General features: G+C 40.7%; 57 protein-coding genes, 1 tRNA gene and 1 pseudogene (2 of these 59 only partly in view). 8 read left to right on the plus strand and 51 right to left on the minus strand.

Features of this window, described 5'->3' with window-relative positions; all coding sequences use genetic code 11:
• The 15 genes and pseudogenes from ACESPO_RS03845 to ACESPO_RS03915 form a co-directional block, all read right to left on the minus strand.
• Positions 1 to 1,651, minus strand: partial view of an ABC transporter permease gene (locus tag ACESPO_RS03845; protein ID WP_499788489.1) — the 5' portion only. 794 nt of this gene lie to the left of the window's left edge; the window shows 1,651 of its 2,445 coding nt (coding positions 1-1,651); it begins with the start codon at positions 1,649 to 1,651; its stop codon lies off the left edge, out of view.
• Positions 1,648 to 2,322, minus strand: coding sequence for an ABC transporter ATP-binding protein (locus tag ACESPO_RS03850; RefSeq protein WP_117576302.1), 675 nt, complete (start codon positions 2,320 to 2,322; stop codon positions 1,648 to 1,650). The genes ACESPO_RS03845 and ACESPO_RS03850 overlap by 4 nt, the downstream gene beginning before the upstream one ends.
• Positions 2,323 to 2,498: 176 nt before the next feature.
• Positions 2,499 to 3,764, minus strand: coding sequence for a sensor histidine kinase (locus tag ACESPO_RS03855; protein ID WP_270665858.1), 1,266 nt, complete (start codon positions 3,762 to 3,764; stop codon positions 2,499 to 2,501).
• Positions 3,740 to 4,429, minus strand: coding sequence for a response regulator transcription factor (locus ACESPO_RS03860; RefSeq protein WP_270463625.1), 690 nt, complete (start codon positions 4,427 to 4,429; stop codon positions 3,740 to 3,742). Before ACESPO_RS03860 ends, ACESPO_RS03855 begins: the two co-directional genes overlap by 25 nt.
• A gap of 20 nt (positions 4,430 to 4,449) precedes the next feature.
• Positions 4,450 to 4,782 (minus strand): annotated as a pseudogene (locus ACESPO_RS03865) (23S rRNA (uracil(1939)-C(5))-methyltransferase RlmD); the annotation flags it as partial.
• A gap of 48 nt (positions 4,783 to 4,830) precedes the next feature.
• Positions 4,831 to 5,853, minus strand: a complete 1,023-nt coding sequence (locus tag ACESPO_RS03870) for a virulence RhuM family protein (protein WP_269763157.1) — start codon at positions 5,851 to 5,853, stop codon at positions 4,831 to 4,833.
• A 42-nt stretch (positions 5,854 to 5,895) separates the two neighbouring features.
• Positions 5,896 to 9,639, minus strand: a complete 3,744-nt coding sequence (locus ACESPO_RS03875) for an nSTAND3 domain-containing NTPase (protein ID WP_499788491.1) — start codon at positions 9,637 to 9,639, stop codon at positions 5,896 to 5,898.
• Between the two features lie 37 nt (positions 9,640 to 9,676).
• On the minus strand, positions 9,677 to 11,317 hold the full coding sequence (rlmD, locus tag ACESPO_RS03880; RefSeq protein WP_270602000.1) for a 23S rRNA (uracil(1939)-C(5))-methyltransferase RlmD: 1,641 nt from the start codon (positions 11,315 to 11,317) through the stop codon (positions 9,677 to 9,679).
• A 149-nt stretch (positions 11,318 to 11,466) separates the two neighbouring features.
• Positions 11,467 to 11,706 carry a hypothetical protein gene (locus ACESPO_RS03885; RefSeq protein ID WP_016439235.1) on the minus strand — a complete coding sequence of 80 codons (240 nt, stop codon included), beginning with the start codon at positions 11,704 to 11,706 and terminating at the stop codon, positions 11,467 to 11,469.
• 118 nt (positions 11,707 to 11,824) lie between these two features.
• A complete protein-coding gene (pcrA, locus tag ACESPO_RS03890; RefSeq protein WP_120105134.1) occupies positions 11,825 to 14,050 on the minus strand; it encodes a DNA helicase PcrA in 2,226 nt (741 codons plus the stop codon).
• 76 nt (positions 14,051 to 14,126) lie between these two features.
• On the minus strand, positions 14,127 to 14,507 hold the full coding sequence (locus ACESPO_RS03895; protein WP_117576318.1) for an SdpI family protein: 381 nt from the start codon (positions 14,505 to 14,507) through the stop codon (positions 14,127 to 14,129).
• A 6-nt stretch (positions 14,508 to 14,513) separates the two neighbouring features.
• Positions 14,514 to 15,260, minus strand: coding sequence for a DUF3784 domain-containing protein (locus ACESPO_RS03900; protein ID WP_016439238.1), 747 nt, complete (start codon positions 15,258 to 15,260; stop codon positions 14,514 to 14,516).
• Between the two features lie 18 nt (positions 15,261 to 15,278).
• Positions 15,279 to 15,713, minus strand: coding sequence for a DUF3887 domain-containing protein (locus ACESPO_RS03905; RefSeq protein ID WP_336304772.1), 435 nt, complete (start codon positions 15,711 to 15,713; stop codon positions 15,279 to 15,281).
• Positions 15,710 to 17,023 (minus strand): sensor histidine kinase, encoded by a 1,314-nt coding sequence (locus ACESPO_RS03910; RefSeq protein ID WP_336304771.1) that lies wholly within the window; start codon positions 17,021 to 17,023, stop codon positions 15,710 to 15,712. Before ACESPO_RS03910 ends, ACESPO_RS03905 begins: the two co-directional genes overlap by 4 nt.
• A 38-nt stretch (positions 17,024 to 17,061) precedes the next feature.
• Positions 17,062 to 17,811 carry a LytR/AlgR family response regulator transcription factor gene (locus ACESPO_RS03915; RefSeq protein WP_270196259.1) on the minus strand — a complete coding sequence of 250 codons (750 nt, stop codon included), beginning with the start codon at positions 17,809 to 17,811 and terminating at the stop codon, positions 17,062 to 17,064.
• A 141-nt stretch (positions 17,812 to 17,952) separates the two neighbouring features.
• Between ACESPO_RS03915 and ACESPO_RS03920 the strand changes: the two genes are divergently transcribed.
• Complete coding sequence (locus ACESPO_RS03920; RefSeq protein WP_008976236.1) at positions 17,953 to 18,564, plus strand: DUF1836 domain-containing protein; 612 nt, start codon at positions 17,953 to 17,955, stop codon at positions 18,562 to 18,564.
• A gap of 90 nt (positions 18,565 to 18,654) precedes the next feature.
• Here ACESPO_RS03920 and rplT read toward each other — a convergent pair whose 3' ends face one another.
• The 8 genes from rplT to ACESPO_RS03960 form a co-directional block, all read right to left on the minus strand.
• Positions 18,655 to 19,011, minus strand: a complete 357-nt coding sequence (gene rplT, locus ACESPO_RS03925) for a 50S ribosomal protein L20 (protein WP_008976237.1) — start codon at positions 19,009 to 19,011, stop codon at positions 18,655 to 18,657.
• 32 nt (positions 19,012 to 19,043) lie between these two features.
• Positions 19,044 to 19,241: a 50S ribosomal protein L35 gene (gene rpmI, locus ACESPO_RS03930; RefSeq protein ID WP_008976238.1), complete on the minus strand. Its 198-nt coding sequence runs from the start codon at positions 19,239 to 19,241 to the stop codon at positions 19,044 to 19,046.
• Between the two features lie 35 nt (positions 19,242 to 19,276).
• Complete coding sequence (gene infC, locus ACESPO_RS03935; protein ID WP_008976239.1) at positions 19,277 to 19,771, minus strand: translation initiation factor IF-3; 495 nt, start codon at positions 19,769 to 19,771, stop codon at positions 19,277 to 19,279.
• Between the two features lie 391 nt (positions 19,772 to 20,162).
• Complete coding sequence (locus ACESPO_RS03940) at positions 20,163 to 21,032, minus strand: DegV family protein (protein ID WP_008976240.1); 870 nt, start codon at positions 21,030 to 21,032, stop codon at positions 20,163 to 20,165.
• Positions 21,033 to 21,043: 11 nt separating this feature from the next.
• Positions 21,044 to 22,429, minus strand: coding sequence for an MATE family efflux transporter (locus tag ACESPO_RS03945; protein ID WP_499788495.1), 1,386 nt, complete (start codon positions 22,427 to 22,429; stop codon positions 21,044 to 21,046).
• A 259-nt stretch (positions 22,430 to 22,688) separates the two neighbouring features.
• On the minus strand, positions 22,689 to 24,053 hold the full coding sequence (locus ACESPO_RS03950; RefSeq protein WP_016439243.1) for a spore germination protein: 1,365 nt from the start codon (positions 24,051 to 24,053) through the stop codon (positions 22,689 to 22,691).
• 178 nt (positions 24,054 to 24,231) lie between these two features.
• Positions 24,232 to 25,461, minus strand: a complete 1,230-nt coding sequence (locus ACESPO_RS03955; RefSeq protein ID WP_499788497.1) for a C40 family peptidase — start codon at positions 25,459 to 25,461, stop codon at positions 24,232 to 24,234.
• A gap of 157 nt (positions 25,462 to 25,618) precedes the next feature.
• The gene (locus tag ACESPO_RS03960) at positions 25,619 to 26,833 is read right to left on the minus strand and encodes a C40 family peptidase (RefSeq protein WP_117576323.1); all 1,215 of its coding nucleotides are present in this window, start codon (positions 26,831 to 26,833) and stop codon (positions 25,619 to 25,621) included.
• A 234-nt stretch (positions 26,834 to 27,067) separates the two neighbouring features.
• On the opposite strand from ACESPO_RS03960, the gene ACESPO_RS03965 reads away from it, so the two are divergent.
• The gene (locus ACESPO_RS03965; protein ID WP_117576324.1) at positions 27,068 to 27,436 is read left to right on the plus strand and encodes a VOC family protein; all 369 of its coding nucleotides are present in this window, start codon (positions 27,068 to 27,070) and stop codon (positions 27,434 to 27,436) included.
• An 87-nt stretch (positions 27,437 to 27,523) separates the two neighbouring features.
• On the opposite strand, the gene ACESPO_RS03970 is transcribed toward ACESPO_RS03965, so the two are convergent.
• From ACESPO_RS03970 to argS, 3 genes are all read right to left on the minus strand, one after another.
• Positions 27,524 to 28,384, minus strand: coding sequence for a CPBP family intramembrane glutamic endopeptidase (locus ACESPO_RS03970; RefSeq protein WP_016440179.1), 861 nt, complete (start codon positions 28,382 to 28,384; stop codon positions 27,524 to 27,526).
• A gap of 73 nt (positions 28,385 to 28,457) precedes the next feature.
• On the minus strand, positions 28,458 to 29,606 hold the full coding sequence (locus tag ACESPO_RS03975; protein WP_336304768.1) for an alanyl-tRNA editing protein: 1,149 nt from the start codon (positions 29,604 to 29,606) through the stop codon (positions 28,458 to 28,460).
• An 18-nt stretch (positions 29,607 to 29,624) separates the two neighbouring features.
• Entirely contained in the window at positions 29,625 to 31,391 is a 1,767-nt protein-coding gene (argS, locus tag ACESPO_RS03980) for an arginine--tRNA ligase (protein ID WP_336304767.1), read from the minus strand.
• A 206-nt stretch (positions 31,392 to 31,597) separates the two neighbouring features.
• Between argS and ACESPO_RS03985 the strand changes: the two genes are divergently transcribed.
• The 5 genes from ACESPO_RS03985 to ACESPO_RS04005 all read left to right on the plus strand — a co-directional run bounded on the left by ACESPO_RS03985 (position 31,598) and on the right by ACESPO_RS04005 (position 35,153).
• Entirely contained in the window at positions 31,598 to 32,254 is a 657-nt protein-coding gene (locus tag ACESPO_RS03985) for a flavin reductase (RefSeq protein ID WP_016440177.1), read from the plus strand.
• A 39-nt stretch (positions 32,255 to 32,293) separates the two neighbouring features.
• The gene (locus ACESPO_RS03990; protein WP_008976251.1) at positions 32,294 to 33,196 is read left to right on the plus strand and encodes a deoxyribonuclease IV; all 903 of its coding nucleotides are present in this window, start codon (positions 32,294 to 32,296) and stop codon (positions 33,194 to 33,196) included.
• Positions 33,197 to 33,282: 86 nt separating this feature from the next.
• Positions 33,283 to 33,651, plus strand: coding sequence for a GntR family transcriptional regulator (locus ACESPO_RS03995; protein ID WP_016439251.1), 369 nt, complete (start codon positions 33,283 to 33,285; stop codon positions 33,649 to 33,651).
• Complete coding sequence (locus tag ACESPO_RS04000; RefSeq protein ID WP_499788500.1) at positions 33,652 to 34,350, plus strand: ABC transporter ATP-binding protein; 699 nt, start codon at positions 33,652 to 33,654, stop codon at positions 34,348 to 34,350.
• Positions 34,344 to 35,153: a hypothetical protein gene (locus ACESPO_RS04005; protein WP_009262771.1), complete on the plus strand. Its 810-nt coding sequence runs from the start codon at positions 34,344 to 34,346 to the stop codon at positions 35,151 to 35,153. Before ACESPO_RS04000 ends, ACESPO_RS04005 begins: the two co-directional genes overlap by 7 nt.
• Before the next feature lie 112 nt (positions 35,154 to 35,265).
• On the opposite strand, the gene ACESPO_RS04010 is transcribed toward ACESPO_RS04005, so the two are convergent.
• The 17 genes from ACESPO_RS04010 to ACESPO_RS04090 all read right to left on the minus strand — a co-directional run bounded on the left by ACESPO_RS04010 (position 35,266) and on the right by ACESPO_RS04090 (position 51,124).
• Positions 35,266 to 36,000, minus strand: coding sequence for a hypothetical protein (locus ACESPO_RS04010; protein WP_499788501.1), 735 nt, complete (start codon positions 35,998 to 36,000; stop codon positions 35,266 to 35,268).
• 20 nt (positions 36,001 to 36,020) lie between these two features.
• Positions 36,021 to 36,092 (minus strand) — tRNA-Arg (locus ACESPO_RS04015).
• Positions 36,093 to 36,160: 68 nt separating this feature from the next.
• Positions 36,161 to 37,051: a DUF5688 family protein gene (locus tag ACESPO_RS04020; RefSeq protein ID WP_009262773.1), complete on the minus strand. Its 891-nt coding sequence runs from the start codon at positions 37,049 to 37,051 to the stop codon at positions 36,161 to 36,163.
• A gap of 215 nt (positions 37,052 to 37,266) precedes the next feature.
• A complete protein-coding gene (locus ACESPO_RS04025; protein WP_009262774.1) occupies positions 37,267 to 37,377 on the minus strand; it encodes a DUF3789 domain-containing protein in 111 nt (36 codons plus the stop codon).
• A gap of 197 nt (positions 37,378 to 37,574) precedes the next feature.
• Positions 37,575 to 38,132 (minus strand): elongation factor P, encoded by a 558-nt coding sequence (gene efp / locus ACESPO_RS04030; RefSeq protein WP_008976257.1) that lies wholly within the window; start codon positions 38,130 to 38,132, stop codon positions 37,575 to 37,577.
• A 95-nt stretch (positions 38,133 to 38,227) separates the two neighbouring features.
• On the minus strand, positions 38,228 to 38,740 hold the full coding sequence (locus ACESPO_RS04035; protein ID WP_016439255.1) for a YqeG family HAD IIIA-type phosphatase: 513 nt from the start codon (positions 38,738 to 38,740) through the stop codon (positions 38,228 to 38,230).
• Between the two features lie 34 nt (positions 38,741 to 38,774).
• A complete protein-coding gene (locus ACESPO_RS04040) occupies positions 38,775 to 39,443 on the minus strand; it encodes a peptidoglycan recognition protein family protein (RefSeq protein ID WP_116441834.1) in 669 nt (222 codons plus the stop codon).
• 122 nt (positions 39,444 to 39,565) lie between these two features.
• Entirely contained in the window at positions 39,566 to 41,020 is a 1,455-nt protein-coding gene (gene guaB, locus ACESPO_RS04045; protein WP_008976260.1) for an IMP dehydrogenase, read from the minus strand.
• Positions 41,021 to 41,191: 171 nt separating this feature from the next.
• Entirely contained in the window at positions 41,192 to 41,680 is a 489-nt protein-coding gene (locus ACESPO_RS04050) for a DUF6106 family protein (RefSeq protein WP_009262776.1), read from the minus strand.
• A 115-nt stretch (positions 41,681 to 41,795) separates the two neighbouring features.
• Entirely contained in the window at positions 41,796 to 43,418 is a 1,623-nt protein-coding gene (gene groL / locus ACESPO_RS04055) for a chaperonin GroEL (RefSeq protein WP_008976262.1), read from the minus strand.
• Positions 43,419 to 43,503: 85 nt separating this feature from the next.
• On the minus strand, positions 43,504 to 43,788 hold the full coding sequence (locus ACESPO_RS04060; protein ID WP_008976263.1) for a co-chaperone GroES: 285 nt from the start codon (positions 43,786 to 43,788) through the stop codon (positions 43,504 to 43,506).
• Between the two features lie 175 nt (positions 43,789 to 43,963).
• Complete coding sequence (locus tag ACESPO_RS04065; protein WP_242990140.1) at positions 43,964 to 44,269, minus strand: hypothetical protein; 306 nt, start codon at positions 44,267 to 44,269, stop codon at positions 43,964 to 43,966.
• A gap of 67 nt (positions 44,270 to 44,336) precedes the next feature.
• Entirely contained in the window at positions 44,337 to 45,125 is a 789-nt protein-coding gene (gene codY, locus ACESPO_RS04070; protein WP_008976265.1) for a GTP-sensing pleiotropic transcriptional regulator CodY, read from the minus strand.
• A 141-nt stretch (positions 45,126 to 45,266) separates the two neighbouring features.
• A complete protein-coding gene (gene topA, locus ACESPO_RS04075) occupies positions 45,267 to 47,339 on the minus strand; it encodes a type I DNA topoisomerase (RefSeq protein WP_008976266.1) in 2,073 nt (690 codons plus the stop codon).
• Between the two features lie 46 nt (positions 47,340 to 47,385).
• Positions 47,386 to 48,516 (minus strand): DNA-processing protein DprA, encoded by a 1,131-nt coding sequence (gene dprA / locus ACESPO_RS04080; protein ID WP_016440170.1) that lies wholly within the window; start codon positions 48,514 to 48,516, stop codon positions 47,386 to 47,388.
• 15 nt (positions 48,517 to 48,531) lie between these two features.
• Positions 48,532 to 50,085, minus strand: a complete 1,554-nt coding sequence (locus ACESPO_RS04085; RefSeq protein ID WP_016439258.1) for a YifB family Mg chelatase-like AAA ATPase — start codon at positions 50,083 to 50,085, stop codon at positions 48,532 to 48,534.
• Between the two features lie 382 nt (positions 50,086 to 50,467).
• On the minus strand, positions 50,468 to 51,124 hold the full coding sequence (locus ACESPO_RS04090; protein WP_499788503.1) for a YesL family protein: 657 nt from the start codon (positions 51,122 to 51,124) through the stop codon (positions 50,468 to 50,470).
• Between the two features lie 192 nt (positions 51,125 to 51,316).
• Here ACESPO_RS04090 and sigK point away from each other — a divergent pair, with 192 nt between their 5' ends.
• The gene (gene sigK / locus ACESPO_RS04095) at positions 51,317 to 51,943 is read left to right on the plus strand and encodes an RNA polymerase sporulation sigma factor SigK (RefSeq protein WP_081636845.1); all 627 of its coding nucleotides are present in this window, start codon (positions 51,317 to 51,319) and stop codon (positions 51,941 to 51,943) included.
• Between the two features lie 74 nt (positions 51,944 to 52,017).
• Here the strand turns inward: sigK and ACESPO_RS04100 are convergent, their stop codons facing one another.
• From ACESPO_RS04100 to mtaB, 8 genes are all read right to left on the minus strand, one after another.
• On the minus strand, positions 52,018 to 53,253 hold the full coding sequence (locus ACESPO_RS04100; protein WP_008976272.1) for a peptidase U32 family protein: 1,236 nt from the start codon (positions 53,251 to 53,253) through the stop codon (positions 52,018 to 52,020).
• Positions 53,254 to 53,286: 33 nt separating this feature from the next.
• Complete coding sequence (locus ACESPO_RS04105) at positions 53,287 to 53,937, minus strand: O-methyltransferase (RefSeq protein WP_009262783.1); 651 nt, start codon at positions 53,935 to 53,937, stop codon at positions 53,287 to 53,289.
• 79 nt (positions 53,938 to 54,016) lie between these two features.
• Entirely contained in the window at positions 54,017 to 55,684 is a 1,668-nt protein-coding gene (locus ACESPO_RS04110) for a ribonuclease J (protein ID WP_008976274.1), read from the minus strand.
• A 23-nt stretch (positions 55,685 to 55,707) separates the two neighbouring features.
• Entirely contained in the window at positions 55,708 to 56,181 is a 474-nt protein-coding gene (locus ACESPO_RS04115) for a Fur family transcriptional regulator (protein ID WP_008976275.1), read from the minus strand.
• A gap of 42 nt (positions 56,182 to 56,223) precedes the next feature.
• Positions 56,224 to 56,484 (minus strand): DUF1292 domain-containing protein, encoded by a 261-nt coding sequence (locus ACESPO_RS04120; protein ID WP_008976276.1) that lies wholly within the window; start codon positions 56,482 to 56,484, stop codon positions 56,224 to 56,226.
• An 8-nt stretch (positions 56,485 to 56,492) separates the two neighbouring features.
• Positions 56,493 to 56,948 carry a Holliday junction resolvase RuvX gene (gene ruvX / locus ACESPO_RS04125; protein WP_117576332.1) on the minus strand — a complete coding sequence of 152 codons (456 nt, stop codon included), beginning with the start codon at positions 56,946 to 56,948 and terminating at the stop codon, positions 56,493 to 56,495.
• Between the two features lie 6 nt (positions 56,949 to 56,954).
• Positions 56,955 to 57,218 (minus strand): IreB family regulatory phosphoprotein, encoded by a 264-nt coding sequence (locus ACESPO_RS04130; RefSeq protein ID WP_009262785.1) that lies wholly within the window; start codon positions 57,216 to 57,218, stop codon positions 56,955 to 56,957.
• Between the two features lie 111 nt (positions 57,219 to 57,329).
• On the minus strand, positions 57,330 to 57,671 hold the final stretch of the coding sequence (mtaB, locus tag ACESPO_RS04135; protein WP_499788504.1) for a tRNA (N(6)-L-threonylcarbamoyladenosine(37)-C(2))-methylthiotransferase MtaB. The gene runs 975 nt beyond the window's last position; the window shows 342 of its 1,317 coding nt (coding positions 976-1,317); its start codon lies beyond the right edge, outside the window; its stop codon occupies positions 57,330 to 57,332.

The following is a 57,671-nucleotide window of genomic DNA, read 5'->3' on the forward strand; positions in this document are numbered from 1 at the left end:
CTTGGCGCATAAAATCAAAATCATTTTTACTCACAATATCAGCCGGAAATCTTGTTCCGTTCAGATTTACAGAGACAATCTCTCTCGTCATGACATCTGTCACTCCTGGAATGCTTTTGATTTCTTCAATCATTGAATCATTCAATGGATTATCCGTCAGAATCGTATCCAGATTATTCTCCGGATATCTTTCATCGTACTCAGCAGAATAGTCAAGCTGCAGTTCAAATTGTCCATGATTAACGGAAAGACGTGCTTCATGCTCCGTATCAATATTTCCTACATAATTAGAGATAATCACAAACAATGCGCAGGAAAGCCCCAGTGTGAGGATGGTACCAATGGTTCTTTTTGGATTACCCGTTATATTTGCCATTGCCATAGAAAACACGGTGACATTTTTTCTGCCATTTCGTTTTCCTTTTTTGTGTGTTTCTGCATTTTCTAAATACCGTGTTGCTTCGATAGGTGAAATCCGTGAAACAATTTTCATTGGTTTACGCAGCGCCAAAGCAACGGTAAAAAATGACACGAAAATACATAGAAGCATAACAGGCAGGGAAAACAGTGGCATCTGCTGATTTTGGACTCCCATAGAGCCAGTTCCGGTTGATACAAGGTTTCCCTGTTCTACCAGCCAGTTAAAACCGCATTTTGCAATCAGAAAACCAAGAAGCAATCCAACTGGTATTGAAGAAATTGCCAAAAACATACCCTCTCTGAAGATCAGTTGTTTCATCTGCTTTTTTGTCGCTCCCAGAGCCTTGATTTTTCCATACTCCTGTATCTTGTTGGCAATACCGACCTGAAAAATATTATAAATGACCACAACAGAGAAAAGTACAATTGCAAGAATCAAAACCCCGCATACCGCAATCGTTTCATAACTCGGCTGCAAGACCCATTGCAAATAGAGATCATTGACTATAACGTTTTTTTCTTCGATCCCACAAGCTGCTGCAATCTGCTTTATAACCGAATCAATATTATTCATAGATACATTTGCAGAATCATTTAAAGTAAAATAAATATTATACTGTCTGTCATTCTCTGCGACGTGCTCATCATAAAACTCCTGTGACCCGAAAGCAACATAAGATGCCTCGATGGTATACTCATCACGATCATATAGGATTCCGCTGACAACAAATTCTTCCGGCTTATATTCTGACTGCATCCCTGCGCGGTAATCCAGTGTAACCGTATCTCCGATCTTTACATCACCATACCCCATTGCACGAAAAAATGCTCTTCCTGCGGCAATTTCCTGCATTTTTTCCGGATACTTTCCTTCCTTCAACTCATATTCTTTATTATAAGGAAGCATTTTTCTTGCAGTCTCATCCATGCAGACAAACCCGCCTTTTTCATTGCCTTTTATGATAGCTTCGGTGCACATAGTGCCTGTAGCATCTATTTCCGCACGGCGGTTTACTTCTTTTAACTGCGATCCGTCTGCGGAAACAAACAGACCACAATTGCTTCCATATGATCCTGCCGCCTGACTTTTCTGTAAATGAATTACCCCATTTCCCACAGTACTGATGATAACAAGCAGCATCGTGGTCAGACAGATTGCCATCATGATCAGTATACTTCTTGTCCTGTTCCTTTTGTCATTGCTATATGCAATCCTGCTTATTATCTTCATCTGAAATCCACCACCTGTCCGTCCTCAATCACCAGAATACGGTCAGCGACCTGTGCAATTTCGTCATCATGGGTAATCATTACAATTGTCTGTCCATATTTTTTTGCTGTCATCTTAAGCAGAGCGATTACCTCATCACTGGTCTTAGAATCAAGATTTCCTGTCGGCTCATCTGCAAATATAATTTCCGGACGATTCACCAGTGCTCTTGCAATTGCTACTCTCTGCTGCTGTCCTCCGGATAACTGATTTGGCAGATTATAAATCCGGTTTTCAATCCCCAAAGTTGCAATAATATCATTTACATACGCTTCATCCACTTTTCTTCCATCCAGCCCCAGTGGCAGTACAATATTTTCCCAGACATTAACAGATGAAACCAGATTAAATGCCTGAAAAACAAATCCGATTTTTCTTCTGCGGAAAACAGCAAGGGCATCTTCCTTCATCCTGTATAAATCTTTCCCTGCTAAAGTAACACTGCCTTTTGTCGGGGTATCAAGCCCTCCAAGCATATGAAGTAATGTACTTTTACCGGAACCTGACTTTCCAACAATTGCGACAAATTCTCCCTTCTCAATCTGAATGTCCACCTGATTGACCGCTTTGACCTGATTCTCACCTGCGCCATAAAACTTACAAAGCTGCTTGGTTTCTAATATCACACTCATGTGTTGCCTCCTTTTCAATTCTGTAAAGCGTACCTTTTCAGCACGCTTTCTTTGCCTGTTTATATATTTGGTCATTTTTCAACCTACATCCAAATTGTATCAGGACAATCTTTCATTTCACTTTCAAAAACGAGCAGAAGTCTTACAGAATTGTAAGATTTCTGCTCATTTAAAATTTAACTAACATATGGTAATTGAATCACAAACGTGCTTCCTTTTTTCTTTTTTCCGGAGGTTACCGTAATCATACCTGCGTGCTTTTCGACAATTTCTCTCGATAGAAAAAGTCCGATTCCTGTACCACTCTTTTCCATGACCTCCCTGGAACTTCCTCTGTAAAATCGTTGAAAAATTTTGTGATACTCATTCTGCGGAATACCAATTCCCTGGTCCTCAATTTCCATTCTTACAAGATCGTTTCTTTTTTGTAACCGGATAAATATTTTTGAACCACACGGACTGTACTTGACCGCATTATCCAGAACGTTGATCACAGCTTCACCAAGCCATCTTTTATCCTGCATAATCGTGCATGTTTCCAGTTCTTTTTCATAGTCAAAAACGAATTCAATTTCTTTCTCATCCGCTTTAGGATAAGTGCGGTTCACAGCAGATATGACAGTATCCATAAACGGAAGTTTTTTCTTATTAATCTGAATCAGTCCAGTTTCCATCTTGGATATTTCAAGAAGCGACTGCAATAATGTCTCCAGTCCATCCAGAGCACTCCGACAACGGATACGAAACTCCTCCTGTTCTGTGGCACTTAAGTCATTCTGCATCAGCACACTAAAACATGTATCCAAAGCTGCAACCGGTGTCTTTAACTGGTGAGAAATATCAGAAACCATTTCTTTCGTGTTCTCCTTTTCTGCCCTTGCTTCTTCCTTTATCAACTGAATATGATGTCCGATTACTTCAAGCTGGTCATTCAATTTTTCCAGTTCTGCATGATTTTCCGTTTTCAGTAAATCATCAAATTTATTTTCACGGAATCTGATCAGAATTTCTTCCAACTGGTCTAAAATTTTCTGATGACACGCATCTTCTTTTTTCTTCCAATAAAGTAAAAAAGTCAAAAGAAGCACGCATATCACAGTGCTTACAGCACCGGTCACCATAACCTGATGCCGGAATTGCGAATAAAATGCATTCCCTTTATTCCCCCAGTATCCATATTGCTCCAATAATCGCCTTCCCTGTTCGTTAGTTTCAATATCCTTATCCTTAAGCAATTCCGAAACAGCATCCAGCCCGGAAAATTCTTCCTTTGCAGCAATCTCTGTCATAAAATTCATTTTATATTTATAATCTTCATAAAACACATACGTGGTAAAGCAATTTAATATTGCAAACAATAATATGACAGGTAATACCAAGGAGAGCACTACTGTAATCTTCTTGCGATATCTCTTTGTCACTGCCTTACCTCCTGATTCCATATATACCCAAGACCTCTGATATTCTTTATATAGACCGGTGCAGCCGGATTGTCTTCGATTTTCTCACGGAGTCTTCTGATATTGACAGCGATTGTATTTTCATCCACAAAATCCCCTTCCAGATCAAACACATTTTCCAATATTTGTGTTTTTGAAAGAATCTGTTTCGGATTCTGAAGAAAAAAAGTCAGCATTTTCAACTCCGTTTTTGTCAGACTGATTTCACGACTCTTTATCAGGACTTTCATTTCTCCTGCGATAAATACGATATCTCCCGAAATCATCTTTCCGGCTTCCGTTTTCTCCTGTCTGCGGCGGAAATGTGCTTCTATTTTCAAAAGAAGTACCGAAAGACTAAACGGCTTTGTAATATAATCATCTGCCCCTGCTTCATATCCCATGACCTGATCCATCTCCTGATCTAGTGCTGTAAGACAAATAATGTATGTATTATAATTGCATCTCATCCACCTTACAAATTCCAGTCCATTCCCATCCGGAAGATTCACATCACAAATGGTAACATCCACATTATTATCACTTGCAATTCTTTTCGCTTTTTTCACTGATTCTGCTGAAAAAACCTCATATCCGGATTTTTTCAGTGAAAATGTAATTCCACGATTTAAATTTTCATCATCTTCAACCACGAGTATACCTAGCATAGCATCTGCACCTCTCTTTATTAACTATTCATCTTAAAATGCTTCAATGCCTCCACAATTGCACTCTCTTTATCTTCTGGACACTGCGGTTGCCTGCTATCTTCATTTTAAGGTAAATTATAATTCTTTCCAACCTCAATTCCGCATTTTCTCTTTACCTGTGAGATATACAGATTGGAAACCTTCATGCCGGCATTATGTTCAGCCACATACTTCTTTATCTCATCATATGTAGCCTTAGTCTCTGCAGATGTTATATCCATATCATCAAGTTCAATCGTGACATTAATGTAATCATCCGGCTTTTATTTCAGTTGGGACAAAAGAACAACCGTCTCAACATGCTTATCATTGTCCAAACTCGTATTTTTACCAACTTCTAAAAATCTCTTTTATGAAAATTAATTCTTACTGTTTTCCTTTACTGTACTGTGAATATTTTTAATGCTTTCCAAGTATTCTTCTTCAACCGGCGATAAGTTCTGCACCTGATATTTCCGATATTCTTCTGTTGCTTTTTCAATTGCCTGCGCATGACTAATAGTTCCGGCTCCTTGCAACACTTTTTCACCTGTTGTTTTTAAAACATTGTCAAGGTGCTCCACATAATCTGCCATATACATAGGATTGTGACGCATAGCTTGAATCTCCGCGAAATCAAAATATCCCGATACAATATTATTTAGAATCTTTAACTCTTCATCATTGAGATAATTTTTTGCAATACTGACATCTTTCAATACAGGAAAATCACCAGAAAAACTTTTTAATCCCATAAAAGGCTGACTGGCATCCGCACGCTCATATATAACTTCTGCCGCTGTATGTCCGTGTGCTGCATAGTGTAATTTATTTTGCACCATTTTAAAAAACGCAATGGATTCACTACTCTTGGGATTATAGTCAACACTTGTTGCATAAAGATCAAGCACCTGTCGGTACATAACCTTTTCAGATGAGCGGATATCCCGAATACGGTCTAATAACTCTTTCCAGTAATTACCGCCTCCCAGATTTTTCAGTCGTTCATCATCCATTGTAAAGCCTTTTATCATGTACTCTTTTAATCGTTCAGTAGCCCATCGACGGAAATTTGTGGCAATTTTAGATTTTACTCTATATCCAAGAGAAATAATCATATCAAGATTATAATGTGCTGTATTATAATTTTTCCCATCAGCAGCAGTTGTTCGGAATTTCCGAACAACTGCTTTTTCCTCTAGCTCACCCTCTTCAAAAATGTGTTTAATATGCTCACTGATATTAGATTTACTAGTTTGATAAAGTTCACATAATTGTGCCTGCGTAAGCCAAACGGTCTCATCTTCAAATTTAACGTCAATTTTTGTATCCCCATCTTCTGTTTGGTAAATGATAATTTCGCTCCCTATAATATTTATATTATCTTTATTGTTCTCCACCATTCAGGCCCCCTCCTGTTTTCTATTTTTTCATGTATTTTCAAATCACCCTCTTAAGATTTCATCAATTTGTTCAGATTCAATTCGCTCTTTTAAATAACCAATTTGTGTTTCGATATACTTTTTATGCTTTATCCATTTTAAACCTATAAAATTTGAAAGCAATGATTCAAGAAACTCAATCCAAACAGAATACATAGGTACCGCACTACCCGACCAACTCCAAGAAGTAGGTGTTAATGGTATTCTTTGAAAATCTTCAAACAATGAATTATTCTCAAGGAACAACAAAATATATTCCTTTTTTCTCTCAATTTCCAATTTCGATATAACTGAAAATAGACAATACATTTTTGTTTCATCATTAGAGAACAGTTGAATGCATTGTCTAATCCACTCGTCTTGTCTTCCCAATAGATTTCGCTCATTTTGGGTCGGTAATAATAAAGACTCCAAAAAATATGGTACTGACATCTTAGAAAACTGGCAATTCTCCAATAGCTGTTCAAAAATCTTATTATATATTTCTATAAAATCGTCCAAATCGAAAAAGCAACGATGCCTTTCTTGATGGTCACTAAAAGAACCCTCATTTTTATTTATTAAATAACGAATATATTTGTCCAGTATAGAAGGTCTAACCAAATATATTTCTTTCAAAAACTGTCCGTTATAATCAGAGTGATTATCATGCGATAGCATGGCACAATAAATTTCTTCAAGCAATTCCAAATTACAATTATATTTTTGGATTACTTCCTGTGGTGTATTATGATAATTATTAAATAGCAAATCAAAATAAATATGCACTATAAAAGGTGAATACTCCATCTTAGCTAAAATAATTTTACTTCCCTTTATTAATGCTTGCTTATCCATTACATTATATTTCTCAAGAAAATCCACATCACGCATTGAGGATGAAGTAATATCTCTGTCAGAAGTATCTTTCAAAAAGTTATAAAGCCCTTGCAGATGTTTTGGGGTAATTAACTCCGACGGCAATTCATGATAATAAGCATATAGCCAGGCATTTTTCTGACTATATTCCTTACTGGCAATAATTTGATATACTTCCTGATCGCACAACAAAGAAATAAGTATGTCAATTAAACGATATGGGTGTAAATTGCTTGGTGTATCTTTTTCTATGTAATACTTAATTGCATCAACACAGCAATCTTTTTGAAGACAAAGGGCATCAAAAGCAATTCCTAAACCCTCTCCAACCTCCCAAGATGTACGATCATCAAATTTAGAAATATCATTACAAACATCAATTAACTTCTTAAACATTTCTAAATTACAATTAGAAACGTATTGATTAATCGTTTTCCGTTTTAGTTGTTCACATTCTTCATAACCAACTTCTTCTGTATAATCTGGTCCTTTGAGAATCAAATATAATTGAAAGTATTCTCCTACAAAATATTTAGCAAATGCTGATTCACAAGAAAAATTTATATTACTAAAAACTTGCACTATTCTGTTCACTAAAAGACAATTTTCCAATTCATCTGGCGGAAAATGTGACTCCAAAATTGATTCGATATATTTTAAGTCAAACTGTAGAACCGGAATACTTATATCCTCAATAATGCCACCATAAGAACTAAGGATTTTTCTAACTCTTGCTCTATACTTTTCAATTTCACACAAAGAGGATAAAGATTCCCAAATTAGCTTTCGATATTTTTCAACCCCTTCAGATATGGCTAATGGAATTTGATATATGGTAAATGTGTTCTTTCGTCCTCCCTCTACTGGTGTAAAATGTAATTTCAAAAATTCTTCTGCTATTTGTAAAAAAAGAGTAGTAACAGATTCTTGTTTCCAGTCATCTGAATATTCTTTTATCTTCTCAAAAAAAGTTACTTGTGTGTAAAAACCATAGTTCGCAGAATCTTTATTAATACCAAAATATAGATTAACTGCATGATAAAATTCCATATATAAATCTGGTCGCTTAAAATAATACTGAAAAAACAAATCACAGGCTGTCGGCAAATCACGCATATCTGCAAAACCACCAAGAATTTTAATAATATCATCTGTTACATTCTGGTAGTTTTTTCCTTCATCAGTATCAATATCACTCCATTCACAAATCACTCCTTCTTCAGATTCAATTTCATTTTGCAAAATCAGAAGTGTTTCTGTGGGATTAATACGAAAAAACGCTTTGACAAATTCGAAGAAAGCCGGTGATTTTTCTATTGACAATTCATCCCATAATAATTTTATTTCTTTCTCAACAAAATTGAAAAGAGTTTCATTTCTAAATATATTAAGTAATGTATTAACGGAGGAAATGGTTCGCTCTCTATAACTCTGAAAACAAGCTTTAATCATTTCCGACAAACCAATTAGTTTTTTATCAAAGAAAACATACTTTAACAAATAATTAGATAAACATTGCTCAGAAAAACGAACGGCTTTATCATTGCAAATATCTACAATTTCCAACTCATGAAGTATACGTACGTTTTCAATAAAATCATCTCGATTTAATCCTTTTTCATGTAAAATCGGCAAAAATGCATCAATGTGTTCCAAATGGATTGCTTCTAAAAAAGCAACTATACCAGCAGTCATACACATGTTTTTGTTGAGAAGTAATTGATTATCCTCTAAAGAAGATCCATAATAATCTTCATATAATTGTGACACATCATTAATAGAATCCAAACGATTCGAATTGCACGCTACTTTCCCTGCAAGTATAGCAATACGAGCATTTCCCTCTGCAATTCTTATGATTCTTTCTTGATATTCTTGATTTAGAATACCCAATGAAGTTTCGAGCAATTTCTTGCTCTCATCATCTGAAAATACGTTTATGTTTACGATTTCATACGAAGTAATTTCTCGAACATCCTTTATTACCTTCTGTAGTGCATAGTCCCTCACCGTAATTAGTATTTTTACGTTGTATCCCTCTGGCTTCATACTAACATAACGAATAATATGCTGTAATCCCGACAATTGATTTGCATCATCAATAAAAAGAAAATAGTTTCCGGGTCTGTCTATAAAAAGTTTCAAATCCTCGTATATTGGTAACGCATTACTGTGAATGCAGTAAACCTTCTCATTATTAGCATCTGGGTGATTTTTCACATAATGCAAAGCTAAACGAGTTTTTCCCGTACCTGCTGAGCCGTTTAGTATAACAACATCCACTTTCAGATAAGCGTCGCCAATATCTTTAAATTCCTTTTCTCTAAATAAAAATTGGGTATCAATTGGAGCCGCCATTCTATTTGAATTATAACTATTAACAAAATCGTCATACGATTGAATTTGCCCCGTACTTATTGATATTCCCAAAAAATCACGGGAAAGATTATGATGGAAAAGATATATGTCTTCTGCAAGCTTATCAATCCCGATAACTGTAAGCTTAATTCCAATATCTTCACATAAAGCTTTTATCTCACTATCTTGAAGAGGTGTAAGATTCGATGAAGTATGGCAATAAATAATCTCAGAAATTTTATCATGCGGAACACCTGTCTTTGACGTATCAAGACATTTTTCAAGATCATCCTTAATTTTTGCAAATAAGTTTTTCTTTTGAGTTGTATATTCTACAAAAACATACTTTCCATTTGATGCAATAAAATAAGTATCTGGTGTACCCAAAGTGGTCTTTCGTGTACCCGCCTCTCCACCAAGAGATACTATATTCGGATAGCCTATTTTATATAAATAGGAATCACAAAGATTTTGAAATGATCCTGCATCCAGTTGAAGTATTTTTTGTTTGATACTTTCAATATTAGCCATAATCAACACCTCTACTATTTGAAATCCTTTTGTTCCACTAAATCATCTTAAAATATCTTAACGCATCTTCGATTGCCCGTTCCTTTTCTGGTGGTACTTGTGGAACTTTTGATTCTTTTTCACCTAAATTATAATTGATTCGTTCTATCAGTCTATGTTTTCTTTTAACTTGTGCTATATATAATTGAGATACTTTAAGTCCTGTCTTATCTAATACATATTGCTTTATTTCAACGTATGTTGCTTTGCTCTCTGCAGCGGTCAAATCAAGCTCCTCCATCTTCACCTCCACCTCTATATATTTATCCGATTTAAGTTTGGAAAGCAAACACACAACTTCCACATGGACCGTCTGACAAAATTGATCCACCGCCGTGCATTTCACCACCCGGTATCCTCTCGCCTGTATCATTTCTAAATCTCTTGCCAAGCTCGTAGCCTTGCAGGAAATATACACGATATTTTCTACTCCATAATCAAGGATCTTCGGCAACGCTTTCGGATGAATCCCATCCCTAGGCGGATCTAACACGATCACATCCGGCTTCTCTTCTATTTCATCTAATACTTTAAAAACATCTCCCGCAATAAATCTGCAATTATGCAGTCCATTCCGCTCTGCATTTTCTTTCGCTGCTTCCACAGCTTCCTCGATGATCTCGACTCCGATCACTTGCTTTGCCACCGGCGCCAATACTTGCGCGATTGTCCCGGTTCCGCTGAACAAATCATACACGGTCATATCGTGGATATCTCCGATATACTCCCGCACAGTGCTGTAAAGCACCTCAGCTCCTCTTGAATTTGGCTGAAAGAAGGAAAATGGTGTGATTTTAAATTCCAACCCCATGATTTTCTCATAGAAATAGTCTTGTCCATAGAGAATCTTTGTCTCATCACTCTGCACCACATCGGATAAGGAATCATTCAAAATATGCAGAATTCCGACAATTTTGCCTTCTACCGGAAGCGCCAGAAGTTTTTCCACAAGCGGAGCCAAGTCATGCTCTTCCTGTGTTGTTGTGACAAGATTTACAAGAATTTCTCCAGTCGTATCTCCTCTCCTTAAAAGAAGATGGCGCAAATATCCGATATGCTGCATTTTTTTGTAGTAGCTGACACCTCTCTCCTTGAAATAGTCCAGCACACAACTTAAAATCTGTGTCATGTCTTCGTGAACTAATTTACAGTCAGAAGCGGTCAGTACATCGTAGGTGCTTCCTTTCTTGTGAAGTCCGAGAGAAAGCGGCCCGTCCTTATATTCATCCCCAAAGGAGAACTCCATTTTATTGCGGTAAGCAAATTCCTTCGGGCTTTCTTTTACTCCCTCAAAGGTATAGGAATACCCATCCACAGCTGCATCCATGATCGATTGGATCTGTTCCGCTTTCATCTTCACCTGTGCCTGATAATCCATGGTCTGATACATGCAGCCACCACAGGCCGGAAAAATACTGCACACCGGCTCTCTTGTCTCTAATGCAGACTTTTCCATTACTTCCAACAGACGTCCTTCCGCTTTTCCTTTTCTCAGCTTATTGACACAAAACCGGATCTTCTGCCCCGGAATCCCATTTTTTACAATGACAGGCTTCTCTTCCCCATCCACTTGCACAATTCCTTTATTTGGGAATTCTACTTTTTGAATCATCCCCTCATAAACTTGTCCTTTTTTCATCTATCTGTATTCCTTTCTCTTACAGTTCTACTGAGCAATCAATTGCTCCACTCTATATTCCCATTTGCACATTGTTTTCCTTACAAGTTCTCCAAAAACTTCCTCTGCAAGAAAAAGGCGGGACTTTTTGTCCCGCCTTATTGCACTTTCTAAATCTCGTCTTCTTCACTAAAGAAATCGTCATCAAATTCATCATCGAAATCTTCTTCAAAATCTTCCAGATAATCTGGTGTGAAGAAACAATATACTGCGTAAGCGATTCCTGCGATTGCTGCAACTGCACCTACAATTGCAAGTACCCAAAGAACTGTATTCTTTGTTTTGTCATCTTTCTTCTTTAAAATGTCATTTAATTTTGATGCTGCAATAATATCTTCTACTCTGTTCATACTTGCCACGTCCTTTCCGATTTCCTTACTTTTCAAATGGATTTCGCTTCCATTATTATAGCACTAACAAGGGAAGATTGCTATAACATTTCATATATTTTTCCCAATTTTATTTTTTCTATACTTTTTGTAATTTTGCAAAAGATGCAAACATCTTTTTTGTCCCTGCGCTGTCAAAATCGACACTCACCTCGTAATCTCTTCCACCTTCCGTGATCGCAGTCACCGTACCTTCTCCGAATTTCATATGACGGACACGGTCACCGACACCATAGGAAAGTCCTTCCCCGCTTTTGACTCCAAACTGCTGTACCGGTTTTGAGATCATAAACGGTTTTGCTTGAAAAGACTGTTTTGCCTGAACATAGGCATTCTGCTTCGGCAGTTCCAGCTCTTCTTTCTCCACAATTTTCCCGGTAGACAAAAGCTGCGGCGGAACTTCTTTTAAAAATCTTGACATTTTATTATATTGTGTCTCCCCGCGAATCATACGTCTTCTGGCACAAGTCATCGCAAGTTCTTTTTTTGCCCGGGTGATTCCGACATAACAGAGTCTTCTCTCCTCCTCGATTTCTGTCGGATCATCTGCTGTAATGGTCATGTAGCTTGGGAAAATCCCATCTTCCATCCCTGCCAGATAAACATAAGGGAATTCCAATCCTTTTGCACTGTGCAATGTCATCAGCACAACATAATCGCTTTCTTCATCCAAGCTGTCAATATCTGCCACCAGCGCCACTTCCTCTAAAAATCCGGAAAGTGTCGGAAGCTCCTCCTCACAGGATTCTTCATATGCAGCGATTTTATTCAGAAATTCATCGATATTCTGGAGACGTGCTTCTGCCTCCTCTTCTCCTTCTGCCTTCAGTTCCTCCACATACCCGGTTTCCGTAAGGATTTCTTCCATCAGTTCTGTAATCGAAAGATGTTCTGCTTCTTTCCGGAAATATTCGATCATCGCCGCAAAAGATTCTAGTTTGGAAATACTTCTTCCCAATCCCGGAACAAGATCGGCAGAACACAGTGCTTCGTAGAAACTGATTCCTCTCTGCTGCGCCGCCTCCGTAATGCGATTGACTGTTGTAAGACCAATTCCTCTCTTCGGAACATTGATGATCCTCCTCACTGCAAGATCGTCTTTTCCATTATCAATCGTTTTTAAATATGCAAGCAGATCTTTGATTTCCTTTCTCGCATAGAAATTAACTCCGCCGACAATCTTGTATGGAATATTGGCTGTGATCATTTTCTCCTCAAACAGACGGGATTGTGCATTTGTACGGTACAAAACTGCATGATCACAGTAAGCTGCTTTTCCATTATCTACGCGTTCTCTGATATCTCCTACAATATATTCAGCTTCATCGTAGGCGGTGTCAAATTGGCGAAACTGGATTTTTTCCCCTTCTCCATTTTCCGTCCAAAGTGATTTTGCCTTTCTTCCTACATTGTTTTTGATCACCGCATTTGCCGCATCGAGGATTGTGCTCGTCGAACGGTAATTCTGCTCAAGTTTAATCACTTTTGTATGTTCAAATTCTTTTTCAAAGCTTAAAATATTCTGAATGTTTGCCCCGCGGAATTTATAGATCGACTGATCATCATCTCCGACTACACACAGATTTTTATATTTTGCCGCAAGAAGGCTGATCAACTTAAACTGCACGGTATTGGTATCCTGATACTCATCTACCATAATATAGCGGAAGCGATCCTGATAATATTCCAATATCTCCGGCTGTGTCTGGAACAGCTGTACGGTCTTTACTAAAAGATCATCAAAATCCAGTGCATTGTTTGCCTTCAGCTGCCTCTCATACTCTTTGTAAGCCTCAGCAATCTTCTTCTTGCTGAAATCTCCATATGCATTCAATTCATATTCTTCCGGTGTGATCATCTCATCCTTTGCCGAGGAAATCGCACTTAAGATCGTACGCTCCCGATATGTTTTTGTATCAATCTGAAGCAGTTTGCATACATCTTTCATCAAAGTCTTCTGATCATCGCTGTCATAGATTGTAAAGTTATTGTCATATCCAAGCCGGTCAATATGCCTGCGCAGAATCCGCACGCAAGTAGAATGAAACGTGCTTACCCAGATACTTTCTGAGCCAAATCCTACGATATCATCTACACGCTCCCGCATCTCGCCTGCCGCCTTGTTTGTAAACGTGATCGCAAGAATATTCCACGGATTGATTCCTTTCTCCTCAATCAGGTATGCAATACGGTGCGTCAGCACCCTTGTTTTCCCAGATCCGGCTCCTGCCAGTATAAGAAGCGGTCCCTCCGTGTGAAAGACCGCCTCCCGCTGCTCTGCATTTAATGTATCATATATACTCATAGTTTTATGACTCCTTATCCCTTACTGCTTATCCTATTATACCAAACTCTCCGCGAAACGCAATGCCAGAAATCTTTTATCGCTCCTCCCCGTTCCGATCAAATTTCTTCTTCAGCGCTCTCTCTACCGGAATGATCGTCACAAGCAGAACTACACACTGTCCCATACAAAGTACGATCGATGTCGTATTAAATATTTCTTCTCCTGCGAGATAAGAAAGTATAGTCGCAAAGGCTGTGACCAGAGCCACACCCCAGCCAATCCGCCAGCAGATTTTTCCCCAGTAGGCATTGGCGAATTTCCAGGTCTTTTCATTTTTCATTGACATCGATGTACGATAGCCGCAAAGTGCGTTCACATCCTTGGGAAAATGAATTCCTTTGAACAAATAGCCTAAGACAAGCATTGTCACAGGTACAAGCATGTTACAGATAAATAAAAACCAAAATTCTGCCATATGTGATCACCTCTCTGAAAATATTTTTAATTTTTCATATAGTTCTTTTGTCCTCTCCGGTGTCTTGTCATTGACAACGATCGTTTTGTCTTCTGTATCGATCACAACATATTCTCTGCATGCGTTGTAACTGTACAGACGATAATTTCCAAATCGCTTATTTCGGAACTGCCCTGCCTGAATCCTCACAGAACCATTTCCATTCGTCCGCCTTCCAAGATCCAGTTCTTTTTCGTAATCCACAGAGAGAATTTCCTTCTGCTCCAGCGTATATCCAGGAACAAGAAATCCTGACAGACGAATTTTATCCTCTTCAAATTCTATGTTGACAGAACCTGCAAACATTGGTACCCCTGTCAAAGCTGCTAAGATTGTCAGGATGATCAAAGAATACCGTCTTCCATTTCTTCTTTCTTTTGCAATTTTTTCTTTTTCTGTCTCAGACATTTCTTCTGTTTCTACATAACAGTTATTTGTCATCAGCAGAATATAGCCGATTCCAACAAACACAAGGATCATAAATATCGCCAGAAAAACCGGAGTCATATCTTCCTTTGCAAAATTAAGAAACAGAAGGCTTGCTGTGATAATCGTCCATCCCTTCGCCATTGTTCTATTCAGCTTTTTCTCATCATATTTCTTCTTTTCCTCTGCGCTCGCTGTGTTATAGCCTGCGATGAGCCATCCTCCTTTTCCCGTCCAGAAAAGAACTCCCATCACCGCAAAAACAGCAAAAATAATCCATCCCAACATAACCATTCTTTCCTTCCCTTATTTAATGTAAAAACCTTCCACCTTCATCGTTTGAGTGAACGTGATCGTATACTGTGCTTTCCCATTTTCATAAGATACTATACTGACCGCAGTTGCGTACTTTTCCTTCGTCTCTGGATTTTCGGTTCCACGCACAACTGTCTTCTCAATTTTTTCCGGCTCGCCCAATTCTTCCATCACAGGCTGCACTGCATTTCTTAAATCCTCCTCTGTAAGTACCGTCACAAGCTTTGCACTCTCATATTCCTCTATGATCTTCTCATAGTCCCCTTCATGGACAAGTTCGATAATCTCTTCTGCCGTCTTTTTGACCGTCTCTTCCTCAAAACGGTCTGACAATGGTTTTTGACCGGAACAGCCTGCAAAAATCATTGCTGCTGCACATCCGGCACATACAAATACGTGCATCCATTTTTCTGTATATTTTTTCATATCCATTTCCTCTTTTCATTGAACTCTGCTTTTTCAGTCATTCCCGGGAATTTTGGCATCGTCACGATGCAGACATATTTCCCATCCATCCTTTCTCGCTGAAAACTGCCGTCATACTTTTTCAACACTCTTGTCACATTCTCCAATCCGATTCCCATATGACCTTCCTTCCTTTTCTGGCAGAAGGACATCGTATTTTCAATACGGATCACATTAAATTCATGAATGCTGTCCGCCCGTATCACCACTTGCTTCTGCTCCGATTCCTTCGCTGCCTCAACTGCATTGTCCAAAAGATTCGCAAAAACAGTTGTAAGATCACTGTCTTTCATTCCCTCCAAGGCAATCGCACCGATTCTCGCATCAAATGTTACACTTGCTCTATTTGCCGCCTTTTCTTTATCGTTTAAGATAATATTTAGCAGACGGTTATCGGTATAGTATTTGTGACCAAACATATTTAACATCTGATGTACATCTCCTATATATTCTCTTGCTCGCTCTTCTTCTCCTGAGCTTTGGAGCTGCTCGATTGCAAGAAGATGATTTCTCATATCGTGAATGATCTTCCTGGATTCTTGATACTTCTGCTCTATCTCCTCATAATACCGGCACTGCATCTCCTCTTTCTGATTTGCCAGATTCAGTTCATTTTGAAGAGAATTGGTCTTCAAAATTTTTGCAAGCAAATATGTCATACATCCATTCATCACAAGCAACAATACAATATTAAAGACTACAAGCTCCATCCCGTAAAGCTGAACATAGATTCCCGAGAACACGCAGATGGAATAGAAATACACTATACTGAATACCGGAACGATCAAAAAAACTATATACTGAAACTTTGTCAGACTGCTCTCTCTTCTTTTTCGGGAAATCCACACGAAACATTTTGTCACAAAAATCTCTGCCACAATCTTCAAAAGGATCATCACATTTGCCTCCCGGTAAGTAATAAACAAACCTAGGCGTGCATAGGTGCTTCCCAGACCATATATAACAATCCCCTGACACAGGATCAACACTGTCACATATACGCAGCTGTAAAACATCTGTATCTGGTCTGTGGTGAATAGAAAATAGCAGGCCAGTATACATCCAGCCACTGTTAGCAGTGCTCCCGCCCCTGCATTCCCCCACCGATAGATCACATAACAAAATGTCATGCTATGCAGAAAAAATACCACCAGATAACACCATTTCGGTCTATGAATGTTTCTCGGAAGGCAACTTAAAAAATAATAGATCATCGTCTGGATTACGATTAATTCTACGAAATTCAACCATACATTTACGACCAAAACCATCCCCGCCTCTCTTCCTGTATTTCTTACGACAGATCATCTTAAATACACCCTGCAAGGAATTTATTCAGCAACGACCGAAATTCTGTTGATTTTTTCTGAGAAAGCGGGATCAGACTGCCATCCATCATCCGGATATCATACCCTTTCACCGCTTTGACATAAAAAAGATTTACTACAAAACTTTTATGAGGCACTGCAAAATCGTATCCTTTCATCCGCTCAGCAATCTCTCGGATTCCTCCGCGAATGATCAGATTTTCCTTTTTTGTCTTTACATACACTCGGCGTTCCCGGTATTCAAAATAGTAAATATCATTGATCCTTACAAGTTCTGACCCATCCTTTGTCTCAAATCGAATACTGATCTCATCTTCTTTTTTCCTCTTCTGATAATAGGAAATCGCCTCCTGCAGCTGCGCTTTTACCTGCTCCTGGCTCACCGGTTTCAAGAGATAGGCAAATGCATGAACCGCAAAAGCGTAATGCACATATTCCGCATAACTTGTCACATAGATAATTTTTACATTCTTGTCCTTTTCTCTGAGAATCTTCGCCGTCTCAATGCCATTCATCCCATCCATATCGATATCAAGAAAAAGAATGTCATAGTTCTGATCGGACTCCACTAATTTCTCACCGCTCTCATAGCAGTCTATCTCTTTTGAGATACCGGCTGATAAAATCATCTCTTTTAACCGTATGACGCTCTCTTTGTCATCATCACATACTGCAATCTTTGGCATCTCTTCTTCCCTTTCCTTTCTATCGCCATTATACGCTTTCCCCAAACTGTATTTCAAGCTTCCTGCCTGAAATACAGTTTTTCGTACCTATCATCCGGATTTGATCCAATAGTTTTCTTAAAACCACCTATATTTATGTTGCTTCCTCGTTTTCAATACTATATACTAAGACTATGAGGTGATGACATGACAATTAACACAGAAGATATCCTAAACAGTATTTTAGAAAGTATTTCAAGAATTGACTATGTAAAGGCAGATGAGATTCCAAATATCGACCTATATATGGATCAAGTCACAACTTTTATGAATGACCACATGAAATCCTCCAAGCGATATGAAGACGATAAGATTCTCACAAAAACAATGATCAACAACTATGCAAAGAATGAACTTCTCCCACCTCCTCTGAAGAAAAAGTATTCTAAAGAGCATGTGATGGTTCTCATTTTTATCTATTATTTTAAAAATATTTTATCAATCAAAGATATTGAGACATTGCTCAAACCGATCACAGAGAACTACTTCCACACAGATAAGGAACTGTCGTTCACAGATCTCTACGAGGAGGTGTGTAGCCTTGAGAAATCCCGCATCGATCATCTGAAAGAAGATATTACAGAAATTTACCGCACTTCTTCTGAAACCTTTTCTGATGCGGATGAGGAGAATCGTGAATTTCTCCGTCTGTTTTCTTTTATCTGTACATTAAGTTTTGATGTATATGTCAAGAAACAGTTGATTGAGAAACTCGTTGACGCACTCCCTCCTTCCGATAACAGGAAACATAAAAAGTGATTTTTTTCTTTGCATTATAAAAAGGCAGCATATTCCACGTTTGTGGTACGCTGCCTCTCTTTAAAATCTGATTGATTTTCTATCTCAAAATTAAGCTAATTTAGATTTTGCAACTTCTGCTAATGTAGCAAATCCCTGTGCATCATTGATTGCCATATCAGCTAAGATCTTTCTGTTCATCTCAACTCCAGCTAATTTTAAACCGTACATAAATTTGCTGTAAGATAATCCATTGATTCTTGCAGCTGCGTTGATACGAGCGATCCATAACTGTCTCATCTGACGTTTGCGCTCTTTTCTTCCTGCGTAAGAAGATGTGAGTGCTCTCATCACTGACTGTTTTGCAACTCTGTATTGTTTAGATCTGGCTCCTCTGTAACCTTTCGCCAGCTTTAATGTTCTATTGTGTTTTTTTCTAGCGTTCATTCCGCCTTTAATTCTTGCCATGTCTTTCTAATCCTCCTTCAATTCTTCAAATCTTATAAGTATGGTAAGATTTTCTTCATATTCTTAACATTAGTAGCATCTGTGATAGTTGCCTGTCTAAGATTTCTTTTTCTCTTTGTAGATTTCTTAGTTAAGATATGGCTCTTGTAAGCTTTATTTCTTTTTAATTTTCCTGTACCTGTTTTTTTGAAACGTTTTGCTGCTGCTCTACTTGTTTTTATTTTTGGCATGATGTTTTTCCTCCTTAAATGTAGATTATTTATTTTTAACGTTTTTCAGTTAAAACCATGCTGATACTTCTGCCTTCGAGTTTCGTTGGCTTCTCTACGACTGCAATATCCTTTAACATATCTGCAAAATCGTCTAAAATATGCTTACTTGTCTGCATATGTGCCATCTCTCTTCCGCGAAAACGTAATGTCACTTTGACTTTATTTCCTTTTTGAATAAATTTCTTTGCGTTATTTACTTTCGTATTCAAATCATTTGTATCAATATTAGGTGATAAACGCACTTCTTTGACATCCACCGTTTTTTGTTTCTTCTTTGCTTCTTTTTCTTTTCTTGTCAACTCATATTTGTATTTACCATAGTCGATAATCTTACAAACCGGTGGCTTTGCTGTTGGAGCTATCTTCACCAAGTCAAGCTCTGCTTCTGCTGCTAATTTCATAGCTTCTCTTGTTGACATGATTCCTAATTGTTCTCCATCTTCCCCGATCAGACGAATCTCCTTGTCTCTGATCTGCTCATTAATCATTAAATCGCTAATAGTCGTGCACCTCCATAAACTAATCTCTCATACTCTTTTAACGCAAAAAAAAGTGAATAGCTTCGACTATCCACACAATACAATCCTATAACTTTCTACATTTACGAAAGTGACAGTTCTTATATTAACCGAAGTCACCCGATTGTGCTACGGTGAGAGTGGATACTCTACTTTCTTTTTCGTTTTACACAAGATGTATCATACTACATTCTCCACAGACTGTCAACTACTTTTTTGAAACTTATTAGATTGTTTCCAAAACTCCTTCTATTTGTTCTAGGATATACCACTCTGTCCTGGGATATACCGCTCACATACAAAAACAGGATACCGTATGAGCAAAATATTTGCCCCTCAGCATCCCGTCTTTCTATTTTCTCTATCGTTTGTTTCCCATAAAACAGAGCGCTACAACTCCTGTCCCGGTATGAGAGCCGATAACTGTTCCGACGTAATTGATCAAAATATTGTGGATCCCAAACCGCTCTTCTACCAATTTCCCCACATATCTGGCATCTTCTATACAGTCTCCATGGCTGATCATGATCACATCGTTCTCTTCCTCATATCCCTTGATCTGCTCTGCCATCGCATCCACCAGAATATTCAATGATTTTTTACGCCCTCTGACCTTTCCGATCGGAACAAGCTTCCCATTTTCATCCATGTGGATGAACGGCTTGATATTGATCATAGACCCGACCACCGCTGACGTTCTGGAAAGTCTCCCTCCTCGATACAAATGATTCAGATCATCCACCGCAACATTATGGCAGATATGTAACTTGTTTTTCTCCACCCATGCTGCTACTTCCTGCAAAGTTTTGCCTTTTTCCTTCATGCATCTCGCTTTGTGATATAATAACCCTTCTCCGACCGATGCACAGAGGGAATCAATCACGCAAATTTCTGCCCCTTCATACATTTCCTTCAGTTCTTCTGCCGCGATCCTTGCGCTATTATAACTTCCACTCAACCCGGAAGAAAAAGCAATGTGGAGAATGTCTTTTCCTTCTTTCAATATTCCCTCGAACAACTCTCTCACCTGTTCTGGATTTGCCTGAGAAGTCGTCGGCATTGCCCCATTTCGCATTTTTTCATAAAAAACTGCCGGTTCCAGACCATTTAGATCCTCATAAGTCTCCCCTTCTATCTCATAGGAAAGCGAAACTGCCTGTACCTGATGTTCTCTTAAATATTCTTTTGGAAGATCGACTGTGCTGTCCGTTGTTATCACATATTCTCTCATAGATGGGCCTCCTATTGTTTTCTTTTCCCCATCATATCATTATTTCCGCAATTACGCAAAAACTTTCTTGTGATCGTCAAAAATAAGACACTCGTCACAAATACTGCAATAATATCCGCAATTGGTTCTGCATAGTAAATTCCGGACACTCCGAAATATTTCGGGAGAATGATTGCCAATGGCACGAGCAAAATCACCTTTCTCAAAAGTGCCGCAAACAGTGATAACTTTGCCTGCCCCAGTGCGATAAACGCGCACTGACATGCCATCTGGATCCCAAAAATCGTAATTCCAAAGAAATATACCGGCATGACACTTGCTGTCAGATCCACAAGTTCTTTTTTATCTGTAAACATTCTCGCAAAGAATTCCGGCCCAACAATCGCTGAAATCCCAAGGGTCATCGATGCCGCCAGACAGATAATAAGCATTCGCTTAAATGCGCCCATCACCCGGCCTCTCTTTCCTGCACCAAAATTATAGCTGATGATCGGCTGCACTCCCTGTGAAACACCCTGAATCGGAACAATGATCAGCTGCATCACACTCATCAGAATGGACATCGTTCCAACATACAGGTCTCCGCCATATTTCTGAAGCCCATTGTTCAATACAACCGTCACAAGACTTTCTGTGCTCTGCATAATAAACGGGGAAATGCCGATTGCCGCAATTGCCCCTACAATCTTTTTGCTTAGTTTCAAATATTTTTTTCGGATACGGATAATGCTTTTCTTTGACACGAGGAATCTCACTACCCAAACTGCACTGACTGCCTGAGAAAGAATTGTAGCAAGCGCTGCACCTTTCACTCCCATATCAAATAAGAAAATAAAAATCGGATCCAACACAATATTAATAATTGCTCCGATCAAAACGGATAGCATTGCAACTTTTGCATTTCCCTGACCGCTGATAAATGTATTCAGCCCGATTGCAAGCTGTACAAACACTGTACCCACTAAATAAATCGTAATGTACTCCTGCGCATATGAGATGATGTTATCACTTGCTCCAAATGCATATAAAATTGGTGTTTTAAAAATCATAAAGAATGCAGTCAGCACAACTGAAAACAAGAGCAGAAGACTCGTACTGTTTCCAAGTATCTTTTCCGCTCCCTCATAATCTTTCTTTCCCAAATGAATAGAAGCAATCGGTGCCCCTCCCATTCCGGCGAATGCACTGAACGCCGAAATAATAGTAATGATCGGGAATGTGACCCCCACACCGGTAAGTGCCATATCTCCATGTCCCGCTATATGTCCGATATAAATTCTGTCTACGATGTTATAGAGAACGTTGATCAGCTGTGCTGCAACTGCCGGAAGCGCCATACTTACAATGAGTTTTCCAAGCTTCTCGGTCCCCAGTTTTTCATCTTTACTTTGTTCCATTTCAACTTCTTCCTTTCTCTTTTTTCTCTGACATCCCTGCTACCAAAATTTTTGGACAAATAAATACTGATATTTCTGGGGCTTCAGAAATATCAGTTCTATCTGTCACTGTATTTTATTATAACAATCTTTTTCATGCGATTCAATTCTTTCGCTATATTTTATTTACTTTTCACATTTCACTTCTGGATTTCTTTGCCTTTCCTCGTCTGTATGGCAGCGTATTCCTTCTGCTGTCTTTCACCTGACTTGTCAATTTTTAGTTTTTACTGATTCTCAAATAACTTCTCCCCGACAGCGTCTTATTACAAACGATCGAAACAATTACGATCACACATCCTATAAGAAATCCGATCCAGTTAAACATTGCCGTCAGAACAAGAAGTAACAGTCTCATAAATTTTAACGCATATCCAAGTTCAAAATTAGGTTGTGTATAGTTTGCAACCGCGACAAACGCCATATACAGCATCACTTCAGAATTAAACCATCCGGAGCGCACTGAAAATTCTCCCATAACGATTCCTGCGATCACACTGAGCGGTGTACTCAGCATGCTTGGTGTATTCATTGCCGCCAAGCGAAGTCCGTCAATAGCAAGTTCCAAAATGAGCAGCTGAAAAATCAGCGGAATATTCACTGTATCTTTGATAGCCACAAACGCAAACACTTCCGGAAGCCACTCAAGATTCTGCATAAACAATAAAAACAATGGTGTAACAAACACTGTGGCAATTGTGATCAACGCACGTGACATTTTCAAATACACATTCGTAATAGTAGGAAAATAGTAATCATTTGCCTCCTCGATCATATCTAAGATTGACGTCGGTAGTATCATCGCTGATGGGGAGTTGTCTACAAGAATCACAACTTTTCCCTCCAGCAGACAAGACGCTGCTGTGTCCGGCCTCTCTGTGAATTTAAATTTTGGAAACGGATTAAACCACTTCCGCTTAAACAGCTCTTCCGCAAGCGTCTGCTGCGTCATCCGCAGAGCATCTACATGAATTTTTTCCAATCTGCTGTTCAGATTTTTCAGCAGTTCTTGATCGACCCTGTCATCCATATAACAAATCGCCACATCGGTCCTCGAACTCTCTCCTATCTCTGTCATTTTCATGATCAGATGCGGATCGCGGATTCTTCTTCTCATAAGCGCCGTGTTAAAAACAATCGTCTCCACAAATCCATCTCTTGGGCCACGCAGAGATTTGTCATTGTATGGCTCATCTACTCCCCTGGCGGGATAAGTGCGGCAGTCAATCACAATACATGCTTCATAGCCATCTACAAAAAGGCAAGTAGTCCCCGATAACAAATTTTTGATGATCCCATCAAATTCAGAAAGTGTATCGACCTCTACGTAAGGTACGAGCAACCTGGAAAACTCTGTAGCACTGTCTGGCATTTTTTCTTCTGTCACTGAAAAAAAAGATGTCATGATCTTTAGCATTGTATCATCCTTTGTAAACCCGTCGATAAAGAAAAAGCTGCTTTTCTTTCCGCCGATCACAATATCTCTCTGTACAAGGTCAAAACTCTCTTTTACAGGCAGAACTTCATTCATATAAGCGACATTCTCCTCCAATGTCCCCATTATTTTTTTCTTATTCTCTTCCATGCAATCTTCCTCCTGCTTTTACCTGATTAGGATTGCCGGATTTTCTTCAAAATATTCTATTCGATTTTCTTTTCACAAACCGCGATTGCTCATACAAAATGTATTTTTACTCCATAAGCTGCAGTAATTTTTCTACAAAAAAAGGATGAACGCTCTCTTTCGTCCATCCTTATCTCCATTACCAGCAACGTACAAATGTATGCGCCGCCCAGTCTACCGTTGAAATTTTTACTACATCTCCTTCTTCCGGTGCATGGATCATCTGACCATTTCCAATATAGATTCCCACATGCCATCCATAATATACAATATCTCCCGGAAGTGCCTCCGAAGCAGATACTTCAACTCCTGCCGCTCCCTGATCCCAGGAAACACGTGGAATAGAAATCCCTGCTGCCGCATGAGCCGCCTGTACCATACCGGAACAATCAAATCCTGCTGTTGTCGTTCCTCCCCATACATATGGGATTCCAAGGAAACTATATGCCGCACTTACAATCTGCTGTGCCGCACTCTGATTTTCTTCTGGTGTCTCCGGCTCTGCTGGTGTCTGCGGTTCACTTGGTGTTTCCGGTTCTGCCGGTGTCTGTGGCTCACTCGGCGTCTCCGGCTCTGCCGGTATCTGCGGTTCACTTGGTGTCTCCGGTTCTGCCGGTGCCTGTGGCTCACTTGGCGTTTCCGGCTGTGCCGGTGTCTGCGGTTCACTCGGTGTCTCTGGCTCTACCGGTACTTGTTCTTGAACACTTTCATCTGGCTGTGCAGGTGTTGTTTCTTCTTTTTCTGGATTATCCGTCTTCTCTGCTTTTCCTTCCGCCTGACGTTTTTCCGCTACCGCCTGAGCAGCTGCAAGTACTTGCTGTTCTTCTGCCTGCTTTGTCTGGATAGTCGTTGTCAATGTCTCCTTCTTCACATTCAGTTCTGTATTCATTTTCTCCAGAGATGCCTTATCCTTTTCCAATGTAGTCTTCAGATTCTCAATCTCTTTTTTCGTATCAACATATTCTTGAAGTTTATCTCGGTCATAAATATAAACTGCCTGCACATATTCTGCCTTATTCAATGCGTCCCCGGCCGACTCCGCATTGATAAATTTCTCAAGTTCTGTATCTCCGGCTTCATACATGTATTTAATACGTAACTTCATATCTTCATACTGCTTTGCTGATTTTTCTTCCGCCTGCTGCAATTCTTTGGAAGCTTTCTGAATCTCTTCTCCTTTTGCGATCAGTTTTGTCTCTAGGTCTGCCATCTTTGTCATCACCTGTTCCAATTCACTTTGGAGATCTGACACGGAACTTTCTTTCGTCTGTTTTTCATTTTCCTTTGCCGGAGCGGCAAATACAGGTGTTACCGCCATCGAACCGACTAAAGTCACTGCCACAACTGTCTTCCCAATTCTCTTTCTCATACGTTTTCCTTTCTCTTTTGAATGATTTCCTGTTAATACACAAAAGAGGGTTGATAACTTCAACCCTCTCCTCTTCAACTATCAAGTAGCACATCGTGTTTCTCCAAATATGCAGAACACTTTTGAAAGCTCTCTGATCCTTTTTTATTCTCTCTGATTACCAGCAGCGTCTAAACCATGGAGAGCCGTATACTGAAGATACTTTTACAACATCTCCCGGCTCTGGTGCATGAATCATCTGTCCACCGCCGATATAAATTCCTACATGATAACCATAACATACAATATCACCCGGAAGTGCCTCTGCCATACTTCCTACTGCCTGTCCACATGCCCCCTGCGCTTCACTGACACGTGGAAGACCGATTCCAACTGCCGCATGTGCTGCCTGCACCATACCGGAACAGTCAAATCCAGCTGTTGTCGTTCCTCCCCATACATATGGGATGCCAAGATATCCATAAGCAACATTGACGATCGCCTGTCCTACGCTTGTATCTCCTACCGGAGGAGTCACAGGCTGTTGTGGTTGCTGCGGCTGTTCTGGCTGCTGTGGGATCTCTGGTACACTTGGTGTCTGCTCTACACCACCTGTTGTATCCCCAGAACCACCCTGCGGTGGTGTCACACTTGTATTTCCATTGTTATTCTGTCCGGAACCTCCAACATTTCCTGACTGACCACCTGTGTTGCCATTATTCTGGCCACCTGTAATTTCATTTACGGAAGCCTGAAGCTCTGCCTCTCTCTGAGCAGCCGCCTCTGCTGCTGCCTGAACTGCCGCCTGTAATTGCACATCAAAATCTGCTACATTTGCTCTATGTGTCTCAATTGTTGCATTCAGATTCTGCTTTTCTCCTTCATAATCATCCTGCAACTGCTCCATATTTGCCATCTCTGTCTCCAGAGTCGCTTTCAAATCTGCAATCTGCTGTTTAGTATCCACATATTCCTGAAGCATTTTTCTGTCATAAGAATGGACACTCTGTACAAAATCTGCCTGATTCAGAAGTTCTGAAATACTGTCTGCTGTCAAAAGTTTCTCAACAAATGTCGTATTTCCTTCTTCATACATGTATTTGATACGAAGTTTCATATCTTCATACTGCTTTTCTTCTTTCTTCTGTGCATCTTCCAAATCTGCTGTTGCCTGAGTCACTTCTGTACCTTTTTCAATCAGATCTGCTTCCAGATCGCTCATCTTTGTAAGAAGTTCTGTCAATTCTGCCTGCAGAGAACTTACTTTATTCTGCTCTTCTGCTTTCTTCTGCTGTAATTCATTGACTGTCGGTGCAGCAAATACCGGTGTCACTGTTAAGGCTGCTGCCATTAATGAAACAATCACTAATTTTCCAAACTTTTTCTTATACATAAAATACCTATCCTGACTTTCTAAATTTATTGCTTTAGATCAAATATCTACTCTCATATGGGCTATTATAGCTTCTTTTCACCTAAAATGCAATAACTTTTAACATTTTTGTAATATTTTTCCGTCCCATCTTCCTCCTTTCTCTCACAGATTCTTCACTTTGAAATTCGGAAAACTTCTTTACATTTTTTCTCCGACAAGTTATACTCAAAGAAAAATTTCAGGAGGCTGACTATGAGTTTTAAATTTGTACACAATAATTTTAATGTAAGAGATCTGGAAAAATCTCTTGCCTTTTATAAGGAAGCGCTCGGACTTGACGTTGTCCGCGAACATCATGCAGAAGACGGAAGTTTTACCCTGGTGTATCTTGGCGACAGCAAAACCTCTCACCAGTTAGAACTTACATGGCTTCGTGACTGGGACCGACCATACAATCTTGGTGACAACGAATTTCACCTTGCTTTTGAGACAGACTGTTACGAAGAATCTCTCGCAAAACATAAAGAAATGGGATGTGTCTGTTTCGAAAACGAAGCAATGGGAATCTACTTTATTGAAGATCCTGATGGATACTGGTTGGAAATTGTTCCTGCAAAATAGTTCCGATTCTCTTCTCTCTATGAAAAATGTCCTGCTGGAAATCTACCGATTCCCGCAGGACATTTTTTAATTCTGTTTTTTCAATCTTTATTGCTGTTCTGATGATGTTTTGTCTGCTTCTCCCTGCCCGATTCTCTGAATCATAACATACATTGTCGCAGAGATTGCTGCACATGCAACTGTTGCAATTCCCATTCGCATCGGCTGTTCAAACATCCAACTAAATCCACCGATTTCTGACAAGATCACAGAGGTCAGATTTAATACCATATGTGCAAGTATCGGCGCTTTGATTGATCCGTATTTTTCATAAGCATATGAAAGCAGGGCACCCAACACACCTCCGTAAACTGCCTGAACAAGATTGCCATGATAAATTCCAAAAATCAGTGCACTGATCAAAATAGCTCGTTTCATGTTCATTACTTCCCGCAAACGTTTAAAAATCAAACCGCGAAAAGCAAGTTCTTCTGCAATCGGCGTCAGAATCCCCAGACAGATAATCTGTGCCACAATGTTCACCTTATAAAAATTTGCCCCAGTTTCTTCGTAAGAGCTAATCATCGCAAGATTGCTCAACGTAAGAATATTGTTCAGCGCCACACAAGCCGCCACACCAAGTATAACAATCCAGACATATTTTACCGGTGAGGCTTTCGCTGGTTCAGCCATCCCCATCTGTCTTCTGATCCGGTTATCTTTGTGGAACATCCACCAAAATATCGGTATCGCTACAAGCGCTGTCACTCCAGTGATGATAGTCGTATACTTTAAAATCTCATTGGTCATCTCGGTTACCATCTGTGCATACTCGACCTGACCATTCAGATACTGTGGCATCTTCAGTCCGGCAACAATGGCGCTTGCAAACATCGTAATGACGAGCGATATTCCATAATAGATCAAAAGCGGAACAGCCACTCGCCCTAAAATACTTCTCTGCTTCATCCAGTCTCCTCTCTTCTTTCTGCTTTTCTGTCTCTCGTCCATCTGTTTTAGCAGATATTTTTCTTCTCTATTGCTATCTACAATTCAGGAACGCCTCAATTTCTTCTCTTTTCCCTTGTACAGTTCCCTGCACCATCTCCGGCTTTCCTCCCCCGCGTCCATGAAACGCTTCGTTGAGAAGCTTTCCATTTTTCCTGACATCCAGGCTACGGCTTCCGAGCACATATCGGTAACCCTCTCTCTCATTTCCAGAAAAGACAGCTGCCATCTTTGCTCCTTTTTTCAAGAGAAGATTTACCATTTCACGCGTCATAACCGGATCTGTCTCTTCAAACAGGCAGACAATTTCACCGGAAACATCAAGCGTCTCTACTTTCTGTTCCAAAAACTTCTGTTCCAGTTCTGCAATTTTTGCCTTCTTCATCGCAAGTTCTTCCTGAAGTCTTTCCACTTCCACCGCTGTCTCATATTCTTTTGCCGAAAGCATCACTGCGATTTCCCGGTTATTTTTTTCTTTCTGATAGTAATCTTCCAGCGCACGAAATCCACAGAGCATCGAGATGCGCACACCGCCCTTGTAATTTTGCATGCCGACAAGTTTGATCAAACCGATTTCTCCCGTCTGCTTCACATGTGGTGCACAGCAGGCACAGACATCATATCCATCAATCACAACAATCCGTACCTGCCCTTCAATCTCAATCTTACTCCGGTAACTGATCTTTGAAAGTTCCTCATCCGTCGGATACAATACTTGCACTGGGAGATTTTTTGCAACTGCCTCATTGGCAAGCTGCTCTATTTCATGCAGTTTTTCTTTCGGAACAACTCCGTTAAAATCAAGTGTCACACTGTCTGTCCCGAGATGAAACCCTACATTATGATATCCATATATCTTATGAATCAGCCCCGAAACAATATGCTCCCCAGTATGCTGCTGCATTTTCGAAAAACGTTCTGTCCAGTCAATACATCCTTCTACTTCCGTTCCTTCCACAAGAGGCCCATCCGTGTAGTGAATGATCTTCCCATCTATCTCCTGCACATCACTCACTGAAACACCTCCGAGACTTCCGGTATCTGAGCTTTGCCCACCGCCTTCCGGGAAAAAAGCAGTCCGATCAAGAATAATCTCATACCCGTTCCCCGACGGTCTTACTTCCTGCACGATGGCCGTAAATGTACTTCTATGACTATCCTGATAAAATAATTTTTCTGTCATCTGTACCGCTTATCCTTCCTACATTCTCTCCGGCGCTTCAAATCCAAGCAGATCAATGCATGTCTCAAGTACTTTCTTTGTCACTGTCAGCAGTGCAATAAAGCTTACCTGACGCTCCTTGTCTTCTTCTGCAAGAATCTTTGTCTCATGATAAAAGCGATTGAATGTATTTGCCAGATCATAAATGTATGCACAGATTTTATGCGGAGCCAGTTCTTCCAGCGTATTTTCAATCACACTGTTGAATTTTGCAGCCTCTAACATCAATGCTTTTTCGCTGTCTGAACATGCTGAGAGGAGTTTTACATCTGTCTTACTTCCTTCCATCTCTGCATATCTTGCAAGGATTGATTTGATTCTCACGATCGTATAAAGGATATATGGTCCTGTATTCCCCTCAAAGGAAGTAAATCTGTCTACATCAAACACATAATCTTTTGATGCCTGGTTGGAGAGATCTCCGTACTTAATTGCAGAAAGTCCAACGATCTGTGCTGTCTTTCTCGCCTCTTCTTCTGATACGGTGCGGTTATCAGTAATTTTTTTGTACATCTCCTCATTGATCTCACGAATCAGATTTTCCAGACGCATCACACCGCCATCTCTTGTCTTGAACGGCTTCCCGTCCTTTCCATTCATCGTGCCAAATCCGACAAACTGAAGATCTGTTTTCTCATTCACGATCTTTGTCTTTCTCGCACAGCGAAATACCTGTACAAAATGAAGCTCCTGACGTTTGTCAACAACATAGATCACTTCATCCGGCTGGTATAATTTTTCACGTTCGATCAAAGTGGCAAGATCTGTCGTATCATAGAGCGCTGCACCGTCTGATTTTAGGATCATACATGGCGGAATTTCCTTTGTATCTGTCTCTTCTTTTACATCTACAACAAGAGCCCCATTGTCGATATGTGCATATCCTTCTTTCTTCATGTATTCTACCATATCCGGGATATACTCCTGTGCATCCGCCTCTCCCTTCCAGAGATCGAAGTCCACATTCAGGTTGCCATAGTTCTTCTTCAAGTCAGCAACAGACACATTCATGATATGTTTCCACACTGCACGATAGCCACGGTGTCCGTTCTGTAACAGAAAAGTCGCTTGAAGCGCTTCTTCTTTATAGTCTTCATGTTCTTTTGCATAAGCACTTGCAGTCGGATAGATTTCTTCCAACTCCCCGATTGTAAACGGAGCTTCTTCCGGATATTCCCCCGCAAAGTTTTCATCAAAATACGGAAGTTCTGGTTTTCTCTTCTTTAACTCTGTGATCACAAGTCCCATCTGATATCCCCAGTCACCAAGGTGAACGTCACCGATCACATGATGCCCTGCAAATTTTCCGATCCGCTTGATGCTCTCTCCAATAATCGCTGAGCGCAGATGACCAACATGAAGTGGTTTCGCCACATTCGCTCCACCGTAATCAACAATAATTGTCTTTGGCTCTTTTGCAGTTTCAAATCCAAGATGTGCATCTTCGCTCATTTGATTTAAGTAACCTGCAAGGAACTCTCTGTCAAGCTTCAGATTGATAAATCCAGGAGCAACTGCCTCTGCTTCCTGAATACATGTACTCTCCTGAAGTTTCTCCACAACATCGTTTGCGATCATGATCGGTGCTTTTCTATACGTCTTAGCGCCTGCCATTGCTCCATTACACTGATATTCACATAGATCCGGTCTGTTTGATAACGTAACCTTTCCCAGTCCGCGATCATACCCTGCCGCTTCAAATGCATTTTCCAATTCTTCCTGTATAAATTCAAAAATTTTCTTCATAATACCTCCATCTTCATCTTTTGATGATTCTGTGCATCGATTGCTAATACATTATTTTAGCACAAGAAAGATAGAGCAACAACTACCTATTTTAAAAACATTTGTATCTATCTGCTTTTCTTCCGTATACTAGTTGTAACTGGCATTCATTTGTGATATAATTTCAGTAACAATTACTATTATCAAAGATAAAGGAGGATTTTTTTATGAACACAAATGTTTTTCGCAATTTGTCTTACGGAGTCTACGTCGTTACTACCCTGGATGGAAGCCGTCCAACCGGATGTGTCGCCAACAGTGTTATGCAGATCACATCCTCTCCGGCTACCATCGCAGTAAGTATGAATCATGATAATTATACAAACGACTGTATGAAACGTGCCGGTGTTTTTGCTGTTTCTATCTTATCCGAAAAGTCTGACCCCTCACTGATTGGTCAGTTTGGCTTTCAGTCAGGTCGCGACACAGATAAGTTTGCCGGAGTTTCTTATGAGGAGCAGGAACATTTGCCTGTACTCACTGACTGCTGCGGATATATCGTCTGTAAGATCATTGATCAGATGGAGACAAACACACACACCGTCTTCCTTGGGGAAGTGATCGATGGCGATAGCAAAGGGACAGATCCTGCTATGACTTATGCTTACTACCACAAAGTCATCAAAGGAAAGAGTCCTAAAAATGCTCCGACCTATCTTCCGGAAGAGGAAACTGAAAAAACAGAAACTCTGACAAAAAAGGAAACATGGGTATGTTCGGTATGTGGATATGTCTATGACGGAGAAACTCCTTTTGAGGAACTTCCAGACTCCTTTACCTGCCCACTTTGCAAAATGCCAAAAGAAAAATTCATCAAAAAATAGTCCCCCCTGCGGGGGACTTTACAGAAATGAGGTCTATCTATGAAATTAGGTTCACATGTTGGAATGAGCGGCAAGGAAATGCTGCTTGGCTCCGCAAAAGAAGCGGTTTCCTACGGTGCAGATACATTTATGTTCTATACCGGGGCACCCCAAAATACAAGAAGAAAGTCTATCAGCGAATTAAATATTGATGCCGCATGGGACTATCTGTCCCAACATCAGATTGAAGAAATCATCGTCCACGCTCCCTACATCATCAATCTCGGAAACTCTGTAAAGCCTGAGACTTTCGAGCTTGCAGTACAATTTCTTCAGCTCGAGATTGAACGGACTGCCGCCTGCAAAAGTCAAACATTGATTCTGCATCCAGGCGCCCATGTCGGAGCAGGAACCGAAGCTGGAATTGCACAGATTATCAAAGGACTCAACGAGGTACTCACAGCTGATACCCCTTGTAACATTGCACTGGAGACCATGGCGGGAAAGGGATCTGAGATCGGACGCAGCTTCGAAGAACTCGCACAGATCTATGACGGTGTCATTCACAGCGACAAACTGCGCGTCTGCTTCGACACCTGTCACACAAGCGACAGCGGTTACGATATCATCCATGACTTTGACGGTGTCATCGAAAAGTTTGACCGTTTGATCGGAAAGGATCAGATTGCAGTCTTCCATGTCAACGACAGTAAGAATCCTTCTGGAGCCGCCAAAGACCGGCACGCCAATATCGGATTTGGAGAAATTGGATTTGATGCACTCTCCTATATCGTACATCACCCGGATTTTACAGATGTCCCGAAAATCCTTGAGACCCCTTATATTCCTTCTCCGACAAAAGAGAAGAAATCCTACGCACCATATAAATACGAGATGGAGATGCTTCGCCGCCAGACCTTTTATCCAGACCTTGCGGACCAGATTATCTCTGCAAATGAATAATCCTTTTCTCCATTCTCTTGACTTTTCTTCCATTTCTCTTTAAAATAATTGTATTATATCAATAATACAAACGAGGTGATAAAATTATGTCATGGACACTGGACAATGACCGCCCAATTTACCTTCAGCTCATGGAGCGTATTCAAAGGGATATTATCGCGGGAGTCTATCAGCCTGGAGATAAATTGCCCTCTGTCCGGGATCTTGCACTGGAAGCTGCTGTCAACCCGAACACAATGCAGAAAGCATTGTCAGAGCTCGAACGCAGCGGTCTTGTGTACTCACAGCGGACAAGCGGGAGATTTATCACAGAAGATACAGAGATGTTGACACAAATGAAAAAGGAACTTGCAACAGAACATATTCAAGAATTTTTTCAGAAGATGGAGCAGCTCGGCTTTTCACGTGCAGAGTTGCTTACTTTAGTAACAAAAGCAGCAGAGGGGGAGAACTAGATGGATCCAATATTACAATGTCAGTCTTTAACAAAAGAATACAATCATTTTCCTGCACTTTCTGATTTTTCACTTACACTGGAGCGCGGACAGATTGTAGGGCTTCTCGGTCCAAGTGGAAGTGGAAAATCTACACTGATCAAACTGATCAACGGACTTCTCACTCCTACTTCCGGAAAAGTCCTGATCGATGGAATGGCGCCTTGCACACGGACAAAGGAGATTGTTTCTTATCTCCCTGAGCGCACCTATCTGAATGACTGGATGAAAGTGCGTGAAATCATCACTTATTTTGATGATTTCTATGCGAACTTTGTCAAAGAACGTGCACTGGAAATGTTGGAGCGCCTCGGGATCAGTCCGGACGCCAGACTCCGCACATTGTCAAAGGGTTCCCGGGAAAAAGTACAGCTCATCCTTGTCATGAGCCGGGATGCCGATCTCTATATTTTGGATGAGCCGATCGGCGGTGTCGATCCTGCTGCCCGACAGTATATTCTGAGTACCATTCTCTCTAATTACAACGAAAATGCGACGATTCTGCTCTCTACGCACTTGATCGCAGAGATTGAGAATATACTCGATCGCGTTCTCTTTCTTCAGAATGGGCAACTGATTTTAAACCATTCGGTAGATGAGATTCGCTTTCAGCAGAAGAAATCCATCGATACATTATTCCGGGAGGTGTTCCAATGTTAAGTCGATTAATGAAATATGAAATGCGCTCGCAGTCACGGCTGTTGCTTCCACTTCATGCTCTGCTTCTGCTTGCAAGTATTCTCGGACGCTTTTTTATTACAGGAAAAGTTTACGAACGGGTTCCAACTGTTGTCTTTATCATATTAATCACGCTCTACTTGTTTTCGCTTGTGGGTATCAGTACCGGTACACAACTGTTTATCTCTGTCCGGTTCTATCAGAGTTTGTTTAGTGATGAAGGATACCTGGCTTTTACCTTGCCGGTGACGCCTGGACAGCATCTGCTTGCCCGTACACTGGTTGGCGGTCTTTGGGCGCTGATCGATACTGTCATTATCTTTGCTTCTTTTATCATTCTTGTCATGGTTCCAGAAGTTTCCGCCCACTGGCCGGAACTATCTGAATCTCTGACAAAAGAACTGGGAATGGACTCCAACGCCTTTTTTATCCTGATGTTCTTATTAAACTGCATCTCTGCATTCACAGGGATTATTTTAATCTACTTCTGCATTGCAGTCGGACAGCTGTTCTCCAAACATCGGATTTTAATGGCACTGCTGACTTATTTAGGTCTTACCGCCCTTGTTTCAGTGATTGTTTTACTGACAAGTGTTCTCTCAGGGACACTTCCAAATACTATCGGGTTCGGTTCGGAGACAACCCGATTCTTCACGGAATCTTATTCTCAGACAGAATATTTTCTTTCTATTACGAAGAACTCTCTCATACTCGCCATTGTGCAGGCAGTGATTGCCTATGTGATCACGCACTATATTTTGTCGAAGAAGATCAATTTAAATTAGATTTTGAAAAAATTTTTGAGCAGCAAAAAGATGCCCATCGGTACAAATTGAGTGGTTACCTCAGTTCGTTTCCCTGCGGGCATCTTTTTCTATACCTATTTCTGTGTTCTCTCTACTCATCACTGCCTTGCTGCCATGCCAAAGCGCTCTGCAATGCTTCTTTGTCTCTGCTCGCATATGCATACTGATTTTCCACCTGGCAGAGAAGTTCTCTGACTGCTCTTTCTTTGGCTAGTGCTCTAATTTCCTGCTCAACTTCCGGCTCATAAGGTTTGTCCACAAGATGAAAAGCTCCATCTTTCTCTTCTCTGACATACATCGTCTCAAGCCCAGGCAAAAGTAGGTCTGCACCGCGAAGTTTCATATGATAGCTGACAAAGGCAACATAGGCATGTGGCTCTTTCGCCTTCTTTGTGTAAATATCAATTCCCTGATACCATTCAGCCAGATTCTGTCCGGTCTTTATCTTTTCGAAAGATTCTTCACTAAATGACTCATATAGTTTGCAAATTCCATCCAAATCTCCTGAAGATAGTTTTGTAAAATAATCCACGACAAGGTAATTCAATGGCTGATATTTATTTTTTTCTAATGGATTGTTCTCTAATAGATAATGCTCAGATGTCTGAACTGACTTTGATTTCTCTGATGTGATCTTCTGTGATTTTTCATTGGTAAAAAGAATACTGGCGATAATCAGGATAAAACTCATGCGAAACAGCACTTGTGCTCTTTGACACCTCACACTTCGATGCTTCTTCTGATTTCTTCTCTTTCTACACATTGCTTTTAAGTAACGCCTGATATACCTCCTGAAAGAATTCGCCGTCCGCTTCGACCGCTTCATAATTACCTCCTATTGGTATACACACCTAGGCGGATTCGAACCGCCGCACCCGCCTCCGGAGGGCGGTGCTCTATCCCCTGAGCTATAGGTGTATATGGCGCATTTACTTCGTAAACCGCTTTCTTATAATAACATACTTTTTTTCAAAAGTAAAGCCCAACTATAAAAACAATCGATTTTCCTTTCGACTGAAATAATATACTCTGTCTGAAAGCACTTCCTCCTCTTCCACCTGCGTTTCATTGATCTCTCTGACCATTTCTTCCAGGTCCTGCTTCACCGGACTTTTGCTCTCCGGGACAACAATCACCTCATGGATGCTGCTCGGAAGAATATAATAATTCTCTCCCAGCTTCTGCCCCACCTTCTCAAGGATCCCCTCATAGAGCATACTTGCTGCTCCAAAACTTCTCAGCTTGTTGGAAAGTACATATAGACTTTCTTCTTCCTCTTCTCCCTCATCCACTGCATATGGGCAGATTTCCCGAAGCAGCTTCCGCATCGGGCAAAACTGGTACGGAAGCAGAATCGGCGTATTTTTTTTCGCCTCATCGAAAAGTTGTGCTTCTGTCAGTCCCCATATTTCCAAGTGTTCCTTCCTGACAAGAACTGTCGCCGTTCCATATGGACTGACTTCCAAAAGGACAAACACTACTATTGCCAGATCCATCCACGGAACATAAGGGATGTCATTCAGTAGCTTTTCATTTTTTCCCCGATGAATCAATTTGCATGCAAATTTCCCCTTCAGCTCTTCATAATTCTGCAAAAGACTCTCCTCGCATGGATGACTGCACTTAACTTCCTCATAAAGTTGAAGAATCTTCTCCACAATTTTCTCAATCGGCTTCCCTTCCTGAAACTGCTGAAAATATTCTTCTAAATAAATGGTAGGCGAAATATGGATTCCTTTCTCTGACACAGTAATCCCTTTTCGTTCTTTTCCATTATTCTTAACTGCTGTGTGGATATAGACGGTAATCGTCTCATTTCCCTTGATTTTTTCTTTTACTCGTCTTTCTACTTCTTCAATAAATTGTTGATAATTCATACTCTTTCCTTTCTTTTATAATCAGAAAGTCCATGAAATAACATCCTGTCGGATATTGGTACGACCCGTACCTGCGAAAATTGATTTGATTGAAATGAATTTGAAATGATGTAAACACATTATACCTTTCGATTCCCTCTGATGCAAGCTATTTTTTCTTATATTTTTGTTACTAATTTCTACATTTTTTCTAAAAAATGTTCTTCCCCTTCTTCTTACTTTTCTTTGTCTTCTCTCACTTCTCCCTCTTTGCCTCCTTGAATCAGACACATCACCAATACTCCAATCGTACTTCCGGCCCACATCCCACATAAAAAATTTAACATACTGATTACCCCCACTTTTTCGCTTGCTACTCTGTTCTATCTGTCAGTATGCCCGCATTTCTCTTCCTTATACATTTCAGTTCTGTTTTTAATACCTCTCTTTATGTACATTTTACGAAAAAATAAGACTGTCACATATCTGCAACAGTCTTATCTGGTCTTCTGTGGCCGTTAAGCCACTGTCAATCTTATTTAAATTAAACTCTTGATAAATACTCTCCTGTACGAGTATCAATCTTTAATACATCTCCCTGCTCTACGAACAATGGAACGTATACTGTAGCACCTGTCTCAACAACAGCTGGCTTTGTAGCTCCCTGTGCTGTATCTCCTTTGAATCCAGGCTCTGTATCTGTGATCTGAAGCTCTACAAATAACGGCGGCTCTACTGCAAATACATTTCCTTTGTGAGAACAGATTTTTACCATTTCATTTTCTTTTACGAATTTCAGAGAATCTCCAATCGCATCCTCATTTAACGCGATCTGCTCGTAATTCTCGACATCCATGAAGTGATATAATTCACCATCTGTATATAAGTACTGCATGTCTTTTCTCTCGATGTGAGCTTTTGGGAATTTCTCAGTAGGTCTGAATGTCTTCTCTACCACACCCCCACTGATAATATTTTTTAATTTTGTTCTAACAAACGCCGCACCTTTACCTGGTTTTACATGCTGAAACTCCATAATCTGGAAAATATTTCCTTCAATTTCAACTGTTACACCGTTTTTAAAATCTCCTGCTGAAATCATCTGTAATCCTCCTTAAATTATGCCCATGAAAGCAATTCTCATTCATTTGACTGTTTACCATTTTATAATACTTCGCGAGTATTTTCAACCTTTTTTTACTTAAGAGTTGGCTTATTCTGCTTTTTCTTGTAAAAATGAAGCACAATCCGCTCCAGATACCGTTTCAAAACAATCTGAATCTCTTCTTTCGGATGCATCGGCTTCACTAAAATGTTGTGCATTCCTGCACGCTTTGCACCAAGAACATCGGTAAATAACTGATCCCCCACAAACAAAGAATTCTTTTCATCTGTCCCCATCAGTTCCATTGCTTTTCGATAATTCTTTGTAGACGGCTTGTGGGCATTGTAAATATAAGGCACCTGGATTTCCTCATTAAACATCTTCACCCTTGGTTCCTGATTATTTGAAATCAGACAACAAGAAAATCCAATCTCCTTCAGTCTTGCAAACAGCTTTTTGGCCCGCTCATCTGCCGGTGCACCGTGCGGCACTAACGTATTATCGATATCAAACAGTACACCTCTGTACCCTTTTTCATATAATTCTTCAAACGGAATCACATATGTGGATGCCACATATTCATCCGGAAAAAACATATCGAACATCTTTTTCCTCCCCGTACCCTGTCTTTTTTCTATTTTATCGCATTGCTTTTTTTACATCCTTTTTAAATTCTTCCCATTTTTTCTCATGTTCAACATAGTAAAGCGGACATGCTTTTCCTGTCACATCATAATGACGGATCACATCCTCTTCCGTCAGTCCAAACTTCTGGCAAAGCCATGCAGTCAGTTCTACAACGGAACGATATGTCTTCCTGTTAAATTTACCAGTTTCATCGGGATGACAGCATTCAATGGAAACTGTATCGACATTTCTTGAATTAGACGCATATGCCATCTCCCACGTCGGAACACACTGGATAATCTCTCCTTCCAATCCGACAACAAAATGGCTGCTTACACTCGTTTCATGGCTATCTTTCAGTCCCTCAAAATAATCTCGGTTATTCTGTGCTGTAGAACCCGGATTTGCCGTATAATGGATCACAATCCCTCTGATTTTTTCCACTTCCGTCCCTGGTCTGGAATATTCATTGACTGCGAGCAGCTGAACATCAATATCTGGTTTCCGCTCTTCAATTTCCTCTTGGCTAAGCTGTTCTGCCCTTCCGAAAAACCCGATTCCGCACGCTTTCATCAAACCTAACACTATACTCAAAGCAAAAACAATAATAATTCCTGCTGCAACTACTATGTGCTTTCTTTTTCTTCCTCTTCCATAATAATCTCTTTTTCTGTATCTCATGCTCTTTTATCCTTTTGATTCTCTTATCTCTATCTATTCTAGCACAAGATTTCCCTAAAAGAATGAAGTTTTTCTTAAAATGTCGCAAAAGGACCGCCGTCTGGCAGTCCTCTCTTTATTTTCTATTCGTCCACACTGTAGTTTGGTGCTTCTTTTGTAATATGAATATCATGCGGATGACTTTCCTTTAAGGAAGCAGCAGAAATCTTCACAAATCTTCCACTTTCTTTCAGTTCTTCGATTGTCTTTGCCCCGCAATATCCCATTCCGGCACGAAGACCACCCATGAGCTGGAATACGGTATCTTCTACAGTTCCTTTATACGCCACACGTCCTTCTACACCTTCTGGAACAAGTTTCTTCGCATCTGCCTGGAAGTAACGGTCTTTGCTTCCATTTTCCATTGCTGCGATTGATCCCATTCCACGGTATACTTTGTATTTTCTTCCCTGGAATAATTCAAATGTTCCTGGGCTCTCATCACATCCTGCGAAGATACTTCCCATCATACATACATTTGCTCCTGCCGCAACTGCTTTTGTCATATCTCCTGAATATTTGATACCTCCATCAGCAATGACCGGAATGCCATATTCTTTTGCAACTTCATAGCAATCCATCACTGCTGTAATCTGCGGAACACCAATTCCTGCAACAATACGTGTTGTACAGATAGATCCAGGTCCGATACCAACCTTCACTGCGTCAACGCCTGCCTCAATCAATGCTCTTGTAGCCTCTCCTGTTGCAACATTTCCTGCGATTACCTGTAAATCCGGATATTTTTCTTTGACCATACGAACTGTTCTGATTACATTTGCAGAATGTCCATGTGCAGAATCCATAACAACAACGTCTACCTTCGCTTTCACGAGTGCATCTACTCGTTCCAGACAGTTTGCTGTAATTCCAACTGCAGCTCCACAGAGAAGACGTCCCTGCTCGTCCTTCGCTGAAAGCGGGTATTTGATCTGTTTCTCGATATCTTTGATTGTGATAAGCCCTTTCAGATTGAAATCTTTATCCACGATCGGAAGCTTTTCTTTTCTCGCCTTTGCAAGGATCTTTTTTGCCTCTTCCAAAGTGATGCCTTCCGGAGCTGTAATCAGACCTTCGGATGTCATAGATTCTTTGATCTTCTTTGTAAAATCCTCTTCGAATTTTAAATCACGGTTTGTAATAATTCCTACTAATTTCTTTCCTTCTGTAATTGGAACTCCGGAAATACGGAATTTCGCCATCAGATCATTTGCATCTGCAAGTGTATGTTCCGGTGACAAATAAAATGGATCTGTGATAACTCCATTTTCAGAACGCTTTACTTTGTCGACTTCTTCTGCCTGTTCTTCAATTGACATGTTCTTGTGAATAATTCCGATTCCACCCTGACGAGCCATTGCAATCGCCATACGATGTTCTGTAACCGTATCCATTCCGGCACTCATCATCGGTATGTTTAATTTAATTTTCTTCGTCAGATTTGTAGACAGATCAACCTGATTCGGGATTACTTCTGAATAAGCCGGCACTAACAGCACGTCATCAAATGTAATACCTTCTCCAATAATTTTTCCCATGATTTTGCTTCCTCTCTTTCTTTTGTTTATCCCATTTTCTTAGTAACATTTCATCTTTACAGCACTTATAAGCATAACTTATTAATACTATAAATAACTTTTGTCGTTTTATAAGGTATTGTTATATTACAAAAAACCTGGCACAATGTCAAGCTATAAATTGTTTTTTATTTAGAGAATTACCTTTCTTGGCGCCAGCATTCGCATTCCTTCCAGAATTGTCTGATTTGGTTCAAAAATAATCTTCTCCTTCTGTCCGTTCTTTACTACCACCATTGTGTATGTCTTATGATCCGGATTCATCGTGCTGAAATTATGTGCCTTGATATTCTGAAATGCATTCAGTTCTGCTGACCCTGTAGGCGCGATCACTTCCAGTTCGCTGACATTTGTCTGAAACACTCTCTTTCTCTTCTGCTTCGCCATGATCTTATCGATATCAAGATCCCCGTTGACATATAAATATTCAAATTCCAGGTCTAACTGCCGGAGCAAAAAAATATCTGCCACTATCATAATTCCAAAGAAAAGAATCCCCAGCGGAAACAGAAAAAACGATAAAAGCGATACCACTGTAAGCGCGATCAATGCAGCTTTTGCCACCATTGTACCCATTGATGCCTTTCTCTTGACAAGTTGTTCTGTGTAAAAATCACTCATCTTTGCTGTACCTCCATTTTTTACATATATTTTTATTATATCACATTCTAAAAAACAGTAAAGAAAAAAGATGAGTACCGGCCTATTCTCCGGTACTCATCTGTCCTTTCAAAATTTACATCATACCCATTCCTGGTCCGCCCGCCGGCATAGGAGGAACATCTTCTTTTATATTTGCCACAACAGACTCTGTTGTAAGAAGTGTAGATGCAACACTTGTCGCATTCTGTAATGCACTTCTTGTCACTTTTGCCGGATCCAAAATTCCTGCTTTTACCATATCAACATATTCTTCGTTATAAGCATCAAATCCGATTCCCGGCTGTTGTTCTCTTACTTTATTGATGATGACAGAACCTTCCAAACCTGCATTTGCCGCAATGTGGAATAACGGAGCTTCCAGTGCTTTTAAGATAATATTTGCACCTGTCTTCTCGTCTCCTTCTAATGTTTCTGCAAGCTTAGTAACTTCTTTGGATGCATGGATATATGCAGATCCACCACCTGCTACAATTCCTTCTTCCACTGCTGCTCTTGCTGCTGAAAGCGCATCTTCCATACGAAGTTTTGCTTCTTTCATCTCAGTTTCTGTCGCTGCACCTACACGGATTACTGCAACACCACCAGCAAGTTTTGCGAGTCTTTCCTGAAGTTTTTCTTTATCGAATTCAGATGTTGTCTCTTCAATCTGTGCCTTAATCTGTGCAACACGTGCGTTGATTGCTTCCTTCTCTCCAAGTCCATCTACGATCACTGTATTTTCTTTCTGAACTTTTACAGATTTTGCACGTCCCAGCATATCCAGTGTAGTCTCTTTTAAATCTAATCCCAATTCTTCTGAGATCACCTGTCCGCCTGTCAGAATCGCAATATCTTCTAACATAGCTTTTCTTCTGTCTCCATAACCCGGTGCCTTTACTCCAACTACCTGGAATGTACCACGCAATTTATTGACGATCAATGTTGTCAGCGCTTCTCCTTCGATATCCTCTGCAACGATCAGAAGTTTTGCTCCTGCCTGCACAACCTGCTCTAACAATGGAAGTAATTCCTGAATGTTCGCAATCTTTTTATCTGTGATCAGAATATATGGATCTTCCAGATTTGCTTCCATCTTATCCATATCTGTCGCCATATATGCAGAAATATATCCACGATCAAACTGCATACCTTCTACAAGGTCCAACTCTGTTTTCATTGTCTTAGACTCTTCAATCGTAATGACACCATCATTGGATACTTTCTCCATTGCATCTGCAACCATCTCTCCAACTTCTATATCTCCTGCGGAGATTGCAGCTACATTTGCGATTCTTTCTTTGCTTTCTACTTTACTGCTCATGCCTGCAACTGCTTCCACTGCAACATCTGTTGCTTTCTTCATACCCTTGCGAAGTACGATTGGATTTGCACCTGCTGCCAGGTTCTTCATTCCTTCATTGACCATGGCCTGTGCCAATACAGTCGCTGTCGTTGTTCCGTCTCCGGCAACATCGTTTGTCTTTGCTGCCACTTCACGGATCAGCTGTGCTCCCATATTCTCAAAAGCATCTTCCAGTTCAATCTCTTTTGCGATCGTCACACCATCATTTGTGATCAGCGGAGCACCGAATGATTTATCCAGAACTACATTTCTTCCCTTCGGTCCTAATGTCACACGTACTGTATTTGCTAATTGATTTACACCTGATTCCAAAGCACTTCTGGCCTCTGCGCCATATTTAATTTCTTTTGCCATGACTGATGTCCTCCTTAAATTCTGTCTCTCTATCTTCTTCGATGACCTGATGTCACCTTTCTATTCTCTTTCTGTTGTTTTATTCCTATTCGATGATTGCAAGAATATCACTCTGTTTTACAATAATGTATTCCTCATCTTCTAAGGAAACTTCTGTACCGGCGTATTTTGAATAAATCACCTGATTTCCGACAGCCACGTTCATCGTAACTTCTTTCCCATCAACTGTTCCGCCAGGTCCTACCGCTACAACTTCCGCCTGCTGTGGTTTCTCCTTTGACTGTCCCGGTAATACGATTCCGGATTTTGTTGTTTCTTCTGCGACTAATTGTTTCAATACGACTCTGTCACCTAATGGTACTAATTTCATGTAAATTCCTCCTTATACTACCGCAATTTCAAGGTCTGTGCGAAAGCCTCAAAAGCTTTCCGCCCCACACAGTCTATCTGCACGGGGTGTCTGCGCCGCCTTTATTAGCACTCATTTTATTCGAGTGCTAATTTGCTTTACTAATAAAATAGCACTATGTTTTTCATTTGTCAACTCAGTTTATATTTATTTTATAAAATCCATTTTCAATTTGAAGAATCAGAATATTTCCGCTTTTTCCAAGGAATCTCTCTCTCACTCTTCCAACGCATTCTTCTGCCTCTTCTCCCAAAAAAACCGTGCAGCGATACGATACATCCAGCGAAATTTTTGAAAGATCTGTCTCCTCCAGATTCAAATATATGCACTCTGTCTTCGGATCATACATCAAAATGATTCCTTCATAGCTGTTCTCACTTTTTTCTTCCTTTGTTCCGATCAGTTCTTCCATCGATATTTTCGCTCTGCAATTTTCAAACATTATCTTTGCCCCTTTCCTGTCACAATCAGCGAAAGGGTATCAGTTCTGCCTCTGATACCCTTTTTTCTTATTCTCTATGCTTTGTATCTTTTTTCAAATTTTCCAGTTCTTTGAAAACAAAATCGTTGATGACACGAATATAAGTTCCTTTCATACCGGAAGAACGAGATTCGATCACTCCTGCGCTCTCAAACTTACGAAGTGCATTTACGATCACAGAACGGGTAATTCCTACACGGTCCGCAATTTTACTTGCCACAAGAATTCCTTCTGTTCCCTCCAGTTCATCAAAGATATGGATGATCGCCTCCATCTCCGAGAAGGAAAGAGTGCTGATCGCCGACTTGACAATCTGCTCTTTTCTGACCTCTTCTGCACTTTCTTCATTGACCGCGCGAAGCATCTCTAATCCTACAACAGTTGTTCCATACTCACTCAGAATAATATCATCGATCTCGTATAAAGAATCTCTCTTATAGATGAACAACGTTCCCAGTCTTTCATCTGCAATATTGATCGGCGTGATGATCGCCTGATAATTTCTTACATGTTCTGGTGAAAATCCAAGTGTCTGAAGATTCACATTTTCCTTTGTAGAAAGAATGCTTAACAATCTCTCATTTAACATCTCATCAATGTGTCCTCCGACCTCATTTGTAATCAGCTCCTGTATTTCATCGACTCCTTCGCATTTACTGATTCCAAGCACTTTTCCTTTTTTACTCACAACAAATACGTTAGAATTAAGAATCTCTGTCAACACTTCACAAATGTCATTGAATACAACTTTGCTTGAATTGTTATTGTGCAGAAGTTTATTAATTTTTCTTGTCTTGTCTAATAACTGTACGCTCATTTATTCGCCTCCGTTCACGACGTCCATCGTCTGTCTATTTTACTGCTTTTGTTTATTGTAGCAAATATATCCACAAAACGTCAAAACTCTTTTCACACGTCTATATTATCACGCATTTTCAAAAAATTCAACGGATTTTTTCTAATTCTTTTTGTTATTTCTGACATATCCACATTTTTCATCTGCACAGACAAGCTTATTTCCTTTTTCGATCATATATCCGCCACATTCCGGACATTTTTCCTTAGATGGCTTCTGCCATGACATAAATTCGCATTCCGGATTGTCCTCACATCCATAATACTTCCGACCTTTTTTTGTTTTGCGCAGTACAACTTCTTTTCCACAGAGCGGACATGGGACACCGATTTTTTCCAAATAAGGCTTTGTATTTCTGCATTCCGGGAATCCCGGGCATGCAAGGAATCTTCCATGTGGACCATACTTGATCACCATATTTCTTCCGCATTCCTCACAGATAACGTCAGTCACCTCATCCTCGATCTTAACACTCTCCAATTCTTTCTCTGCTACTTTTACAGCCTCATCAAGATCCGGATAGAAGTTGCGGATCACAGACTTCCATTCCACTTTTCCTTCCTCAACCATATCAAGCAGCCCTTCCATATTGGCAGTAAAGTTCACATCAACAATACTTGGGAATGATTGTTTCATCATGTTATTTACAACTTCTCCAAGTTCGGTCAGATAGAGGTTCTTATTTTCTTTCGAAACATATCGTCTTGCGATGATTGTAGAGATTGTCGGTGCATACGTACTCGGCCGTCCAATCCCCAGTTCTTCCAGTGTCTTTACCAGTGCTGCTTCTGTATAGTGTGCCGGCGGCTGTGTAAAATGCTGTTTTTCTTCCAACGCTTCTTTTGTCAGAACAGAATCTTGATCCAATCCTTTCACAAGCAGATTGCTCGCCATCTTTTCTTCGTCTGACTCCACATAAGCGATGCGGAATCCTTCAAACACAACTTTTGAAGTTGATACTGAAAATTGATATGCTCCCGCGCCAATTTTTACAGAAGTAGATTCAAATTTCGCCGGCTGCATCCTGCTTGCTGCAAACCGCTTCCAGATCAACTGATACAAACGAAACTGATCTCTTGTCAGAGATTCTTTCACAGAAGCCGGTGTCCTGCTAAGATCTGTCGGTCGAATCGCCTCGTGGGCATCCTGAATCTTTTTCTCAGAAGCTTTCTTCTTTTCTCCCTCTGCCACAAAATTTTCTCCATAAACTTCTCGGATATATTCTCTTGCCGCTGCATCTGCCTCATCCGAAATTCTTGTGGAATCCGTACGGAGGTATGTGATAATACCAATCGTACCACTGCCTTTGATGTCAACTCCCTCGTACAATTGCTGCGCAATCCGCATCGTCTTCTGCGTAGCAAAGTTCAGTACCTTTGACGCTTCCTGCTGCAGTGTACTTGTCGTAAACGGAAGTGGCGCTTTCTTCAGACGCTCACTTACTTTCACTTCATCTACAAAGAATTTTTCGTGCTCAATTTCACGGACAATCTGATCCATCTCTTCTTTCGAATGAATGGTCATTTTTTTCTTATCTTTCCCGTAGAAACTTGCCACAAGCGGCTTTTTCTCACCTTCAACATGGATCGTTGCATCAAGTGTCCAGTATTCTTCCGGAATAAATGCATCAATTTCTTCTTCACGATCAGCAATAATGCGAAGCGCCACAGACTGTACTCTCCCTGCACTTAATCCCCTCTTTACTTTCGCCCAAAGCAGCGGACTGATCTTGTACCCTACCATCCGGTCTAACGCACGCCTTGCCTGCTGTGCATCAACCAGGTTCATATTGATTTCCCGCGCATCTTTGATAGACGCCTTCACCGCATTCTTCGTGATCTCATTGAAGCTGATACGGTACACTTTCTTTCCTTCCAGCTTCAGTGCTACATACAAATGCCACGAAATTGCCTCTCCCTCACGGTCAGGGTCAGTTGCGAGATAAATTTTATCTGCCTTCTTCACTTCTTTTCTAAGATTCGCAAGAATATCTCCTTTCCCGCGGATTGTAATGTATTTAGGCTCAAAATCATTTTCTACATCAATTCCAAGCTGGCTCTTTGGCAGATCTCTCACATGTCCCTGGGATGCTGTCACAACATAATTACTTCCCAGAAATTTTTTAATTGTCTTAACTTTTGCAGGCGATTCTACAATCACAAGATAACGTGCCATAAACTACTCCTTTATTTCTGTCCCTTTATTTCGATTTCTTTTCTTTCTACCAATTTCCTCTCACATAGTATCCTTTGGAAATTTCTTTGATCTTTCCATTCATTTCCAAAGAAACAAGCTGCCTCATCAGCTCTGGAATCGACAGCTTTGTTTCCGCCAGTATCTGGCCGATACTCTTCGGGTTCAAATCGAGACAACTATACACTATATTCTGTTCAGTTTCAAGTATTATTTTTGTTTCTGTCAAATTCTTCACAAAATTTCCACAAATATTCAGTTCCTCTAAAAGCTCTTCCGGTGATAAAATAATCCCTGCTCCCTGCTTGATCAGACGGTTGCAGCCTCTGCTCAATTGGCTGTCCACACTGCCCGGAAGTGCATATACATCTTTCCCCTGCTCCAGCGCCATATCAGCTGTAATCAGCGACCCGCTCCGTTCTCTCGCCTCAATGATGATCACCACATCTGCCAACCCACTGATCAACCGGTTTCTCGCTGGAAAATACTGTGCAAGCGGCGGGCTCCCCGGTTGTTGTTCTGACAAAATTCCTCCATATTTTTTTAAATCTTCATAGAGCCCTCGATTCTCTTTTGGATAGCAAATATCCACACCGCTTCCAAGAATACCAAATGTTCCTCCGCTCCCGTGGATTGCCCCTCTTTGACCTGCTGCATCGATTCCTCTTGCCATCCCACTGATTACAGAAATCCCCGCTTCACTCAATATTTTTCCAATCTTTCTTGCATAAGTTTCCCCATAATACGTACAGTTTCTGGCGCCGACAATTGCCGCAGTCCTTCTTCCCTTTTCCGGAAGTTTTCCCATCACATAGAGCGCATAAGGCGGTGAAGAAATGTTCCTTAATCTGTCCGGGTATTTTTCCTGTTCATATGTGACAAGCGCAATCCCTTTTTTTTGCCATTCTGCAACAATTTCTTTGCTCCATCGCCGTTTTCCTTCTTGTATGATCTGCGTGATCGTCTCCGCCTTTTCCTCTGTCCACTTCTCTTTTAACCTCTTCTTCAGTGCTGTTTCTTCTATATAATATAGCGTGTTTTTTTGAGGAAATTCCTTTGTCAGCTGTATTTTTTCCCTGTTTCCGATTCCCTTTAATCCCGCAAACCAAAAACGAAATAGTTCATCTTGTTCTATCTGATTCTCTCTTTGTTTTTCCACATTATTCCTCCACCATTATCTCCAATATTTCTGATCCATCGTACGGTAAATCAACGCTTCATCCAAATGGGTCGATTCAATCTTTTCACTGCCTTCCAGATCTGCGATCGTCCTTGCTACCCGAAGTACTTTATAGTAGGAGCGGGCAGTCAACTGAAGCGTCTCAAAACTTCTTTTCATCTTTTCTTTTCCCTCCGGATCCAATTCACAATGCTCCATCAGTGTTTTGACGGATACTCTTCCATTTGTCTGCTTCTTCTGCCCCTCATATCGTTTCTTTTGAATCTCTCGCGCTGCACATACTCGCGCACGGATAATATCGGATGTCTCCTCCTCATCGGTTTGGATCAGGCTTTCATACCTCACCTTCGGTACATCTACGCAAAGATCGATCCGATCAAGCAGTGGTCCGCTGATTCTGCCTAAATAATTGCGGATTTCCTGTTCACTGCACCGACATCGATTGTAATCCGGAAACTGTCCGCATGGACACGGATTCATTGCCGCCACTACAATCGTATCTGCTGGAAATAAATAGCTTCCTCCATTTCTGACAATATGAATCTTCTGTTCTTCCAACGGTTCTCTTAACACCTCCAGCACATCTTTTCGAAATTCTGCCGCCTCATCCAAAAACAGACATCCACCATGACTTAAGCTCAATTCTCCCGGAACAGGATGCAAACCTCCTCCTACAAGCGCAGCCTTTGTGACCGTGTGATGTACCGCACGAAATGGACGAGCTAAAATCAGAGGCCGCTTTTCATCCAAAAATCCTGCAACACTATACACTTTCGAAATCTCTATGCATTCCTCCATCGAAAGCGGAGGAAAGATGGTTGGAATCCGTCTTGCTACCATCGTTTTTCCGGAACCTGGCGGTCCGATCAGCAAAAGATTATGTTCTCCTGCAACTGCGATTTCTGCCGCCCGCTTTACAAATGTCTGCCCTTTGATCTCGCTAAAATCCTCTGAACCCTGACATCTATCCTCAACTTCTATATTCCGCTCTCCCGACACTTTATGATTTTTCCAGACAATTTTCTCACCCTCCTGTTCTATTTTTTTTGCAACTTCAATCAGTTCTGTCAATTTTGACACACCGATCACTTCCATCCCTGTGATACTTCTCCCTTCCTGTTCATTCTCCTTTGGAATCATGCAGCGGACGCATCCATGTTCTTTTGCTTCCAGAAGAATTGGGAGAATCCCGGGAACTTTTTTCACACCACCATCGAGACTTAACTCTCCGATTATAAGTACATTTACAAGCGTTTCCTGACTGATCACCCCATTGGCTGCAAGCACTGCTGCCGCGATTGGGAGGTCAAATGCTGCTCCTCTTTTTCTTACATTTGCCGGAGAAAGATTGATCACTACCTTTCTTGGCGGAATCTGTATGCCGCTGTTTTTTACTGCCGTGCGAACACGCTCTGCCGACTCTTTTACTTCCGATGCAAGATGACCTACCATATGAAAAAATGGAAGTCCATTTCCCACATCTGCCTCCACATGGATAAACTCTGCCTGCATTCCCTGCAGAGATGCTGATAAAACTGTGCTAAACAAAGCCGATACCACTCCTTCCCAAATCGCACTGCGTATCTTCTCTTAGCCTCTTTTATTTCTGTACAAAAATAAGAACCGCACATGCGATTTTCTTTCTTTTTTCTTGTGTTTCCATACTATTTTTGATCGTTGATTTTCTGGCAGAAACGCCGGAATAATTCTGAAAGAGATGTTTTCAGAATGATTTTCTTTACTATAACATATCTTTTTTGTTTATGCTACATAAGGGTTATAATATTTTTATGAATAATTACAGTTTTCCATACAATCGCTTGCATTTTCTCTCTAACGCAAATACGTCCCGTGCAGAAACACTTTCTGCCGGAACGTATCATTTTCTTATCTTCTTTTCTCTGCTTTTTACAAATATTCGTAAAATTTGTTATGCTTCTTCTGTCTCTGCTTCGGGTTCTTCCACACGCTCATATTTCGAAAAGATCTTCCGGTAAATATACGATGTGACAAATGCCAGAAACGAAAATCCAGTCATGAACCAGAATGCAAGTGCTGTGATCATTGCCCGTGCACTGAAAAACGTCACAAACAGTACTAAAATATTGACTCCAAAAAGAAGTAATGTGAACGGAAAACTGCCGATACCGATAAACAGAGCATTTTTGAAAATCTGCTTCATTGTCGCGTGAAATCGTGCAATATAAGGGAAAATATACATTGCAATCATCAGATAAACAAAAGACATTGCATAAATGGTCACCCCAAATGCTTTTCCAAATCCGCCTTCCAGTCCCATCGCAAACCTGATGTCTACAAAAAGCACTGTTCCAACTAAAAGTATCACTAACCATGCGATCGTACTCTGTTTGAAATTCTCTTTAAATCCTTTTAGAAATCCTTTGGCAATATAACTTTCTTCGTTCTTTACCGCCTTCAATGTTACAGAATACAGCGCCGTCCACGAAGCACCGATCGTTACGATCGGAATGCTGCATAAAAGGAATAAAAAATTGAGGATGACCAAATCGGCTACCCTTCCCAAAAATCTCCAGACAATATTGTCTGTGTCAAATAATCTGCCCATACAATCCCGCCATTCATATAATTTTTGCGGCAGCTGCCGCCCTTCACTTTGTCAGACATAATTATATGATAGCACGTTCTCCTTTGATAGTAAACAGACATTTTGATGCTTTTTTCTCTGTTTTCATGTGGAAAAGCACAAATCTTCTCTCCAGCACATAAGCTATATTAAATATGCTTAGAGGTGCTTATCTTGAAATCATTTCCAACTCCCCTCACTTCTGCTGAGGAACAATATTACATGCAAAAATACACAGAGGGCGACCTTGAAGCAAAACACATCCTGATCGAACACAATCTCCGGCTTGTAGCACATATTGTCAAAAAATATCAACGTCCGGAGGAAGACAATGAAGATCTGATCTCCATCGGAACCGTAGGACTGATCAAAGCAGTCATCACCTTTAATCCCGAAAAAGGAAATCGACTTTCCACTTATGCAGCCCGCTGTATTGAAAATGAAATTCTGATGATGCTTCGCTCTAGAAAAAAATCCTCCCGGGAAATCTCTCTCTACGAACCGATCGGTACTGACCGGGAAGGCAATGAGATTCAGCTGTTTGATGTCATGGAGACAACAGATGAAGATATCCACGAGAAAATCAATCTCAAAGACGATGTACGCACTTTATACGAAAAAGTAGAATCCGAATTATCTGACCGGGAACGGCTCGTTCTGAAAATGCGCTACGGACTTTACAATGAGGAAGAATACACGCAGCGTGAAATCGCAAAAAGGCTTGGAATTTCCCGCTCTTACGTATCACGCATTGAAAAAAGCGCCGTGGAAAAATTGCGCAGCTTCTTTCCGGAATCTTGACAGAATACTAAGAAACCGAAAGCAAAGGCTCATTTTCACTGAAAATGCTTGCCGCTTTCGGTTTCCTCATCACATTATACTTCTTTCGCTTCCTGTCTTCTTAAAATATCATACTGCTCTAACGGCATTCCCAGATCTACATACAATACTTGTTTTGGATGCGGAGCACTCTCCTGCTCATTTCCATCCTCATCTAAGATCCTCTTCACTTCCACACTAATATTTTCGCCATTCGGTTTCATCACTTCGATCGTCTCTCCGACAGAAAACTTATTTCTCTGTTCGATACGGTAAGTGCCATCACGCTCTTCCCCTACGATTCCAAGATAGGTATACTCTTTCACATAAGTATTGCTGTCATAGATCTGTGTTGTCTCATCCGGCTTTCCAAAGAAAAATCCTGTCGTAAACTGCCGATAAGTACAATTAGAGATCTGTTCCAGATACCATGGCATATTTTTCTCATAGAGTGCCGGATCCTTCTGATAGTCGTCAATCGCCTTGCGGTATGTTCTTGCAACCGTTGCTACATAGAGTGCGGTCTTCATACGTCCCTCGATCTTCAGACTGTCAATGCCCGACTCTAAAATTTCCGGGATATGCTGGATCATACAGAGGTCCTTGGAGTTAAAAATATAAGTTCCTCTCTCATTTTCATATACCGGCATATATTCTCCTGGTCTGGTCTCCTCAACCACAGAATATTTCCATCTGCATGGATGGGTACATGCTCCCCGGTTTGCATCTCTTCCGGTGAAATAGTTGCTGAGCAGGCATCTTCCGGAATAAGAAATGCACATCGCCCCATGGACAAATGTCTCAATTTCCAGCTCATCCGGAATATTTGCCCGAATCTCTCTAATTTCCTCCAGAGACAATTCCCTTGCTGATACGACACGAGATGCCCCCAGCTTATGCCAGAAATTATAAGTCGCATAGTTTGTATTATTTGCCTGCGTACTGATGTGACGCTCAATCTCCGGACAGATTTCCTTTGCAATCTCAAATACACCAGGATCGGCAATGATCAATGCGTCTGGTTTAATCTCTTTTAACTCTTTAAAATATTCTCGTACCCCTGAAAGATCCTCATTATGTGCGAGAATATTGGCAGTTACATATACTTTTACATCGTGTTCATGTGCAAATGCGATTCCCTCCTTCATTTCCTCCATGGAAAAGTTTTTCGCTTTCGCTCGAAGTCCGAATGCCTCTCCTCCAATGTAAACCGCATCAGCTCCAAACATAACGGCTGTCTTTAATACTTCCAGGCTGCTCGCCGGAATCAATAATTCTGGATGTCTTGCCATATATTTTTCCTTTCTATACAACTTGTTTCTTTTCTATTTTTCTCCAATCTTTACACTGACTGTTGCTCCGTCCCCGATCGGAACTATAGACGTCAGCAGTCTGTCATCATGCTTTAATGCATACAGATATTCCCTCATTCGGCTGTGGATCGTCCGATTCCTGCGCTCCACTGCGAAGCGAGATTCAATGATATCTCCTTCCTGAAGCACATTATCCGATACGAGGACACCTCCCGGATTCAAAAGACGCATCACTTCTGGCAGATAATAAATATACTGTCCTTTTGCCGCATCCATAAAAATAAAATCATACGGCTCTTTTAAGGACTGCATCACTTCCATCGCATCTCCTTCCAGAAGTGTGATCTGTTTTTCTTTTCCTGCCCGCCTAAAATTTTCACGGGCAATCGGAATCCGTTTCTCATATTTTTCAATTGTTGTGATCTCACATTCCTCTGTCACATATTCACTCATCAGAATTGCAGAAAATCCGACAGCTGTTCCAACTTCTAAAATCCGCTTCGGTTTCTGCATCGCAAGCAGTACTTTCAGAAAGCTCTGCATCTCCTTCCGGATGATCGGTACATAAGTATCCAGCGCCTCCTGCTCGATCTGCTCCAAAATCGCTGTGTTTTCTGTGTCAAGAGAATTAATGAACGTCACCATTCTTTCATCTACAATCATATGCCTTCTCCTCTGTTTCTGAATTGCAAAACCTCAGAAAATAAGGCGGAGAACCAAAATCCTCCGCCCTTCTTTCCTTCTATACATCCATAATGATCGGAAGGATCATCGGACGTCTCTTAGTCCGCTTCCAGATAAAATCATTCATCGTATCGCGGATCACTAATTTAATTCTGCTCCAGTCTGCATTGCGATTGTTTCTCAAACAGTTCTCAAGCGCATCGGAAAGTACCTGTCTTGCCTCTTCCATCAGCCCTTCGGACTCCCTTACATAGACAAACCCTCTCGAAACAATGTCTGGTCCTGCAAGGAGCTGATTGGTTCCCTTCTCCAGTGTCAGGACTACGATCAGTATACCATCTTCTGCCAAATGCTGACGATCACGTAATACAATATTTCCAACATCGCCAACACCGAGTCCGTCTACAAGGATTGCTCCCGTCTGTACTTTGTCTACAACCTTTGCACTTTGATTATCCAGCGCCAGTACCTCTCCGGATTTGAGGATGAATACATTTTCCTTCGGAATGCCAAGCGCTGTCGCAATTCCTGCATTTGCCTTCAAATGACGATATTCTCCATGAACCGGGATCGCATATTTTGGTTTCACAAGAGAATAGATCAATTTCAACTCTTCCTGACAGGCATGCCCGGATACGTGTGCATCCTGGAAAATAACATCTGCACCTTTCTGGGAAAGTTCATTGATCACCCTTGACACTGCCTTTTCATTTCCCGGGATTGGGTTTGAACTGAAAATAACTGTATCTCCCGGCTTGATGCTGACCTTCTTATGAATATCTGCTGCCATACGGGATAATGCCGCCATAGACTCTCCCTGGCTTCCTGTTGTGATCAGAACCGTCTTCTCATCCGGATAATTCTTCAGCTGATCGATCTCGATCAATGTCTTATCCGGCACATTCAGATACCCAAGCTCTGATGCTGTGGAAATAATGTTGACCATGCTCCGTCCTTCCACGACAACTTTTCTGTCATACTTATAGGCAGAGTTAATTATCTGCTGTACACGGTCTACATTCGATGCGAAAGTAGCAATAATAATCCTTGTATTTCTATGTTCTGCAAAAATCTGGTCAAAGGTCTTTCCAACTGTCCGCTCTGACATCGTAAATCCCGGGCGCTCTGCATTTGTACTGTCTGACATCAGCGCAAGCACACCTTTCTTTCCGATCTCAGCAAATCTCTGAAGATCGATCGCATCTCCAAATACCGGAGTGTAATCGACTTTAAAGTCACCTGTATGCACAACGATTCCTGCCGGCGAATAAATTGCAAGCGCAGAAGCATCTGCGATACTGTGATTTGTCTTAATGAATTCAATCCGGAACTGCCCCAGATTGATCGACTGTCCGTGACGTACAACCTTTCTTCTTGTACAGCGGAGCAGGTTGTGCTCCTTTAATTTATTTTCAATGATTCCCATCGTAAGCTTTGTCGCATAGATTGGAAGATTCATCTCTTTTAATACATAAGATAATGCTCCGATGTGATCCTCATGTCCGTGGGTAATGACAAATCCTTTCACCTTTTGGATATTATCCTTCAAATAAGTGATATCCGGAATCACAAGGTCGATTCCTAGCATATCATCCTCCGGGAATGCCAGTCCACAGTCTACTACAATAATACTGTCCTCATATTCAAAGGCAGTAATGTTCATTCCGATCTGCTCAAGTCCTCCGAGCGGAATGATCTTTAATTTTGAATTGCTCTCTCTTTTCAAAAGCTACACCTCCATGTTTCATTCTACTTTCTTTTCTCTGCACTTTCTCTTTCTGCACATTCTTTACATTGTCCGTAGAATTTCAACTCGTGGTCCAGAACATGGAAATCCGTTTTCCTCTCAATATAACTTTCCAGCTCCTCTAAGAGATCATCTTCAAAAGACCATACTTTTCCACAACTTTTACATATCAAATGATGATGATGATGCTTTCCTTCCCCGCCTTCGATCAGGGTTCCGATTTCATATCTGACACATCCATCATCCAGATTAATCCGATCCACCAATTGCAATTCCAGTAACAACTGTACCGTCCGGTATACGGTCGCCAATCCAATTTCAGGATAGTCGACTTTCACCAGTTCATAAATGTCCTCCGCTGTCATATGCTCACCACGATGTTTTTCAAGCACCTCAAGTACAAGCAGTCTCTGGTTTGTCACTTTCAGTCCCTGCTCTTTTAATATTTTCTTAAACGCTTCCTGGTTTAATGTCATATGCCACCTCATCTGCAAAGTTCTATACTCAAATGTATCTAACTACATTTCAATATCAACGTCTTCTAATAATTCTTCAAATACTTTTGAAACTGCAAGAAGTTCTGTATCATCTTCCACAACTTCATATACACTTTCATCCTCTTCTACTTTACTTAAATCCTTCAAGATCAGACATTCTGCATCATCTTCTTCAGAATCTGTAACAAGAATATATGTCACACCGCCTAATTTTGTCTGTTCTAACACAAAAAATTCTACTGCCTGATCTTCTCCTTCAAATGTAAATGTAATCTTTTCCATAAAAACTCCTACACTTCTTCCATATCCTCGTCTGACTTCTGTCTGAAATAAACAGAATCCAGATATCCCTGCAAGATAAAAACTGCCGCGATCTTATCTACATATTTCTTGCGGTCTTCTCTTCGTACGTTATTTTCGATCAATGTCCGTTCTGCCTCGACGGTTGTCAGGCGCTCATCCCACATCGTAACCGGAAGTGCTGTTCTCCGCTCAAGCATCTCCTTGAATTCCAGCGACTTCTCTGCCCGGTCACCGACAGTGTTGTTCATATTCTTTGGGAAGCCAAGAACAATCTCCTCGACCTGGTATTCCTGCGCAAGTGCCTCAATACGAGCCAGTGTCTTTCTTAGCTTGTTCTCTTCCTTCCTGCAGATTGTTTCAATTCCCTGGGCAGTAAGACCTAAAGGGTCACTGATTGCGACCCCCACCGTCTTAGACCCATAATCCAGTCCCATAATCCTCATACGATATTATTCCCATCCGTGATGCTCGATATACGCTTTCAGCATCTCCTCTACAAGCTCGTCCCGCTCCATCTTCATGATCAGACTTCTCGCGCCATTGTGACTTGTGATGTAAGTCGGATCTCCTGACATAATATACCCTACGATCTGATTTACCGGGTTGTATCCTTTTTCTTTCAGTGCCCCATACACGATCTCAAGAATGTCTTTCGCCTTGATCTGTGGTCCGGTCTCCACGTGAAAGAACTGTGTATTGCTCAAATCTTTCATCTTTTCTTCCTCCGTTTCATACATTTCTATTCTAATATAAATGTACCAAAAATACAATGAATATTTTGTGAAGGATTTTTAAAATGATTCTCAAAATAAAGTTTTCTACTTTTACAATGCATCCACTGTCCATGCATCTTTTCCGACAGTCACTCTTAGTAACCTGCCAGATAAGTTTTCATCAGACAAGATTGCCAGCCGGATATATTCCTTCGTATGTCCGATCCAATATGTCTTTCCGTCTTTCTCCATCTGTTCCTCTACAAGAATTTCTGTCTCTTTGCCCGAAAATTGCTCCTCATAAGCTTTCCGGTTCCGTTCATCCAATGCAAGTAACGTGTTACTCCTTTTTGTCTTCTCCGGCTCCGGCACTTGATTCGGCATTACCGCAGCCTTTGTTCCCTGACGCTTTGAATATTTAAAAATATGCATCTCATAAAAATTTACTTTTTC

The sequence above is a fragment of the Coprococcus sp. HPP0074 genome, assembly GCF_964238105.1.
GTDB classification, from domain to species: domain Bacteria; phylum Bacillota; class Clostridia; order Lachnospirales; family Lachnospiraceae; genus Faecalimonas; species Faecalimonas umbilicata.

Coding starts and splice junctions, on each gene's coding strand:
- ACESPO_RS03860 (WP_270463625.1), bottom strand. CDS start 4,429: ATGCTAGGTATACTCGTGGTTGAAGATGATGAAAATTTAAATCGTGGA.
- ACESPO_RS03870 (WP_269763157.1), bottom strand. CDS start 5,853: ATGGTGGAGAACAATAAAGATAATATAAATATTATAGGGAGCGAAATT.
- ACESPO_RS04040 (WP_116441834.1), bottom strand. CDS start 39,443: ATGAGATACAGAAAAAGAGATTATTATGGAAGAGGAAGAAAAAGAAAG.
- ACESPO_RS03960 (WP_117576323.1), bottom strand. CDS start 26,833: ATGTATAAGAAAAAGTTTGGAAAATTAGTGATTGTTTCATTAATGGCA.
- ACESPO_RS04120 (WP_008976276.1), bottom strand. CDS start 56,484: ATGGAAAAGATTACATTTACATTTGAAGGAGAAGATCAGGCAGTAGAA.
- ACESPO_RS03940 (WP_008976240.1), bottom strand. CDS start 21,032: ATGAGAGAATATGTGATAACAACGGACAGCACAGTCGATCTTCCAAAA.
- ACESPO_RS03945 (WP_499788495.1), bottom strand. CDS start 22,429: ATGGAACAAAGTAAAGATGAAAAACTGGGGACCGAGAAGCTTGGAAAA.
- ACESPO_RS04020 (WP_009262773.1), bottom strand. CDS start 37,051: ATGAATTATCAACAATTTATTGAAGAAGTAGAAAGACGAGTAAAAGAA.
- ACESPO_RS03885 (WP_016439235.1), bottom strand. CDS start 11,706: ATGAACAGAGTAGAAGATATTATTGCAGCATCAAAATTAAATGACATT.
- guaB (WP_008976260.1), bottom strand. CDS start 41,020: ATGGGAAAAATTATTGGAGAAGGTATTACATTTGATGACGTGCTGTTA.
- ACESPO_RS04000 (WP_499788500.1), top strand. CDS start 33,652: ATGGATCCAATATTACAATGTCAGTCTTTAACAAAAGAATACAATCAT.
- ACESPO_RS03910 (WP_336304771.1), bottom strand. CDS start 17,023: ATGGTTTTGGTCGTAAATGTATGGTTGAATTTCGTAGAATTAATCGTA.
- ACESPO_RS04025 (WP_009262774.1), bottom strand. CDS start 37,377: ATGTTAAATTTTTTATGTGGGATGTGGGCCGGAAGTACGATTGGAGTA.
- ACESPO_RS03950 (WP_016439243.1), bottom strand. CDS start 24,053: ATGGAAGAGAATAAGAAAAAAATAATGGGGACATTGGAGGAGAATGTC.
- ACESPO_RS04130 (WP_009262785.1), bottom strand. CDS start 57,218: ATGAAAGATTTGAGCAATACACAGTTCTTTCACGTGGAGACCGGACCA.
- ACESPO_RS03995 (WP_016439251.1), top strand. CDS start 33,283: ATGTCATGGACACTGGACAATGACCGCCCAATTTACCTTCAGCTCATG.
- ACESPO_RS04090 (WP_499788503.1), bottom strand. CDS start 51,124: ATGGGCAGATTATTTGACACAGACAATATTGTCTGGAGATTTTTGGGA.
- ACESPO_RS03965 (WP_117576324.1), top strand. CDS start 27,068: ATGAGTTTTAAATTTGTACACAATAATTTTAATGTAAGAGATCTGGAA.
- ACESPO_RS04035 (WP_016439255.1), bottom strand. CDS start 38,740: ATGTTCGATATGTTTTTTCCGGATGAATATGTGGCATCCACATATGTG.
- rpmI (WP_008976238.1), bottom strand. CDS start 19,241: ATGCCAAAAATAAAAACAAGTAGAGCAGCAGCAAAACGTTTCAAAAAA.
- codY (WP_008976265.1), bottom strand. CDS start 45,125: ATGAGCGTACAGTTATTAGACAAGACAAGAAAAATTAATAAACTTCTG.
- ACESPO_RS04115 (WP_008976275.1), bottom strand. CDS start 56,181: ATGACATTAAACCAGGAAGCGTTTAAGAAAATATTAAAAGAGCAGGGA.
- ACESPO_RS03900 (WP_016439238.1), bottom strand. CDS start 15,260: ATGTTGGGATGGATTATTTTTGCTGTTTTTGCGGTGATGGGAGTTCTT.
- ACESPO_RS03875 (WP_499788491.1), bottom strand. CDS start 9,639: ATGGCTAATATTGAAAGTATCAAACAAAAAATACTTCAACTGGATGCA.
- ACESPO_RS03990 (WP_008976251.1), top strand. CDS start 32,294: ATGAAATTAGGTTCACATGTTGGAATGAGCGGCAAGGAAATGCTGCTT.
- pcrA (WP_120105134.1), bottom strand. CDS start 14,050: ATGAGTATATATGATACATTAAATGCAGAGCAGCGGGAGGCGGTCTTT.
- efp (WP_008976257.1), bottom strand. CDS start 38,132: ATGATTTCAGCAGGAGATTTTAAAAACGGTGTAACAGTTGAAATTGAA.
- infC (WP_008976239.1), bottom strand. CDS start 19,771: ATGATTAATGAGCAGATCAGAGACAAGGAGATTCGTCTGATCGGGGAA.
- ACESPO_RS03850 (WP_117576302.1), bottom strand. CDS start 2,322: ATGAGTGTGATATTAGAAACCAAGCAGCTTTGTAAGTTTTATGGCGCA.
- ACESPO_RS04060 (WP_008976263.1), bottom strand. CDS start 43,788: ATGAAATTAGTACCATTAGGTGACAGAGTCGTATTGAAACAATTAGTC.
- ACESPO_RS03920 (WP_008976236.1), top strand. CDS start 17,953: ATGACAATTAACACAGAAGATATCCTAAACAGTATTTTAGAAAGTATT.
- ruvX (WP_117576332.1), bottom strand. CDS start 56,948: ATGAGGATTATGGGACTGGATTATGGGTCTAAGACGGTGGGGGTCGCA.
- ACESPO_RS04065 (WP_242990140.1), bottom strand. CDS start 44,269: ATGTTTGAAAATTGCAGAGCGAAAATATCGATGGAAGAACTGATCGGA.
- ACESPO_RS03905 (WP_336304772.1), bottom strand. CDS start 15,713: ATGAAAAAATATACAGAAAAATGGATGCACGTATTTGTATGTGCCGGA.
- groL (WP_008976262.1), bottom strand. CDS start 43,418: ATGGCAAAAGAAATTAAATATGGCGCAGAGGCCAGAAGTGCTTTGGAA.
- ACESPO_RS03970 (WP_016440179.1), bottom strand. CDS start 28,384: ATGAAGCAGAGAAGTATTTTAGGGCGAGTGGCTGTTCCGCTTTTGATC.
- ACESPO_RS04005 (WP_009262771.1), top strand. CDS start 34,344: ATGTTAAGTCGATTAATGAAATATGAAATGCGCTCGCAGTCACGGCTG.
- rlmD (WP_270602000.1), bottom strand. CDS start 11,317: ATGAAAAAAGGACAAGTTTATGAGGGGATGATTCAAAAAGTAGAATTC.
- rplT (WP_008976237.1), bottom strand. CDS start 19,011: ATGGCAAGAATTAAAGGCGGAATGAACGCTAGAAAAAAACACAATAGA.
- topA (WP_008976266.1), bottom strand. CDS start 47,339: ATGGCACGTTATCTTGTGATTGTAGAATCGCCTGCAAAAGTTAAGACA.
- ACESPO_RS03855 (WP_270665858.1), bottom strand. CDS start 3,764: ATGGAATCAGGAGGTAAGGCAGTGACAAAGAGATATCGCAAGAAGATT.
- ACESPO_RS04100 (WP_008976272.1), bottom strand. CDS start 53,253: ATGGCAAGACATCCAGAATTATTGATTCCGGCGAGCAGCCTGGAAGTA.
- ACESPO_RS04010 (WP_499788501.1), bottom strand. CDS start 36,000: ATGAAGCGGTCGAAGCGGACGGCGAATTCTTTCAGGAGGTATATCAGG.
- ACESPO_RS03955 (WP_499788497.1), bottom strand. CDS start 25,461: ATGAGAAAGAGAATTGGGAAGACAGTTGTGGCAGTGACTTTAGTCGGT.
- ACESPO_RS03895 (WP_117576318.1), bottom strand. CDS start 14,507: ATGGCAGAATTTTGGTTTTTATTTATCTGTAACATGCTTGTACCTGTG.
- ACESPO_RS03975 (WP_336304768.1), bottom strand. CDS start 29,606: ATGACAGAAAAATTATTTTATCAGGATAGTCATAGAAGTACATTTACG.
- ACESPO_RS03985 (WP_016440177.1), top strand. CDS start 31,598: ATGAACACAAATGTTTTTCGCAATTTGTCTTACGGAGTCTACGTCGTT.
- argS (WP_336304767.1), bottom strand. CDS start 31,391: ATGAAGAAAATTTTTGAATTTATACAGGAAGAATTGGAAAATGCATTT.
- ACESPO_RS04050 (WP_009262776.1), bottom strand. CDS start 41,680: ATGAGTGATTTTTACACAGAACAACTTGTCAAGAGAAAGGCATCAATG.
- ACESPO_RS04105 (WP_009262783.1), bottom strand. CDS start 53,937: ATGATTGTAGATGAAAGAATGGTGACGTTCATTAATTCTCTTGACACA.